Origin of the sequence: Amycolatopsis coloradensis, assembly GCF_037997115.1 — a bacterium.
In the GTDB taxonomy this organism is placed as follows: Bacteria; Actinomycetota; Actinomycetes; order Mycobacteriales; family Pseudonocardiaceae; genus Amycolatopsis; species Amycolatopsis coloradensis_A.
The window spans coordinates 7,971,558-8,025,835 of the sequence record NZ_CP150484.1; the positions used below are offsets into that span (position 1 = coordinate 7,971,558).

General features: G+C 66.3%; 51 protein-coding genes and 3 pseudogenes. 25 read left to right on the plus strand and 29 right to left on the minus strand.

Features of this window, described 5'->3' with window-relative positions; genetic code table 11:
• Positions 1–61: 61 nt before the first annotated feature.
• Positions 62–706 carry a TetR/AcrR family transcriptional regulator gene (locus LCL61_RS37255; RefSeq protein WP_340684078.1) on the plus strand — a complete coding sequence of 215 codons (645 nt, stop codon included), beginning with the start codon at positions 62–64 and terminating at the stop codon, positions 704–706.
• Here LCL61_RS37255 and LCL61_RS37260 read toward each other — a convergent pair.
• Genes LCL61_RS37260 through LCL61_RS37270 form a run of 3 tightly spaced genes read right to left on the minus strand, consistent with a single transcriptional unit; the run spans position 703 to position 3,937 of the window.
• Positions 703–1,551: an SDR family NAD(P)-dependent oxidoreductase gene (locus LCL61_RS37260; protein WP_340684079.1), complete on the minus strand. Its 849-nt coding sequence runs from the start codon at positions 1,549–1,551 to the stop codon at positions 703–705. The two genes, LCL61_RS37255 and LCL61_RS37260, sit on opposite strands and share 4 nt — an antisense overlap.
• On the minus strand, positions 1,548–2,447 hold the full coding sequence (locus LCL61_RS37265) for an alpha/beta hydrolase (RefSeq protein ID WP_340684080.1): 900 nt from the start codon (positions 2,445–2,447) through the stop codon (positions 1,548–1,550). The genes LCL61_RS37260 and LCL61_RS37265 overlap by 4 nt, the downstream gene beginning before the upstream one ends.
• Complete coding sequence (locus LCL61_RS37270) at positions 2,444–3,937, minus strand: NAD(P)/FAD-dependent oxidoreductase (RefSeq protein ID WP_340684081.1); 1,494 nt, start codon at positions 3,935–3,937, stop codon at positions 2,444–2,446. The genes LCL61_RS37265 and LCL61_RS37270 overlap by 4 nt, the downstream gene beginning before the upstream one ends.
• An 89-nt stretch (positions 3,938–4,026) precedes the next feature.
• Between LCL61_RS37270 and LCL61_RS37275 the strand changes: the two genes are divergently transcribed.
• Positions 4,027–5,277, plus strand: coding sequence for a PucR family transcriptional regulator (locus LCL61_RS37275; RefSeq protein ID WP_340684082.1), 1,251 nt, complete (start codon positions 4,027–4,029; stop codon positions 5,275–5,277).
• A gap of 60 nt (positions 5,278–5,337) precedes the next feature.
• On the opposite strand, the gene LCL61_RS37280 is transcribed toward LCL61_RS37275, so the two are convergent.
• Positions 5,338–5,655: an effector-associated constant component EACC1 gene (locus LCL61_RS37280; RefSeq protein WP_340684083.1), complete on the minus strand. Its 318-nt coding sequence runs from the start codon at positions 5,653–5,655 to the stop codon at positions 5,338–5,340.
• A 96-nt stretch (positions 5,656–5,751) separates the two neighbouring features.
• Between LCL61_RS37280 and LCL61_RS37285 the strand changes: the two genes are divergently transcribed.
• The 4 genes from LCL61_RS37285 to LCL61_RS37300 all read left to right on the plus strand — a co-directional run bounded on the left by LCL61_RS37285 (position 5,752) and on the right by LCL61_RS37300 (position 9,729).
• Positions 5,752–6,531, plus strand: coding sequence for an isocitrate lyase/phosphoenolpyruvate mutase family protein (locus tag LCL61_RS37285; protein WP_340684084.1), 780 nt, complete (start codon positions 5,752–5,754; stop codon positions 6,529–6,531).
• Positions 6,532–6,565: 34 nt separating this feature from the next.
• On the plus strand, positions 6,566–7,216 hold the full coding sequence (locus tag LCL61_RS37290; RefSeq protein ID WP_340684085.1) for a DUF2238 domain-containing protein: 651 nt from the start codon (positions 6,566–6,568) through the stop codon (positions 7,214–7,216).
• A gap of 63 nt (positions 7,217–7,279) precedes the next feature.
• Positions 7,280–8,701: an amino acid permease gene (locus tag LCL61_RS37295; protein WP_340684086.1), complete on the plus strand. Its 1,422-nt coding sequence runs from the start codon at positions 7,280–7,282 to the stop codon at positions 8,699–8,701.
• Positions 8,702–8,994: 293 nt separating this feature from the next.
• Entirely contained in the window at positions 8,995–9,729 is a 735-nt protein-coding gene (locus LCL61_RS37300) for a hypothetical protein (protein WP_340684087.1), read from the plus strand.
• Positions 9,730–9,785: 56 nt separating this feature from the next.
• Here LCL61_RS37300 and LCL61_RS37305 read toward each other — a convergent pair whose 3' ends face one another.
• The gene (locus tag LCL61_RS37305; protein WP_340688774.1) at positions 9,786–10,124 is read right to left on the minus strand and encodes a nuclear transport factor 2 family protein; all 339 of its coding nucleotides are present in this window, start codon (positions 10,122–10,124) and stop codon (positions 9,786–9,788) included.
• A gap of 77 nt (positions 10,125–10,201) precedes the next feature.
• Here LCL61_RS37305 and LCL61_RS37310 point away from each other — a divergent pair, with 77 nt between their 5' ends.
• The gene (locus tag LCL61_RS37310; RefSeq protein WP_340684088.1) at positions 10,202–11,182 is read left to right on the plus strand and encodes a helix-turn-helix transcriptional regulator; all 981 of its coding nucleotides are present in this window, start codon (positions 10,202–10,204) and stop codon (positions 11,180–11,182) included.
• 167 nt (positions 11,183–11,349) lie between these two features.
• Positions 11,350–13,758 (plus strand): ATP-binding protein, encoded by a 2,409-nt coding sequence (locus LCL61_RS37315; protein ID WP_340684089.1) that lies wholly within the window; start codon positions 11,350–11,352, stop codon positions 13,756–13,758.
• A 730-nt stretch (positions 13,759–14,488) separates the two neighbouring features.
• Here LCL61_RS37315 and LCL61_RS37320 read toward each other — a convergent pair.
• Positions 14,489–15,364, minus strand: a complete 876-nt coding sequence (locus tag LCL61_RS37320; protein ID WP_340684090.1) for a VCBS repeat-containing protein — start codon at positions 15,362–15,364, stop codon at positions 14,489–14,491.
• A 100-nt stretch (positions 15,365–15,464) separates the two neighbouring features.
• On the opposite strand from LCL61_RS37320, the pseudogene LCL61_RS42740 reads away from it, so the two are divergent.
• The 3 genes and pseudogenes from LCL61_RS42740 to LCL61_RS37330 form a co-directional block, all read left to right on the plus strand.
• Positions 15,465–15,635: pseudogene (locus tag LCL61_RS42740) on the plus strand (hypothetical protein); the annotation flags it as partial.
• A gap of 30 nt (positions 15,636–15,665) precedes the next feature.
• Entirely contained in the window at positions 15,666–16,115 is a 450-nt protein-coding gene (locus LCL61_RS37325; protein WP_340684091.1) for a transcriptional regulator, IclR family protein, read from the plus strand.
• A gap of 174 nt (positions 16,116–16,289) precedes the next feature.
• The gene (locus tag LCL61_RS37330; protein ID WP_340684092.1) at positions 16,290–16,556 is read left to right on the plus strand and encodes a hypothetical protein; all 267 of its coding nucleotides are present in this window, start codon (positions 16,290–16,292) and stop codon (positions 16,554–16,556) included.
• Positions 16,557–16,613: 57 nt separating this feature from the next.
• On the opposite strand, the gene LCL61_RS37335 is transcribed toward LCL61_RS37330, so the two are convergent.
• Positions 16,614–16,802 carry a hypothetical protein gene (locus LCL61_RS37335; RefSeq protein WP_340688821.1) on the minus strand — a complete coding sequence of 63 codons (189 nt, stop codon included), beginning with the start codon at positions 16,800–16,802 and terminating at the stop codon, positions 16,614–16,616.
• A gap of 89 nt (positions 16,803–16,891) precedes the next feature.
• Between LCL61_RS37335 and LCL61_RS42745 the strand changes: the two are divergent.
• Both LCL61_RS42745 and LCL61_RS42750 read left to right on the plus strand, forming a co-directional pair.
• Positions 16,892–17,122: pseudogene (locus LCL61_RS42745) on the plus strand (hypothetical protein); the annotation flags it as partial.
• Positions 17,123–17,172: 50 nt separating this feature from the next.
• Positions 17,173–17,391: a hypothetical protein gene (locus LCL61_RS42750; protein WP_425341959.1), complete on the plus strand. Its 219-nt coding sequence runs from the start codon at positions 17,173–17,175 to the stop codon at positions 17,389–17,391.
• Between the two features lie 7 nt (positions 17,392–17,398).
• Here the strand turns inward: LCL61_RS42750 and LCL61_RS37345 are convergent, their stop codons facing one another.
• The 7 genes from LCL61_RS37345 to LCL61_RS37375 form a co-directional block, all read right to left on the minus strand.
• Complete coding sequence (locus LCL61_RS37345; RefSeq protein ID WP_340684093.1) at positions 17,399–17,716, minus strand: hypothetical protein; 318 nt, start codon at positions 17,714–17,716, stop codon at positions 17,399–17,401.
• Positions 17,717–17,830: 114 nt separating this feature from the next.
• On the minus strand, positions 17,831–18,517 hold the full coding sequence (locus LCL61_RS37350) for a hypothetical protein (protein WP_340684094.1): 687 nt from the start codon (positions 18,515–18,517) through the stop codon (positions 17,831–17,833).
• 131 nt (positions 18,518–18,648) lie between these two features.
• On the minus strand, positions 18,649–19,323 hold the full coding sequence (locus tag LCL61_RS37355; protein WP_340684095.1) for a response regulator transcription factor: 675 nt from the start codon (positions 19,321–19,323) through the stop codon (positions 18,649–18,651).
• Positions 19,302–20,408, minus strand: a complete 1,107-nt coding sequence (locus tag LCL61_RS37360) for a hypothetical protein (protein ID WP_340684096.1) — start codon at positions 20,406–20,408, stop codon at positions 19,302–19,304. Before LCL61_RS37360 ends, LCL61_RS37355 begins: the two co-directional genes overlap by 22 nt.
• The gene (locus LCL61_RS37365; protein WP_340684097.1) at positions 20,405–21,499 is read right to left on the minus strand and encodes a sensor histidine kinase; all 1,095 of its coding nucleotides are present in this window, start codon (positions 21,497–21,499) and stop codon (positions 20,405–20,407) included. Before LCL61_RS37365 ends, LCL61_RS37360 begins: the two co-directional genes overlap by 4 nt.
• A gap of 478 nt (positions 21,500–21,977) precedes the next feature.
• Positions 21,978–22,721, minus strand: coding sequence for a GAF and ANTAR domain-containing protein (locus LCL61_RS37370; protein WP_340684098.1), 744 nt, complete (start codon positions 22,719–22,721; stop codon positions 21,978–21,980).
• A 662-nt stretch (positions 22,722–23,383) separates the two neighbouring features.
• Complete coding sequence (locus LCL61_RS37375; protein ID WP_340684099.1) at positions 23,384–24,118, minus strand: ANTAR domain-containing protein; 735 nt, start codon at positions 24,116–24,118, stop codon at positions 23,384–23,386.
• Between the two features lie 1,330 nt (positions 24,119–25,448).
• Here LCL61_RS37375 and LCL61_RS37380 point away from each other — a divergent pair.
• The 5 genes from LCL61_RS37380 to LCL61_RS37400 all read left to right on the plus strand — a co-directional run bounded on the left by LCL61_RS37380 (position 25,449) and on the right by LCL61_RS37400 (position 30,445).
• A complete protein-coding gene (locus LCL61_RS37380; protein ID WP_340684100.1) occupies positions 25,449–26,201 on the plus strand; it encodes a GAF and ANTAR domain-containing protein in 753 nt (250 codons plus the stop codon).
• 616 nt (positions 26,202–26,817) lie between these two features.
• On the plus strand, positions 26,818–27,327 hold the full coding sequence (locus tag LCL61_RS37385) for an STAS domain-containing protein (RefSeq protein ID WP_340684101.1): 510 nt from the start codon (positions 26,818–26,820) through the stop codon (positions 27,325–27,327).
• Between the two features lie 528 nt (positions 27,328–27,855).
• Entirely contained in the window at positions 27,856–28,317 is a 462-nt protein-coding gene (locus LCL61_RS37390; RefSeq protein WP_340684102.1) for a DUF6292 family protein, read from the plus strand.
• A gap of 309 nt (positions 28,318–28,626) precedes the next feature.
• Positions 28,627–29,469, plus strand: a complete 843-nt coding sequence (locus tag LCL61_RS37395; protein ID WP_340684103.1) for an MEDS domain-containing protein — start codon at positions 28,627–28,629, stop codon at positions 29,467–29,469.
• 1 nt (position 29,470) lies between these two features.
• Positions 29,471–30,445, plus strand: a complete 975-nt coding sequence (locus LCL61_RS37400) for a sensor histidine kinase (protein WP_340684104.1) — start codon at positions 29,471–29,473, stop codon at positions 30,443–30,445.
• A 211-nt stretch (positions 30,446–30,656) separates the two neighbouring features.
• Here LCL61_RS37400 and fxsT read toward each other — a convergent pair.
• From fxsT to LCL61_RS37460, 13 genes and pseudogenes are all read right to left on the minus strand, one after another.
• Positions 30,657–33,164: pseudogene (gene fxsT / locus LCL61_RS37405) on the minus strand (FxSxx-COOH system tetratricopeptide repeat protein); the annotation flags it as partial.
• Positions 33,165–33,310: 146 nt separating this feature from the next.
• A complete protein-coding gene (locus LCL61_RS37410) occupies positions 33,311–35,149 on the minus strand; it encodes an ABC transporter ATP-binding protein (RefSeq protein WP_340684106.1) in 1,839 nt (612 codons plus the stop codon).
• Positions 35,146–35,574, minus strand: coding sequence for a lasso peptide biosynthesis B2 protein (locus LCL61_RS37415; protein ID WP_340684107.1), 429 nt, complete (start codon positions 35,572–35,574; stop codon positions 35,146–35,148). Before LCL61_RS37415 ends, LCL61_RS37410 begins: the two co-directional genes overlap by 4 nt.
• Positions 35,571–35,825 carry a lasso peptide biosynthesis PqqD family chaperone gene (locus LCL61_RS37420; RefSeq protein ID WP_340684108.1) on the minus strand — a complete coding sequence of 85 codons (255 nt, stop codon included), beginning with the start codon at positions 35,823–35,825 and terminating at the stop codon, positions 35,571–35,573. The genes LCL61_RS37415 and LCL61_RS37420 overlap by 4 nt, the downstream gene beginning before the upstream one ends.
• The gene (locus LCL61_RS37425; protein WP_340684109.1) at positions 35,822–37,618 is read right to left on the minus strand and encodes an asparagine synthase-related protein; all 1,797 of its coding nucleotides are present in this window, start codon (positions 37,616–37,618) and stop codon (positions 35,822–35,824) included. The genes LCL61_RS37420 and LCL61_RS37425 overlap by 4 nt, the downstream gene beginning before the upstream one ends.
• Positions 37,619–37,687: 69 nt before the next feature.
• Positions 37,688–37,816, minus strand: coding sequence for a lasso RiPP family leader peptide-containing protein (locus LCL61_RS42755; RefSeq protein ID WP_425341960.1), 129 nt, complete (start codon positions 37,814–37,816; stop codon positions 37,688–37,690).
• A gap of 235 nt (positions 37,817–38,051) precedes the next feature.
• Positions 38,052–38,678 carry an AfsR/SARP family transcriptional regulator gene (locus LCL61_RS37430; RefSeq protein ID WP_340684110.1) on the minus strand — a complete coding sequence of 209 codons (627 nt, stop codon included), beginning with the start codon at positions 38,676–38,678 and terminating at the stop codon, positions 38,052–38,054.
• A 123-nt stretch (positions 38,679–38,801) separates the two neighbouring features.
• A complete protein-coding gene (locus LCL61_RS37435; RefSeq protein WP_340684111.1) occupies positions 38,802–39,605 on the minus strand; it encodes a hypothetical protein in 804 nt (267 codons plus the stop codon).
• A gap of 19 nt (positions 39,606–39,624) precedes the next feature.
• Positions 39,625–40,101, minus strand: a complete 477-nt coding sequence (locus tag LCL61_RS37440) for a poly-gamma-glutamate biosynthesis protein PgsC/CapC (protein ID WP_340684112.1) — start codon at positions 40,099–40,101, stop codon at positions 39,625–39,627.
• A gap of 3 nt (positions 40,102–40,104) precedes the next feature.
• Complete coding sequence (gene pgsB / locus LCL61_RS37445) at positions 40,105–41,373, minus strand: poly-gamma-glutamate synthase PgsB (RefSeq protein WP_425341961.1); 1,269 nt, start codon at positions 41,371–41,373, stop codon at positions 40,105–40,107.
• On the minus strand, positions 41,330–43,231 hold the full coding sequence (locus LCL61_RS37450) for a cache domain-containing protein (protein WP_340684113.1): 1,902 nt from the start codon (positions 43,229–43,231) through the stop codon (positions 41,330–41,332). Before LCL61_RS37450 ends, pgsB begins: the two co-directional genes overlap by 44 nt.
• A gap of 384 nt (positions 43,232–43,615) precedes the next feature.
• The gene (locus LCL61_RS37455; protein ID WP_340684114.1) at positions 43,616–43,813 is read right to left on the minus strand and encodes a DUF397 domain-containing protein; all 198 of its coding nucleotides are present in this window, start codon (positions 43,811–43,813) and stop codon (positions 43,616–43,618) included.
• 5 nt (positions 43,814–43,818) lie between these two features.
• Positions 43,819–44,673 carry a helix-turn-helix transcriptional regulator gene (locus LCL61_RS37460; protein WP_340684115.1) on the minus strand — a complete coding sequence of 285 codons (855 nt, stop codon included), beginning with the start codon at positions 44,671–44,673 and terminating at the stop codon, positions 43,819–43,821.
• Positions 44,674–45,366: 693 nt separating this feature from the next.
• On the opposite strand from LCL61_RS37460, the gene LCL61_RS37465 reads away from it, so the two are divergent.
• Positions 45,367–45,819, plus strand: coding sequence for a hypothetical protein (locus LCL61_RS37465; RefSeq protein ID WP_340684116.1), 453 nt, complete (start codon positions 45,367–45,369; stop codon positions 45,817–45,819).
• A gap of 54 nt (positions 45,820–45,873) precedes the next feature.
• A complete protein-coding gene (locus LCL61_RS37470; RefSeq protein WP_340684117.1) occupies positions 45,874–46,176 on the plus strand; it encodes a hypothetical protein in 303 nt (100 codons plus the stop codon).
• Positions 46,177–46,265: 89 nt separating this feature from the next.
• On the opposite strand, the gene LCL61_RS37475 is transcribed toward LCL61_RS37470, so the two are convergent.
• A complete protein-coding gene (locus LCL61_RS37475; RefSeq protein WP_340684118.1) occupies positions 46,266–46,919 on the minus strand; it encodes a hypothetical protein in 654 nt (217 codons plus the stop codon).
• Between the two features lie 36 nt (positions 46,920–46,955).
• The gene (locus LCL61_RS37480; protein ID WP_340684119.1) at positions 46,956–48,245 is read right to left on the minus strand and encodes a glycosyltransferase family 2 protein; all 1,290 of its coding nucleotides are present in this window, start codon (positions 48,243–48,245) and stop codon (positions 46,956–46,958) included.
• 319 nt (positions 48,246–48,564) lie between these two features.
• On the opposite strand from LCL61_RS37480, the gene wecB reads away from it, so the two are divergent.
• The 5 genes from wecB to LCL61_RS37505 all read left to right on the plus strand — a co-directional run bounded on the left by wecB (position 48,565) and on the right by LCL61_RS37505 (position 54,234).
• On the plus strand, positions 48,565–49,818 hold the full coding sequence (gene wecB, locus LCL61_RS37485; RefSeq protein ID WP_340684120.1) for a non-hydrolyzing UDP-N-acetylglucosamine 2-epimerase: 1,254 nt from the start codon (positions 48,565–48,567) through the stop codon (positions 49,816–49,818).
• A complete protein-coding gene (locus LCL61_RS37490; protein WP_340684121.1) occupies positions 49,818–51,482 on the plus strand; it encodes a DUF2334 domain-containing protein in 1,665 nt (554 codons plus the stop codon). Before wecB ends, LCL61_RS37490 begins: the two co-directional genes overlap by 1 nt.
• Before the next feature lie 62 nt (positions 51,483–51,544).
• The gene (locus tag LCL61_RS37495) at positions 51,545–53,125 is read left to right on the plus strand and encodes a polysaccharide deacetylase family protein (RefSeq protein ID WP_340684122.1); all 1,581 of its coding nucleotides are present in this window, start codon (positions 51,545–51,547) and stop codon (positions 53,123–53,125) included.
• Positions 53,126–53,186: 61 nt separating this feature from the next.
• On the plus strand, positions 53,187–53,552 hold the full coding sequence (locus LCL61_RS37500; protein ID WP_340684123.1) for a helix-turn-helix transcriptional regulator: 366 nt from the start codon (positions 53,187–53,189) through the stop codon (positions 53,550–53,552).
• Between the two features lie 97 nt (positions 53,553–53,649).
• Entirely contained in the window at positions 53,650–54,234 is a 585-nt protein-coding gene (locus tag LCL61_RS37505) for a lamin tail domain-containing protein (protein WP_340684124.1), read from the plus strand.
• Positions 54,235–54,278: the final 44 nt, after the last annotated feature.

The following is a 54,278-nucleotide window of genomic DNA, read 5'->3' on the forward strand; positions in this document are numbered from 1 at the left end:
CTACTCTCAAGGTAGGGAAGGAGGCCTTCACGGACTTCGGGGAGCCGGTACGGTGCGGCACGTGACCGAGCACCGCAAGCTGCCGAAGGGGCCGCACAACCTCAGCCGCGACGAGGTCGCCGGAACCCAGCGCGCCCGGCTGATCGACGCGGTACTGGAGAACACCGGCAAACGCGGCTACGTCGCCACCACCGTCGGCCACATCACCGCCACGGCGGGCGTGTCCCGGACCTCGTTCTACGAACAGTTCACCGGCAAACAGGACGCCTTCCTCGCCGCCTATCGCGAGATCACCACCGAGTTCATCACCCAGGGCGTCGCCGTGGGCGCCGAGGCCGCGACCCCGCTGGACGCCGTATCCGCCTGCTGCGACTTCCTCGTCGACTACGTGCACCGGCGCCCCATCGCCGTCCGCGCCGTCCTGCTGGAGATCTACGCGCTCGGCGACGCGGGGCTCGAAGTACGGGAGAACACCTTGCGCGCTGGGGAAGCCGTCTTCGACCGGACGGCGAGATGGCTGCGTGCCACCGATCCCGCGCTGCCGTCACCGCCGCCGTTCACCGCGCGCACGGTCGTCGCCGCCACCATCGAATTGATCACGCAGGCCATCTGGATCGGCACCGAAGACGCCTACGGCCAGGCGCGCGAAGCTGTCCGCTACACCTGGCTGCTCGGCCTGTTCGGGCACCGGAGCGTCGACGCCTAGCGAGCGAGACGCCGCCGCTCGAAGTCGACGATCAGTTTCGGGTACCGGCGCGGGAGCAGCCGGACGAGCCGGTCGACCAGTTTCGCGTCGTTCCCGACGAGCACCCGAGGCTTTCCTGCCTCGACCCCGTCGACGATGATGCGGGCGGCTTGGCCGGCCGGCATCTTCAGCAGCTTTTCGTTGTACACCCGGACGCGTTCCCGCTGTTCGGCGGTGGGCTCGATGCCGCGGGCCTCGGCTTCCTTCAACGCCGCCGAGGCGATGCCGGTCTTGACCCCGCCCGGGTGGACGACGGTCACCCGCACCGGATGCCCGGCCGCGATCATCTCGGTGCGCAGCGCTTCGGTGAAGCCGCGGACGCCGAACTTGCTGGCGCAGTAGGCACTGAGCGTCGGCTGGGCCATGAACCCGTTGAGACTGGAGACGTTGACGACCTGGCCGTCGCCGGAGTCGATCAGATGCGGCAGGAAAGCCTTGGTGCCGTTGATGACGCCGAAGAGGTTGACCGCGAGCGTGCGGTCGTACAGCTCCCAGTCGGCGTCGAGCACGGTCTGCCCGCCGCCGGCGATCCCCGCGTTGTTGTAGATCTGATGCACCACACCGAACTGCCCGGCGACGGCGGTCGCGTACTCCAGCACGGCCGTCCGGTCGCTGACGTCCAGCGTGCCGCTCTGCACTTCCGCGCCCAAGGCCTTGACCTCGGCGACGGTGTCGGCCAGCGCCGCTTCGTCCACATCGGACACCGCGAGCCGGGCACCGCGCCGCGCGAGTTCGAGGGCCAGCTGACGGCCGATGCCGGAACCGGCACCGGTGACGACGGCGACCTTGCCGCGAACACTGCTCATCGGGTTTCTCCCGCCGGGTCGAGGGCCACTTCGGCGGTCAGCTCGACGAGCCGCTCGACCAGGTCCGGGGCGATGTGGTGCCCCATTCCGGGGATTTCGACGTAGCGGGCGCCCTTGATGGCCTTGGCCGTCGCCCGCCCCCCGCTGCGGTGGACCATGCGATCGGTGTCGCCGTGGACCACGACCGTCGGACAGGTGATGCGGGCGAGTTCGGCGGTGCGGTCGCCGCTGGCCTGGATCGCGCCGATCTGCCGGGCGATACCGCTGCGGGCGCGCCGTCCCCCTGCCCGTTCCCACAGGCCCTCGGCCCAGGCCGTTTCGACGTCCTTGTCCAGCGGGAACGTGGCCGACCCGAGGTGACCCATCAACGACAGGTGCCCGACCACGGATTCCTCGACCGTCTGGGCGGGCCGCCTCGCCATGCGCAGCAACGTCGACTTCGCAGGCTGCCCGACGCGGCGATGCCCAGTGGTGGAGAAGATCGACGTCAGCGACAGGACGCGGCCGGGGTTCCGGGCGGCGACAGTCTGCGCGATCATGCCGCCCATCGACATACCGACCAGATGCGCCTTCTCGACGTCCAGGTGGTCCAGCAGGCCGACGGTGTCCGCCGCCATGTAGCCCAGGTCGTAGGCATCAGGGAGCGGCCGAGCCAGCAGTTGCCGGAGCTTGCCCGGATTCGGCGCCTTGATGCGATCCGAGCAGCCCGCGTCGCGGTTGTCGAACCGGATGACGCGGAAACCACGACCGATGAACCCCTCGATCATCGGCCGCGGCCACGACGTGAGGTCGAGACCGAGACCGGCGATCAGCACCAGCGGTACACCGTCGGCCGGGCCGTCCTCGCGGTAGCAGATCCGCGGGCCGCCGGGCAGGTCGGCGAAGCTGTCGCTCACGAACTCACCGCTTCCCGGACGTCGGCGTGCGAGAAGTGCAGCTCCGGGTCGGTGATGTCGTCCGCGCGCAGCAGCTTGATGTCGGAGTGGTAGCTCATCGACGTCAGCCACGGCATGCGGTCACCCTGACGCGGGAGCTGGTCGAGAGCGCGCTGGACGTATCCGGCGGCGAAGTCCAGGAACGGCTTCGTCGGCATGTCCGGGTCGGCGACGACGGGACGGCAGACGTCATAGCCGTGGGCGTCCATATGCGCCAGCAGACGGCAGAAATGCTCGCACAGCAGGCCGATCTTGAGCGTCCACGAAGAGTTCGTGTAGCCGATCGCGAACGCGGCGTTCGGCACGTCCGAAAGCATCATTCCCTTGTACGCGACGGTTTCCGGCAGGATCACCGGTTTGCCGTCGACGCTGAGCGTGGCCCCGCCGAACACCTGGAGGTTCAGTCCGGTGGCGGTGACGATGATGTCCGCTTCCAGTTCCCGCCCGGATTCGAGCAGAATCCCCTTTTCGGTGAAGGTCGCGATCTTGTCGGTGACGACGTCGGCCTGCCCCTTGCGGATGGCGGCGAACAGGTCACCGCCGGGCACGGCGCACAGCCGCTGGTCCCACGGGTCGTACGGCGGGTTGAAGTGCTCGTCGACCGGATAGCCCTTGGGAAGCTGCTTCTTGTTGACGTAACGGATGAGCCCGCGGGCGGTCTTCGGGAACTTCTGGCAGAACTGCCAGACCGCCAGTCCCTTGCGGATGTTCTTGCGGCGAGTGAGCGCGTAGGCCCGCTCCTCGCCGAGGATCTTGCGCAGGCCGTTGGCGATCTTGTCCTCGCGCGGCACCGGCATGACGTAGGTCGGGGTGCGCTGCAGCATCGTCACGTACGCCGCGGTGCCCGCCATCGCCGGGATCAGGGTGACCGCGGTGGCGCCGCTGCCGATCACGACGACGCGCTTGCCCGCGTAGTCGAGATCCTCGGGCCAGTGCTGCGGGTGCACGATCGTGCCGGCGAACCGGTCCCGGCCCTCGAAACGCGGGGTGAAGCCCTCGTCGTAGCGGTAGTAACCGCCCGCGTTGAACAGCCAGCCCGCGCTGAGGCTGGTGCGCTCGCCGGTGTCGGTCCGCTCGATCTCGAGCAGCCAGCGCGCCTCGTCGCTCGACCAGGCCGCCGAGAGCAGCTTGTGGTGGTAGCGGATGGCGGGTTCGAGGCCGTTCTCGGCGACCGTCTCGCGCAGGTACGACAGGATCCGGGGCGCGTCGGCGATGGACTGCTTGTCCCGCCACGGCTTGAACTCGTAGCCGAAGGTGTGGAGATCGGAGTCCGACCGGATGCCCGGGTAGCGGAACAGATCCCAGGTACCGCCGGACGCGCCACGCGCCTCCAGGATGGCGAACGTCTTGCCAGGGTTCTCGGTCTTCAGGTAGCGCGCGGCCCCGATCCCGGAAATCCCGGCACCGATGATGACCACGTCGAGGTGCTCGACGGGTGTGCTCGTCGTCATGCGGTACTCCAGCCTCGTCTCGGTTGCCTCCACGATGGGGGGCAGGTGGGGATTTGCGCTAGCACTATCTGCACCATCATGATGGAACTATGGTGCAGAGTGCCGCATCGCCGTGGCCGACCCTGTCGCCCGAGGCGCGTGACCTCTTCCGGCGGGGCGCGGAGATCGTGCTGCATCCGCGTGCCGAATGGATCGAGGAGCTGCACGAGGCCTCGCTCGGCGGGGGCAGTATGCGCGCGGTCGCCGAGGACCCCGTGCTCACCGAGGGGACCAAACGCGCCAATCTGGCGAATCTGCTGCACTGGGCGGCCGCCAACGTGCAGCGCCCCGGTGAACGCGTCGCCGCCAACCTGAACCGGGAAGTGCTCGACGGCGCTCGCGACATGGTGCGGCGCGGCTTCGACTCCGGTGGCCTCGACGCCTACCGGCGGGCGCAGGGGGTGGCCTGGCGCCGGTGGATCGAGATCTGTTTCGACCTCACGTCGGACCCGGTCCTGCTTCGTGAGCTGCTGGACGTCTCGTCGTTGTCGATCACCACGTTCATCGAGGACACCGTCGCCGCCGTGTCCGAACGGATGGCCGCCGAACGCTCGGAACTGACCCGCGGTGCCCACGCCGAGCGGCGGGCCACGGTCACCCTGCTGCTGGAAGGCGCGCCCATCAGCCGCTCGCGGGCCGAGGCCCAGCTCGGCTACCCGCTCGCCGGACCGCATACGGCCGCGATCGTCTGGAGCGGCTCGGCGACACCGTCGTCCCAGCAGCTCGAAACCGCCGCGGAAACGCTCATGCGGGCGAGCGGCGCTTCACACCGGCTGACCGTCGTCGCCAGCGCCGCCGCCCTGTGGGTCTGGCTGCCCGGCCGGACCCCGCCGCGCGCGGACCGGCTCGCCGAAGACCTCGCGCCGCACCCCGACGTCCGGGTCGCGCTGGGACGGCCCGGCAGCGGGATCGACGGATTCCGCCGCAGCCATCTGGACGCCGCCGCCACCCAGCGGATGCTCGCCCGGCTCACCTCGCCGCAGCAGATCGCGCGGTACCAGGACATCCAGCTGCTCGCCCTGCTCACCGGTGATCCGGCGCAGGCGGGCGAATTCATCGCCGACACCCTCGGCGAACTCCGGCACGCCGACGCCGAGACCCGGGAGACGGTGCGGGCCTACGTGCACGAACTGGGCAACACGACACGGACCGCGGAACGGCTCTACACCCACCGGAACACCGTCGTCCGGCGGCTGGCACGGGCCGGCGAACTGCTCCCCCGGCCGCTGACGGAGAACGCGGTGGACGTGGCCGTCGCACTGGAAACGTTGCGGTGGCTGGGAAGCGGCGCGGGGTCGTAAGGCGAAGGCGCGGCCGTCGGTGGCCGTTCGGTCCAGGTGGTCCGCCCGACCCGACTCCCCTCACCACGAAAGCGGCAGGTCCAGGTTCCGGAGCATGGCGCGCTGTTCGGCGGTCAGCTCCCCCTCGACCGTGATGGTGAACGGGGGCGTTTCCTTGCGGGAGCGGAGGAAGTTGCTCCAGGCGATGCCCAGATTCGCCAGCCCGGTCAGCGAGCCGATGGACATGCAGATGACCTCGAAGACCCCCATCTCCCCCGTGCTCCGTGAGCCCGCGAGGCTGATCGTCGCGGACCGCGTCACGCCGGCGTCGTCGCGGAGCCAGCTGTAGAACTCGGTCAGCGCTTGTTCGTCGCCGGCGGCGTTGATCGTCAGCTCCACGGGACCTCCCTCGAAGTGCTATCCCTACCAGTCGCCGCTCCGGCCTGGCGCGTAACAGGAATCGGCGCCGCTGGGCGAAACCTCTACATTGAAGGCATGGTTTCCATCGCCGAGAAGGCCACCCGGCTGCAGGAATTGCACGCCGCCCCGGAACTGCTGCTCGTCGTCAACGTGTGGGACGCGATCACCGCGAAGGTCGTCGCCGAAACCCCTGGTACACAGGCTCTCGCCACCCCGAGCCACGGTATCGCCGCCGCCCGCGGCTACCCCGACGGCGAGGTGATCCCCCGCGACGAGATGATCGCCGAGGTCGCCCTGATCGTCAGGGTGGCGGGCGACCTGCCGGTCACCGCGGACCTGGAAGCGGGTTACGGCGACCCGGGCGGCACGGTCGCCCGCGCGATCGAGGCGGGCGCGGTCGGCTGCAACCTCGAAGACCAGATGAAACCGCTGGACGAGTCGGTCAAGGCCGTCGAGGCCGCGGTCGCCGCCGCCCAGTCCGCCGGGATCGACTTCGTGCTCAACGCCCGCACCGACGCCTTCCTCCGGGCGGGCGACCGTGACCCCGAGGAGGTGCTGGCCGACGCGATCACCCGGGGCCGCGCGTACCTGGACGCCGGCGCGTCGAACGTCTTCGTGCCCGGCAAGCTCGACGAGACCCAGGTCGGCAGGCTGGTCGAGGCGCTGGGCGAGCGCAAGGTGAACCTGATCGGCGTCCCGGGCTCGATCCCGCTGGCCACCGCGCAGAAGCTCGGCGTCTCCCGGGTGTCCTACGGGCCGTTCAGCCAGAACGTCGCGCTCACCGCGCTGGCGAAGCTCGCCGAGGACGTCTACGCCGGCGGCGGCCTGCCCGCCGACATGCGCAAGCTGAACTGAGCGAGCCGGGGCCCGTCACAGTAGGGTCCCACGCATGGTGCGCGGAGTCGGCCGGACGGAAGGCATCCTGCTGGCCGGCTCCGTGGTCGTCGTGCTCGTGGTGACCGGCGTCCAGGCCAGGTCCCCCGGCACCTGGCTGCTGGAAGTCGTCTGGGTGCTGATCGGGCTGCCGCTGGTGGTGGCCCTGCGCAAACGCTTTCCCTTGACCCGCTTGCTGTGCTGGCTACTGGTGCTGCACGCGATCGTGCTGTGTTACGGCGGGCAGTACACCTACGCGGAGACCCCGGCCGGGGAATGGGTGCAGGGGCTGATGGGCACTCAGCGGAACAACTACGACCGGTTCGCCCACGTCGTCCAGGGTTTCGTCCCGGCGATCGCCGTGCGCGAGGTGCTGCTGCGCCGGACCCCGCTGCGGCCCGGTGCCTGGGTCGCGTTCCTGACCGTCTGCGTCTGCGTGACGATCGCCGCCGGTTTCGAGTTCGTGGAATGGTTCAGCGCGATGGTCGCCGGTGCGGGCGCGGACGATTTCCTGGGCACCCAGGGAGACGTCTGGGACACGCAGTGGGACATGTTCCTCTGCTTGTGCGGCGCGGTGCTCTCCCTGCTGATCTGGCGCAGGGTGCACGATCGGCAACTTTCGGGTGCTCAGGCGATCGACCGGTACCGTTCCACGAATCGCCTGTAATGCAGGTAACCCGGCAACGATCTCCTGTTCTGCGTGTCCGGCACGGCAGATACGGTCCTCGGCATGACTCTGCGAGCCGCGGCGGTGCGGCGGAAACCGGTCGCCGATCTGATCGCCGACAGTGATCACGGCACGCTGAAGCGATCGCTCGGCCTTGGGCAGCTGACCATGCTCAGCATCGGCGCGACGCTGGGCAGCGGGATCTTCGTCGTGCTCGGCGAAGCGGTCCCCGTCGCGGGCCCCGCGGTCGTGCTGTCGTTCGTGCTCGCCGGTATCACCGCGCTGTTCTCGGCGCTCTCCTACGCCGAGCTCGCCGGAATGATCCCGGTGTCCGGTTCGTCCTACTCCTACGCGTACGCCACGCTCGGCGAGCTGGTCGCCTGGGTCTGCGGCTGGTGCCTGGTGCTCGAGTACGGCGTCTCGGTGGCGTCGGTGGCCGTCGGCTGGGGGCAGTACCTCAACGAACTGCTGCGGCTGACGTTCGGTTTCGCCATCCCCGACGCGTTCAGCCAGCCGCCGGGCTCGGGCGGGATCGTCAACGTCCCGGCCATCGTCGTCGTGCTGCTCGCCATGTTCCTGCTGCTGTCCGGCGCGAAGGAGAGCGCGCGGGCCAACGCGATCATGGTCGTGATCAAGGTCGGCACGCTGGTGCTGTTCTGCGCGATCGCGTTCTCGGCGGTGCGGGCGGCGAACTTCACCCCGTTCCTGCCGCTCGGCCTGGCCGGGCTGAGCGCCGGTGCCGCGAAGCTCTTCTTCTCCTACATCGGCTTCGACGCGGCGTCGACCGCGGGCGAGGAGGCGAAGAACCCGCAGCGGGACCTGCCGAGGGCGATCCTGCTCTCGCTCGCCATCGTCACCGTGCTGTACTGCCTTGTCGCCGTGGCCGCGGTCGGCGCCCTGCCGTGGCAGGACTTCGACGGCCAAGAGGCCGCGCTCTCGCACGTGCTCGGCGCCGTGTCCGACAATCCGCTGTGGGCCGGGCTGCTCGCCGTCGGCGCGATCGTGGCGATCTCCAGTGTCGTGCTGACCGTCCTCTACGGACAGACGCGCATCCTGTTCTCGATGTCCCGCGACGGGCTGGTACCCGCCTCACTGTCCAAAGTGGATCCCAAGACCGGCACGCCGCGGATCAACACCCTGGTGGTCTCCGGCTTCGTCGCGACGCTGGCCGCGTTCATCCCGCTCGGGAAGCTGGCCGACGCCACCAGCATCGGCACGTTGTTCGCCTTCGGGCTGGTGAACGTCGCCGTCCTGCTGCTGCGAAAGCGGCAACCGGAGGCCCCGCGTTCGTTCCGCGTGCCGTTCTCCCCCGTCACGCCGATCCTCGGGGTGCTGTGCTGCGGCTACATGATGCTCAGCCTCGACGGCGAGACTTGGATCGTCTTCGCCGGCTGGATGGCGCTCGGCCTGCTCATCTACTTCGGTTACAGCATGCGCCGATCCCGGCTGATCGTGGACTCGCCCGTTCGCAGCCATAATTCCTAGCCTGTACAGCCGCAGTCCGGGCCTGATCATTGAATGACGGTGATCGGTGGGGGACACTTCCGTCCGACCCACGGAAAACCCTACCGTGAACCGAGGTCCTTATGCGCCGATATGGCATTACCGTGCTGACCGCGTGCCTCGCCCTGTCCCTCACCCCATTCCCCGTCTCCGCTCAAGAGACGGCGACCGCCCGAGCCCCCTTCTGTTATGAAGAACCCGTACAACCGAAAGCCGATGTAAGTGACATAAAAGCCGGTTTCCAGTCCACGAAGTGGCTGCAGACGATCCAAGCCGTGTACAAGCGGCGCTGGCCGAGCGGCGAAGGCCTCACGATCGCCCAGGCCAAGGACAAGTACTTCAGCCAGTTCGTCAACAAGACCAGCTTCAACGCGCTCGCGGAGTCCCTGATGGTGGCGATCCACGAAGAGACCCACATGTGGGACCTGGATCCTTCGAGAACATCGTGGGACGTGTACGTCTCGGCGTGGATCGACGCTTCCCGCAAGGCGATGAAGGTCCCGATCCACGGCGGATTCCCCCGTCGCGAAATCCTGCCGCTGATCACGGATGATCTCACGCGTTCGATGGACGACATCTACCTGCGGGATCAGCAGCAGGGCTCGTATCGGATCCAAGGAGTCATCGCGGAACTCAACGCCGGGCTCATGGGATTGCCCGCGGCGACGGTCGTCGCGGAGTACATCCAGGGCGTGGGCGCGAGCAATTCGCGGGACATCGCGGCGACGAACATGCGCTACCTTCAACTCTACCTTCGCGTCGCCAAGACAAAACATCCCGATTACTGGACCAAGATCAAGGCCCAGCCCGAATTGCGCGAATTGGTACTCATCGAATTCCTCCGTACCGCCTACTGGCTGGATCAATCCGCGCCCCACGCCGCCAAACTCGGCAGCGCGGACGTGGCCAAGATCGTCGCCAAGAACTATGCCCCGGAGAACATCGCGATCATCGAGGAGTTCACCGGAGCCAAGGTGAACACGGGTTCGGCCAGGAACTGCACACTCTGACGCCGCGCACGGCTCGCCGGTGACGGACCCGGGTCCGCCGCCGGCGAGCCGTCTCGTCACGGCACGAACACCGGCTGGTCCAGCACCCAGAGCCAGGACCCGTCCGGCTGACGGCGGGCGACCTCGATGGTCGCCTCACCGGTGGTCAGCGTGGACGCCGTGAGCGCCAGGTCGCCGCCCACCAGCGCCGGATGCTGCCTGCCCGGCAGGAGTTCCGGCGCGGCCGCGACGAACTCCTCGTACACCTTGCGGATCTCCGCGTGCCCCGTCGCGATGTTGCCCGGCGGGAACGCCAGTACGGCGCCCGGTTCGTACAACGCCACCAGTCCGTCGACATCGCCCGCGTTGCCTCGCTCGATGAACAACTTGCCCAGATCGTTCGGCTCGGTGGCCACAGTCCTGCTTGTCATGAGGATGAGCCTCGCAGCCAATCACGACATCCTGTGTCGTGTATTCCGCTAGAGTTCCGGCCATGCGCGCCGACCGGCTGGTCTCACTGGTGTTGCTGTTGCGACACCGCGGCCGCCTGTCCGCGACCACGCTCGCGCGCGAACTGGAGGTCTCCACCCGCACCGTGCTCCGTGACATCGAGGCGCTGTCGGCGGCAGGTGTCCCGGTGTACGCCGAACGCGGCAGGCACGGCGGTTTCGGATTGCTGCCCGGTTTCCGGACCGAACTCACCGGGCTGAACCACGACGAGGCGCTCGCGCTGCTGATCGCCGGATCACGGCGCGGCGCGCAGGCGTTCGGCCTCGGCTCGGCACTCGCGTCGGCCATGCTCAAGGTGGTCGACGCGCTGCCGGAAGGCCAGCGGGACACCGCGGCGGGCGCGGCCCGGCGCCTGCTCATCGACCCGGAGACCGATCTGCTCTCGCGCCGGGTGCCCGCCGAGGAGGTGCCGGACGCCGTCGTCTCCGAGGTCCGGCGCGCGGTGTTCGCGGGACACAAACTGCGTATCCACTACGCGGCCGAGGGCCGGGCACCGCGGTGGCGCACGGTGGATCCGATCGGCCTGGTCACCGTCCGGGATCGGGGATATCTGCTGGCCACGAGGTCCGGTGAGGACCGCACCTACCGGCTGTCCCGGGTGCGGGCCGCCGAGGAGCTCCCCGAACCCGCGCAACGCCCGGACCGGGTGGACCTGGACCGGACCTGGCAGGAACGCGGCACACGGTTCCGGAGCGGCGGGGACCAGGTCGCCGTGTCGGTGCTGGTGGATCCGGTGCGGCGGGACGAACTGGTGGGCACCGCGCTGGCCGTACTCGCGGAAGAATCCGCCGAAGACGGCCGTCTGCGCATGGAGGTGACCTTCCAGGACGCGCGTCACGCCGAATGGGCGTTGTGGCAACTCGCCACGGACGCGGAGGCCCTTGAACCGCCTTGGTTACGCGCCTCCTTGCGGGACCGGGCCGAGGCGATCACCAGCCGTTATGGCGGCGGGTGCCGAATATGACCACTTTGGACAGTCGTTCACCTGTATGAACACCCGACGGACTGCTGAAAGCCCTTTCCCGAAGGAACGGAAAACGGTTTCTCACTCGTCGGCACGAAGGCCGCGCCCGCCGCGATTTGAGACCAAAGTCAAGTTGAGCCCGCACGGCGGGGCGGGATAATCCGGCCATGACGAACGCCGCCCTGGGAAGGGCAGCCACGACTTTCAAGGTGCTGCTGAAGGGTTACCGCGTCCGAGCGGGCCTCACGCAGGAGGAACTCGCCGAGGGGTCCGGGGTGAGCGTCCGCGCCATCAGCGACATGGAGCGCGGGATCGCCAAAAGCCCGCAACGCCGGACGATCGAAGCGCTCGCCGCGCCGCTGTCCTTGACCGACGAAGAGCTGACCGGCCTGCAGAAGGTCGCGCGCCAGGGCCGCACTTCCACGCCCGCACCGGCCGGGATCCCCGGCGCATCCCTGATCGGCATCCTGCCGGCGGACGTCGACGACCTCACCGGCCGCGAAAGCGATCTCGACGCGTTGCGCGCCCTTTCCGCGGATCTGGGCGCCGGTCGCCGCAGGTCCGGGCGGGTCGCGATCCTGAGCGGACCTCCTGGGACCGGCAAGACCACTCTCGCGGTCCGCGTGGCGCACAACCTCGCCGAGGAGTTCCCCGACGGCAGGCTTTTCCTGAAGCTGCGCGGGATGTCCGCCGAGCCGGCGAACCCGGCGGACGTGGTGCATCTGATTCTGCGCTCGCTCGGGGTCGAAGCCGTCCGCATCCCGGCCGATCCGGACGACCGGGTGAGCCTGTGCCGCTCCCTCTTGCAGGACCGGGCCACCCTGATCGTCCTGGACGACGCGGCCGACGAAGCCCAGGTCCGCCCGCTGCTGGTCGGCGGGCCACGATGTCTCACCCTGGTCACCAGCCGTCAGATGCTGGTGGGACTGGAAGGCGCGAGCAGGCTCGCCCTCGACGTGTTCGGCGAGGACGACGCGGTCGCCTTGCTGTCGACCATCATCGGGGCCGACAGGGTCGCGCGGGAGCGGCGGGAGGCGCTCGAACTGGTCGAACTGTGCGGGCGGCTGCCGCTGGCGCTGCGGATCGCGGGCAACCGGCTGGCGAGCCGCCCGACCTGGCCGCTGTCCCGTCTGGTGGATCAGCTCCGGGACCGCGGCCGACGGCTGGCCACCCTGACCGCCGGCGATCTCGACGTGCGCAGCGTGTTCGAACTGTCGTATCGCCAGCTCAGCCCGAACGCCGCCGCCGTGTTCCGGCGGCTGTCGCTCGTCCCGGCGGCGGACTTCTCGGTGGGGGCCGCGAGCACGCTCATCGAAGCGGCCGGCGAGGACGACGCCGCCGTCTTCCTGGAGGAACTGACCGACGCGAGTCTGCTGCAGACGTCGCAGGAGAACGGCCGGTACCAGTTCCATGACCTTCTGCGGGTTTTCGCGACCGAGCGGCTGGCCCGCGAGGAGGCCCCTGATGCCGTCGAAGCGGCGGAAAACCGGCTGGCCGGTTGGCTGGTGCGCACCGCGACGGCGGCGGGCCGCTACTTCCACCCGACCGACGGGGTCAGCCCGCTCCCGGTCGCGACGCCGTCGTTCGGCGACCACTCCGGAGCGGGCAGGTGGCTCGAGGTCGAGCTGAAGAATTGGCACGCCGCGGTCAAGAGCGTCGCCGCGCGAGGTGACCACCGGCCGGTGCTCGACCTGGCCGAATCCATGCACTGGTATTCGGAGATCGGCGGGACCGCGAGCACCTGGTACGACGTGTTCGAACTCGCCGTGAACGCGGCCATCGCGCTCGGCAGCGATCGGGAGGAGGCGGTCCACCGGAACTATCTGTCCTGGGTACAGGCCTCGCTGTGCGATCAGGCGGAGGAGGCCGTCCGGACGGCCAAGCTGGCCTGGGACGCCGCGGTGAGGGCGGGCGACCGGCGCGAACAGGGCTGGGCACGGGTGTACCTGACGAGCGCCCATGCCCGCGACACCGGCTGCGGGACGTCTCCCGAACTCTTCGACGAGGCGGTGCGCCTGTTCGGGGAGGCGGAGTATCCGCTCGGAGTCCATGTGGCACGGACGATGCGGGCCTCGTACTGGTACCGGGAGGGCCGGTTCGGCGAAGCCGCCGAAGAGTTCGACGCCTGCGTCCGCTATTTCGCGCCGGAACACGGCGGCTCGCGTACTCCGGTGGACGACACCAACTACGCGTACGTGCTGTTGCGTTCGGCCCAGAACCTGGCCGCGCTCGACGCTGCCGATCGGGCACTCACCCAGTGCGAGACGGCACTCGGCCTGTTCCGTCGTCACGGCGCGGCCATGGGCCAGGCCCGCGCGCTGCAGGAGACCGGACGCTTCATGCGACGCCAGGGCGACCACGCGAACGCGCGCCGCCGGTTGTCCGAGGCCGAGGAACTCTACGAACGCATCGGGCTGACACAGGCGCGGATCGACACGCTCGGCGAAAGAGCGGCGCTGTCCGAGGAGATGGACGACCCGGCATCGGCCCGCGCGGACCGGGAACGCGCGATGGGTCTCCGAGACCGGCTCGGCCGATCCGAAGCGGGCAAACCGAACTACGGTTCCGGTTCCTAGGTGACGTGGTTCCACTCCTCGAAGGTGTTGGCACGCCGAGGCCGGCTCGGGATGGGGGGACACCGGCCGATCGCCGCAAGGCCGGTATCCCGTCGGCCTCGGCGTGCGCGGGGACGTCGCGGACGACGTCCCGGCCTGGGTCTCGTTGTCCAGGACCCGCGTCGCCGCTGGACAACTGGCACAAACCTAAGCCGGGACGACGCTCGGGCCCATGCAGCCTTCCCGGCAGAACGGGCCGTCGACTTCTGCCGGTTGCTTCGCGCCGGTTCGAACGCGATCACACGGTGGCAGGTAGCGAAGGGCTCCTTCACTACTCTCAGGGTAGGGAAGGAGCCCTTCACGGAGCGTCCGGGCGTGGGCATGCCGAGGAGCCCGTCGCCGGTGTGGCTGGCGGGCTCCTCGGGGTCAGTGGTGGTGGAGGGTGTTNTGCCGAGGAGCCCGTCGCCGGTGTGGCTGGCGGGCTCCTCGGGGTCAGTGGTGGTGGAGGGTGTTTCGGCGGGGTTGTCGGAGCGGGCCTCGGTATTGGGGCGGGATGAACTCCGGTAACCCATCGGCGGCCATTTTGATCGACCTCTTGATATACTGCGCTTGCTTTTCGCTGACGCGGTGCACGATCACGTCGTCGCAGTACCGTTCGAACCTGACCAGCGGCTGCATCCGATGTAACCAGTCATCGAAGGCGTAGTGCATGAACAGGTTCGACAACAACGGCGAGATCGCCGACCTCGGCTCAGACCGGGATGTCGCCCGCTGTCCCCCACTGGGTGGTGAACAGGCCAAGGCCGTACCAGGTCCCGTTCGACGGCCGCCACACCACGAAGTCCGCCCGCGGGTCGCCGCCGAAATTGCCCGCCATGGGCACGTCGCCCGCCACACCCCATTGCTGGGTCGCGATACCGAGCACGTACCAGACACCGTTACCCGGCCGCCAAACGGCGAAATCGGCGCGCCCGTCCGCATTGAAATCGCCGGCCACCGGAATATCGCCCGCGACACCCCATTGCTGGGTCGCGATTCCCCGCACGTACCAGACGCCGTCGCTCGGGCGCCAAACCGTGAAGTCGGCGCGCCCGTCGGCGTTGAAATCGCCGGCGACCGGAACATCACCGGCGACACCCCATTGCACCGTGGCGATACCGAGCACGTACCAGGTGCCATTACTCGGCCGCCACACCGCGAAATCGGAGCGGCCGTCACCATTGAAATCGCCGGTCAGCGGAACGTCGCCGGACACGCCCCACTGCTGGGTCACCACCGCGCCGGTGCTGCTCTGGATGATGTACCAAATACCGTTGCTCGGCCGCCACACGGCGAAGTCGGCCCGATGGTCGCCGTCGTAGTCCGCGGCCACCGGCACGTCGCCCGAGACACCCCACTGCTGGGTCACGACACTGCCGTTGCTGCTGCGGATCACGTACCAGACACCGTTACCCGGCCGCCAAACCGCCTTGTCGGCGAACCCGTCGCCATCGAAATCCGCGGCGGGCTTCTGAGACGCCGGCGAGGCGGCGATACCGATATCGTCCGCGCCCGCGGCCGGTGGCATTACGAGCAGGCCCGCGAGCAGACCCGCCAATGCCGTCCCCAGCCGAATGGATCTTCGCATTTTTCCGGTACCTCTTTCCGTTCGGTGGACGTGCTCTTCCCAGCCCGCGCTTTTTGACCGAAGATACGGACCGGGGCAGTTCCAGCCTGACACCGGCGGCATGGCCTTGTCAGCAAGGATTCCGTCCAGCGGACCGCGCGAGGGGATTTCAGTGGAGACCAAGAGAAGAGCCAGAAGCGTCCTCGAAGGCGCCTTCACCCTATTGGATGCCTTGGTACGACATCAAGGTGAAGCAGGATTGACCCAGCTGGCCAATTCCTGTTCGATACCGAAATCGACGGCATACCGATTACTCGAGCAATTGACCGCACTGGAGGTTGTCCAGCGCAACGAAAACCGCTATCGCGTCGGCGCGCAGGCATTCCGGCTCGGCCAATCGTGGCAGCCCTATCCGCGGCTGCTGGAACTCGCGCGCGGCGAGCTCCGGCGCCTGGCCGCGGCCACCCGAGCCAGTTCGGTACTCGCCGTACCCTGTGACGGCCGCATCCTGATCGCCGCCGCCAGCCTCACCCGGCCGGAGGACGGCGTCCTTCTCCGGCCCGGATCGACCGTGCCCCAGCGCACCGGCCGCTTCTGCCCGACCTGGCAAGCGGAACACGAACTCGTCGCCGTCGAAGCGTCCGTCAGGCTGCCGACCGGCCGGACGGTCGGCTCGATCGCGACCGTGCTCACGCTGCCGCAGTCACCCGTCACGATGTCCGACACCGTCGCCCGCGCCGCCCGCACCCTCGGCGCGGCGCTGGCGGACTGAGCGACGTGTGCGGTCTCGCGCTACGGTCCCCTCGTGACCCCTGCCGATGCCCGCGAAGCCCTCCTATTCCACTCCGGCGCGCACCCGGATGTGGATGATCCGCGGTGGCGGACAGGGTTTCTCGGGTCTTTGCGACCCTTCAGCGGGTTGCGCGAGGAGAATTATCATGAGGTGATGGCCGCGTTGCGCGCTCTCACCGAACAGCTGCAGGCCGACTCTGTGCCGCGTGAAGTCGTTTCCGCCGTGGTCGGGATCTGCCACTTCGCGCGGGCCTGGGGCGTCGCGCCCGACGGCATGCTCCGCGGGAACGGCCTGATCGACGACGAGGACGCGGCTCGCCTCGAGGAGTGGATCTGGACCATCTCCTACGCGCTGTCGATGATCTTGGACGGCGACGCGGCGGAGGCCTTCGCCGAGTACGACCATGAACGTCTCTGGTAGGAACGGATACGTGACAGGGGGCGATCTGCCGGACTGGCTGCCCGGGTGGGGTGTGGATCACCTGGGCGGCAAGCCGGTCGCCGTGCTGTTCGGGGCACGGTCGATCTCGGCGGTGTTCGGGCTGCGGTTGGCCACCGGGCGCGACGTCGTGGTGAAGGTGCGGGAAGACGACGGCCGCGCCGCGTCGTGCGTCACCGCGCAGGCCCGGTTGGCCGACCGGGGATTTCCGTGCGCCCGGCCGATCACGCCCGCGACCGGCGTCGGGACGCTGGCCGTGCACGCCGAGGAATCCAGGCCCGGCGGTGAACTGCTGCGCGGCGGTGTTCGCCCGGCTGATGACCGGACTGGCCGACGTGACCGTCCCGCCGCCACTGCCGAATCCCCGCTGGATACGGTGGGACCACACGGATCCCGGGTTGTGGCCGTCCATCGGGGACCTCGATCGGCGGGACCAGGACGCCGTACCCGCGTACGTCGTCGAAGCGGCCGAACGGATCCGCGAACGGCTGCTCTCCGCCGGCCTGCCCCGCGTACTCGGCCACGCCGACTTCGAAGCGCAGAACCTCCGCTGGCACGACGGCCGCATCTGGGCCGTGCACGACTGGGACAGCCTGGCGTGGCAGCCGGAGGCCGCACTGGCGGGAGCGGCGAGCGCGGTCTTTCCCAAGACCGGGGCCGCCGGTTCACCACGGAGGAGCAGGAGGTCGCGTGGGCGGCGAGCCTGTGGCCCGTGGCGCACGACGTCCGCTGGGAAGTGCTGCACGGCGCTCCCCCGGGTTCCCATGACGTCGTCCGCGCGCAGGTGGCCGAACGCCTGCGCCGGGCGAAGACCTGATGGGAGGTCAGCAGGCCCTGACGATGACCGAGTGCGCCTTGCCGCCGAGGTCGAGGATCGTCACGTCCCGGTTCCCGGCGGGCACGCGGACCTGGTAGGTGCCGGGGTCGACCGGGTAGCCGAAGTAGCTGCCCGAGGGCGCCGACGAGGTGCCCGCGATCATCGAGCCGTTGGTGCGGTGGATCGTGGTGGAGACCACTTTGCCGCAGTTGTTGGAAATGTAGATCTTGCCCTTGGTCGCGGCGGAGGCGGAGCCCGCGCCGAGGACCGAAATGACCAGGCCCGCGGTGGCCAGAACGGCGAAAACGCGCCGGGTGGTCGTCATGGTGCTCCTCAGGAGTTGCCGGGGTATCAGCCACAAGATATCCACGGACGCACCGGCGCACTGTCGGTCGAACGAACCACACCGGCCGGGAAACGGCCCCGGAGGTGACCGTGCTCAGCGCTTGGGCGCCACCTTGCCGATGGCGGCGGTGGCCAGTGCGGTCACCCCGTCCTTGACCGGCGCGCCGTCGGTCTGGTTGGTGTAGTCGACGTGGTACACGATGTTGCGATACCGAGCGGTGACCGCCACCGAGTGGCCGCGTTTCCCTTGCTCGACGAGCAAAGCCTCGTCGGCGTTCCGCACGTTCACCGCGACCCCGTTCCGGACCCGGCGTTTCAGGTGTTCCGTCGCGGCGTCCACTCCGGACTTCGTGCGGGTGGCGTGGTAGACGTAGCCGGTGACGATCACGTGCGCCGCCCGGACCTTGTCCTTGATGAAGGTGTCGGTGTTGTTCCAGGCGCACTGCCCTTGTTCCAGGGAGTCCGAGGTCGAGTTGGCCGATCCCGCCTCGAAATCCGTCCGGCCGGGAATGTAGCGGGCCACCTCGCTCTTGTCGAAGACGGCACAACCGATCGGCGCCTTCGCCACGTCCTGCGAGGCGTTCACGGGCGGTGGCGCGTCGGAGCCGCCTTCCCTGACGAAGATCCAGTACCCGCCGAAAGCCAGCCCGAGCACCATGACGGTGCCCAGCGCCAGCAGCACGATCAGCAGCCCGGTCTTCTTCTTGCGAGGTGGCTGCTGGTGGTACTGCCACCCCGGTTGCGGCACGGGGTACGGCACTGGCGGACCGGGCTGGCTCATCGAACTCCCTCGGGCGTCTTCCTCGAAGCGGTGCCGCGGGCATCCGGTCCCCTCGACACCGAATGCCCGCGGCGCCCCCTGCTCCGGTGACGCTAGACCGATCGCGGCTCCCGGGATGTCCGGTGAACGCCTTACATCGAAGCCTCGTTGAGCTCGGCTAGCGTGATGACACCGTCGTCGAGTGCCCTGGTGACGAGCTGGCTCTTGGTGCGGGCCTCACGTCCGACGTTCGAGTACTTCACGCGCACCCGGGCGATATGCGTGTCGACGGTCTTGACCGTGATGTGGAGTTTCGCGGCGACGAGTTCCTTGGAGGAGGCGGCGAACCATGCCCGTAGTACCTCGATTTCGCGTGGGGACAGGCGTGGCCTGCCCGGGGAGTCGTCCGCGGCGAGCGCGCCGGACAGCGACGGCGCCGTGTACGTCTGCCCGCCCGCGACGGCCCTGATCGCGGGTACGAGGTGCTCGGGCCCCTCCCGTTTGGTCAGATACGCGAGCGCGCCGAGATCGATGCATTTGATCGCGGTGGCGTTGTCCGCGTGCTGGGAGTACACGACCACGCGGCGGCCGCTCTCGACCAGACGGCGGAGTTCGCCGAAATCCGGTTTGCGGGGCACCAGCTCGAGATCGAAGATCACCACGTCGGCGGCGGCACCGGGGCCGGTCCACACGTCGGAGAGGCGGGCTCCGGCGTCGACGAGACCGATCGGCGGGTCCGCCTGCTCACACCAGTACCGCACACCCGCCGCGATCGCCGCGTGGTCGTCCACGATCACCGCCGTGATCAGCTCTCCGCCGGCTGCCATTGTGCCTCCATCCAGACCGTTCCGTCACCGTCGAAGATCTCGATCCGCACGTCCGGTGCCCTCGGCGTGGACGCGATCGGCTCGGCGCAGTCCGCGACCACGTTGACCGACACCGATCCGGGGCTTCCGACCACGGTGACCCGCGCCCAGGATCCGGCCGTCGCCAGCGCGGTGAGCGCGGCGTCGGTGAGGTCCCGCCGGACGGCCACGGGTGGCACGGGCCAGTGGCCACGCACGTCCAGATCGACCTCGACGCCTTTGCGGTCGGCGATGTCCGCGCACTGTCTCAGCTCATGCAGCAGCGGGTTCTCCACCTCGTCGGTTTCGGCGAACAGCCGGCGCATCCGGGCCGCTTCGATCGCGCATCCGCGCTGCACCAGGGGATCCGAGGGCGCGAGCGAACCGTCCGCCAGACCTGTCAGCAACGGTACGGTCGTGTCGGTCAGCTCGGCGAGCCGCTGCTCGCGACGGCTGTGCGCGCCCGCCGCTACGGCCTCCGCGGTGCGCAACCGTTCCAGTTCCCGCGTGGCCTCGGCCGCCCGCGCGCCGATCCGGCCCAGCACGGCCGCGACCACGGCGACGCACAGCGGAAGGCCGATCACCGTCACCGAACCGGTGACGAACCGGGCCAGCACGCTCCGGCTCGCGTCCTGGAAAAGCAGCAGGTTCGCCAAGGCGAGCGACTCGTGTGCCACCAGGAAGGCCAGCATCGTCCTCAAGGGACGGTCGAGCAGGACGACGATGCCGACCCAGTTGGCCGCGCCGAACATCCAGTCCACCGTGGTCGCCGTCTCGCCGTCCGGCAAGGTCAGGTACGCGGGCGCGGACGCGGCCAGCACGAGGGCGACGGCGGGCCACCGCGCCACGCCCCACGGCCGCCGCAGTACGACCAGCACCACTTCGACGGCCAGTACCGCGGTCAGCGCGGCCAATGCGGCGAACTGGACAGCGGGCAGTTCGTGGGATTTCAGGCCCCGCACGAGATTACTCGACCCGAGCACGTCAACGGTCAGTATCGCGACGAGCAGCACGGCGATCCGCAGCCCGCGCCTCAGCTGGTCCTGGGTCGCTTCACCGCCGCTCATGCCGACCACTTCAGCCGGACCACCGTGCCGGCCCCTTCGGCGGAGGTGATCGCCGCCGTGCCACCGACCCGGTTCATCCTGCCGTGCACGGATTCCCGCAACCCGCGTCGCGCCGTCACCCGGTCGCCGGCGGCGAATCCTTTTCCCTCGTCGGAAATCTCGACCGAGAGCGCCTGCGCGTCGCCGCGCAGCCGGACCCGTCCCCGGTCCGTCCCGGCATGGCGGCGCACGTTGTTGAGCGCCTCCCGGACGGCCCCGGCGATCGCGCCCGCCACCTCGGACGGCAGCGACAGCCGCGGCGGTACGTCGAGCTCGACGGTCAGGTGGCCGGTGCCGAGGTCCGCGCGGAGCAACTCGACGAGGTCGGCCTCCGGCGATGTCCGCCCGTCGTCGAGGAAACGCAACCGGGCCAGATCGCGGCGTGCCTGCGGGGCCAGCCAATCCGCGTCCGGGGGCACCTGCCCGAGGCCGACCATCAGCAGGGTGGTGGCCGCGGTGTCGTGCAGCGAGTTCGCCAGCTCACGTTCCTCGGCGCGGACCGCCGCCGCCACGGCGGCCTCTCGGCGCACCTGTTCGGCCTCGGCCGCCGTCCGATCGGCGCGTTCGGCCGCGCGGGCGACGAGCACCCAGGCCACCCTGGACATCGCGGCCATCGCCGGCACCCACACCTGCGACGCGCTCAGGGTGAGCCCAGCGGCGGCGAAGACGACGAGCATCCCGCCACCGGCGATCAGCGCCGCGAGGGCACCGGTCAGCAGCGGGGTGCGCCATTGCCAGGTCACGCACGCGAAGACGACCAGGAGCCGGAGCCAGCCCGTGTTGCCGTCCGCCTCGGCGTCGGTCCAGAAGACGGTGAGGCACAAGCCCAGCAGCACCGCCACGTCCACGGCGATCGGGGCCCGCCGCAGCCACCATCCCTGTGCGCAGGTCCAGACCACGGCGACGGCGACCACCACGGCCGTGGCCGCGAATGCGGCGGGTGAGCTCCTGAGCAGGCCGATCGCCGCTATGGGCGGCAAGGTCGCGACCCGCACGACGACGGCATACCGGTATCCGAAACTGGTCAGCAGCCGCCCGGCCTCCCCCGCCACCCGTTACCTCGCCAACCGTCGAACCCGGCAAACCTCGCGCGGGTGACCATACCGGCCGACGATGTCGGGTGGTGCCGATTCCGGATGACCGGTACCGAGGTGAACGGCTCACCGACCGTCCGGGGCGGAGACCCCTCCGGTTGACTGGTTCGAGCAGTTTCGAGTCGGTCTCAGTCGATCCTGGTTCCCGCCGAAGCAGCCAGCCCAGGCAACTCGGTCCTCCTGATCAAGGATTTCGATCAGACTCGCCGGCATGATCTCTCAACAACCAGGTCAATCAGTGTCGTCCCGCGCTAATTTCCCACGTTGGAAAGTTTCCGCCGTCGAATTCGGGAAGGCAGCGAAAAGATAGGTGTACCTTCACATTATCGCCGACTCGGTTTCGCGTAATGCCAAGTCAAGTTGGCATTACGCGCCATTTCGCTGCGGCGGCTCGATCGAAAGTGCCCCGCGATCCTCGGCTCCGAGCAGCTACCGGTCAACGACCTTTGGCATGTACGTAATTCTCCGACGAAGGGGTGGGCAGCGTCCCATGGCTGATGACGTGGCGGGCGACCTCGTGGATCTGCGACCGGTGACGACGGGCATGCCCGCGAATGAGCTCGAACGCGTCATGCACGTTCGTATCGCAGCGCGCGGCGAGAAAACCCTTCGCCTGTTCGATCAGGACACGGCTGTGCGGCGCAGCCTGCAGTTGCGAGGCGGCGGCGATCTGACGGCGGATCTCCCGCTCGTGCACGTGCCCGATGGCGGCCGCGTCGGCCAGCGCCTGCACCAACCGGACCTCGGCCATCGACAACCCATCGGTCTCCGAGTGCAGCAACAGCACCGATCCGAATTCCTCTTCGCGCAGCCGTATCGGCACCGAACACACTTGCCGGTACCCGGCCTTGTCGACGGCCGCAGCGAAGTCGGGCCACCGACGGCCCGCACCGGCCAGATCCATCGGACCGACCAGCTCCCCCGCACGAAAACTTCCCAGGACCGGCCCATCCAGACGCGCCAGGTTGAGCACATCGAGCAAGTCGGCGGACTCGCCGGCCGTCGCCGACCTCCACCGTCCGTCATCCTGTGAAGCCAGCATCACGGCGGCAGCGGAGATATCGAACAGCTCGATGCATCGTGCGGCCAACCGAGCGAGCCGCTCCGGTAGGCCGAAATCCTTGACCACGGTGTCAGTGAGCTCGACCAGGGCGTCAGCCAAGCGCTGTTCTCGTCTCATATGTGCCTTCCTCTCCTCCAAGATCAAGGAACGTGCGACCGCACAGACTCATCGGCGGCGGGAAACAGCGAGAGAGGCCCTCGGCGACACCCGAGCGTCTGCCTGTCAGTTATCGGGGAAATCGCCGAGTGACGTGATTCCAATTCAATTTCGGCGACCGGGCCAGATTTGTCTAATAAGCGCACCACATCGCCTCCGAGTCTGAGATAAATGCAGCAGCGGCTTCTGCTCAACCGGGCCACAGAACGTGAAAGCATAAGGATCGCCACAGTAGAGGGCAAGTGCGATCAAGCCCGTCACCGCCCAGGGACCACGTCAGAACCTGCCCGGCTTGCCGGCCCAGTTCGAGAAGACTCGAATATGCCGTGTGCCCTCAGGCTCGCGCTCGACCAACCGGCGACGCCAGTGCCGAACCGATGTCTTCGCGAACCGCCGCACGCTGACCTGCTGGATCACGACATCAGGGTCGCGGGGAGGCTCGACAGGCACAACGCCTGTGGACAGCTAGCCGTCGACGCATACGCGTCCGCAAACCCTACGCGCCGGGGCCGCCGTCGAACTCGCGTTGACGATTGTCGAAGACACTGCCCGTTCACTCTGACGCGGTTCTCGAAGCGTGCAGCAGCCCGCAATCCGCGCGGTTGGGTCCGCGCGACGACCGGTCAGCGCGCGTCGAAAGGCCCATTGGCCCTAGGCGGGCTGACAGGAAAAACCCCGAACTCGATGATCTGGCGGGCAACGTCGCTGATCGGGCAGCGACGTTGGCGGGCGTAGACGGAGATCAGTTCAAACGCGTCAATCACACTCATATCCTGTCGCGCGGCGAGGAACCCCTTCGCCTGTTCGATCAGGACACGGCTGTCCAACGCGCTCTGCAGCTGCAACGCGATGTCGGTCCGCTGACGGATCTCTCGTTCGTGCACAAGCCCGATCGTGGCCGCGTCGGCGAGCGCTCGCGCCAGTCGGATGTCGGATGCCTGTAACCCCTCAGCGTCCGCATGCAGCAGCAGCACCGACCCGAGAACCTCCTCACCCAGCCGCATCGGCACGGACGACACCTGGCGGTAGCCGGCCTTGCTGGCGGCGACGGCGAAACCTGGCCATTGGCGGCGCGCGGCGGCTACGCCCACCGGGCCGACGGGTGCGCCGGTACGGCAACTCTCCAGTACCGGCCCCTCCCGCGTGAGCAGTTCGAACAAGTCGGTGGCCGAACCGGACGTGGCAGAGGTCCACCGGCCCCCATCCGCCGATACCCGCACCACGGCCGCCGCGGTGATGTCGAGAAGCTCGGTACATCGCGTAGCCAGGCGATCGAGCTGCCCAGGAACGTCGAAGTCGTTCACCAGGGAGTCTGAGAGCTCGACCAGAGCCTCGACCATGCGCTGTTCTCGATTCATGGAATCCTTCCGCGCCAAGATCAAGCTTCAGGCGCCCACGAGGTCACCGGCAAAGAGTCAGAGCCTTGATCACTCGACGGAGGCTTGGCGCGCGTCGCGGAACCGCACCAGTTCTCAGATCGTTGGCGATCCCGATATCGCGCCGTCCAGTCCATACGCCCCCCTACCCCGTGCGATCCGGGTACCCCGCGGTTGCCACCCACCAGCCCAGGCACGTGATTCCAGTTCAACGATCACTCGCGGACTGGACGGCACCCGACGACCGCGGTCAGCAGTACCTCTGACCTCAGTCGCTTGCGGCAACGCGTCAGCTCAACCCCACCACAAACGCAATCAGCCTAAGGACAGTCGTCTCGCGAGAGCAACCCTGGTCACACGATCGGCACCGCGAGAATCACGGTGTGGCCCTGCTCAGGTCATGGGCAGGTTGGAAATCGAAGGAGAGCAGCCTCAGGGAAAGTGCACCTCGTCGCCAGTGTCGGCTGAGCTGACACCAGTTTGCAGCGTCACAACAGCGTTGTCCGCCTGGCGGTCAAAGGCCGGCCGACAGCGAGGGTACGCACGATGTGACGCAGGGGCGGCGTTGAAGTTTTCGAGGACGCGGAGGTGACCGTGTGCGCTAGGCGCCGCGATCGGCTATCGCAGCTCATTGCTGAGCGAGCCCGAGACGTGCGACAGGGCTCGGGCTGGATCCCGGTCGTCCGTATCGCAGCCATCTCCTTACGAAGCGAGCGCACGAGCTGGTTGCCTCGAGCAATGCCTGGCCGGGACTCTCGAGGAAACGCAATACACTGCAGGCGATGGTCCAGGCGTCGAGGCCTTCGCTACCGGAAGCCCGGTGCTGGTGAGCGACCTGACCTTCGACGAGCAGCGCCGGCCTGGGTTCGCGGACGGAGCCGCGGCTCGCCCTGACCGACCTCCCCGTCGCCGCGCTGCTCGCCGGCTACGGCGACGTGCGGGTGGCGACCGGCATGATCGCCGCCCAGCTCGACCTCAGCCCTCGTGCTTGACCGACAGTTACGGTTCGACCCTCCAACGGGTGATGTATCGCCGGCACAACCATGATCAGCAATGCCGGTCTCGGTTCCGAGGTCCGGCCGTCGCCGTTTATGGTGATGAAATGATCGTGCCGCGTACATGCTCCCATGATCTTGACTAAGAGCCTGAATCAATACATTCTTCCGAACCGGCGCACCTCCATCAATTCGAGCACCGCTGATGATCGCTTGACCAGGCCACGGAGTGGGTACCCGAATTATTCAGCTGCAGCACGCCACCGACAAGATCCGGAAGCGCCCAGCGGACGAACCACGATCAGAGGAGGAACAATATGTCATCCGACGAAGCGGCGTGCGCGCACTTGCCAATGATTCTCGACGACGTCAAACGTGCGCTCGACGGGTTGGCTGAGGTGCTCGCCGATGAAACCGACATCAACTCGCTGCTGAACCATGTATGCCACCAGGTCATCCGCGCAGTACCCGGCGTGGACCATGCGACGATCACCATGGTCCACGAGCACCGGCCGGAAACGGAGGCCTTCACGAGCGAGGACGGTATCGAGCTCGACGCGACTCAGTATGCGACGCGCCGGGGACCGTGCTTGGAGGCGGCGAAGAGCGCCCAGACCAGACGGGGGAACATTTCCGAGGCGTCGAAACACTGGCCGGAGTTCGCTCCGGCTTCGCGCACTGCGGGCCTCAGCGGTTTCCTGACCGTGCCCCTGATCGTGAACGGCGACTACTCCGGTGCGGTGAACTGTTACAGTCGGCAGGCACAGGGCTTCGCTGAACTGGATGTGCACCTGCTCCGGCTTTACACAAGTGCTGTCGGAGCGATTCTGCGCACCTACCGGCATTACGAGAAGGCCTCCCAACTGGCCGAGCACCTTGCTATCGCGCTGAGCACTCGGGCGGTCATCGACCAAGCCAAGGGTGTCCTCATTGCAGTCCACGGGTTCACCGACAAGGAGGCCTTCGAACTGCTGGTCAAACAGTCACAACGAGAGAATGTCAAGCTGCGCGACCTCGCGTACCGTTTCCTTGAGACCGTCCGCTTGCAGGCGCGAACCGGCCAGTCCTGACGCTCAGACCTGTCCGACCCGCGAGACGCTGAGAGCTCCACGAAGAGGAGCCCACGGGACCGATCCACTTCGCGGCGATCGCAATGGTCCTTTCCATGGCCACTTTTCGTCATTGTCCAGTTGTGGACACGATCACAGTGAGACGGGCCTTCCGGAAAGATTGTCGTGTTCGCCGTGGTCACACTACGCAACTATACGGTTTTCACCCGGCCGCGGTAACACCAGGGCAGCGTCCGGATCCAGCGATCAGACCGCACGCGGTTCCGCTGTGGTCGATCAGTTTAATGGCGAAGATCTGACAATGTCGTATTTCGGCCGAATCGGCGACGCGCCGTCGAGACACGAGAACGATATTGATGTTCACTTTCCAGAATCTGCGCGCGTTCCCCTCCCCCGTTCGCCATGCCTGCCTGATGCCAAAGATACCTCTCCAGGGGTATCCTGAAAGGACGACCGGGCTCAGGCCCAGGCTCGTGCGTCAACTTTCAGAGACCGTCTCGCCGGTTCAGCAACGCAGCCGCTGACGGAGATCCCACGGTTACCTCCTCGGAGCGCATCGATGACTGGTTTGCCTGATAGCCGCCATTTCGCTCGGGTACGTCCACTGGGAACGCCAATGCCTGATAGGCACGCAATACCGGCCGCGAGCGGGAAGCTGCTGGAGGCCGGACGCTTCCGGCACGGCGACCAGTTAGTGATCGCCGTCGCCGGCGAGATCGACGTATCCTCCGTGGGGGTGCTCCACCGCGCTTTGCGGCAGGAGATGCCGTCGGTGACGGTTCTCGACCTATCAGAGGTCACCTTCCTCGGCGCCGCCGGGCTCGGCGCCATCGCTGGTGCTGCCGAGCGGGCGAAGAGCGAACGGAAACGGCTCGGATTGGTCGTCAAAAGCCACGTCGTCTCAAGAGCACTGCGAATCGTCGGCATGGATACCTTCATCCCCATTTTCTCGTCCTGCTCAAGCGCCGTTCACGAACTCTCCCGCGCACAACGACCGCCGGGGACCCGCGCCCAGAACCGGCAAGACAGCGTCGACAGACAGTCCTCATCAAGCATCGACGCCGCAATGAAGAGATTTCTGGCCGCTTACGCCATGGAAGACCCCTGGCAGAGCAAAGGACGGTGAGAGGATGAAAGCCTCGAGCGGGGTCGACCGAGCGCGCTTACCGCACTTGGTCAACTAGCGCACCGACCAGGCCCTGCGGTGCACGGTGAACCGTCGAGCGCCCAGCGACGACGTGTGACTCACGACGGAGATCTGTTGCAGCTCGACAGTTTCTGCCTGACATTCCGGCTAGTTCCATCGCGATCGATACACACGAGCAGGCTTTTCGGCGTCGCACTTGCCGGCCGCGTGATGCTCATCGTCCTGATACCTCCGGTGGCAGGCTATCCGGAACACAGCCATCCGGGGCATCGTGTTTTTCCTTCGGGAACATACGCTGAGTCACTTACGCTTCCGAAACCAAAAATGGATTTGCCCCGGATGAAGGAATAGGCCGCGGCCGCCGCGAAAAAGAAATAGCAGTAGTACGCCGGCCGCGCCTGGGCACCGACCATCTTGCGATCACGCTCCAGAACGGGTGAGATGCGAACGTGCGTCAAGCAGTCGGCGCTGATCTTCCGACGGAGGCGGCAAAGGCGGCGACGAAGGATGATTTTGGAAGACCATGGAGCACCGGCGCGCGGCTTACGCCGCTACGTTGGCGCCGTTGCCCAGGCTTTGGATCTGGACTGGTCGGGCTGGTGGGTGCGGCTGGACCCACCGGTGAACGCCTACGTGGCCATCGAGAGCCGGCTACCGAGGTTCCCGACCCGTGACGTCGCATTGCTCTGGGACGAGGAACACGGGTGGTCCGTGGCCGTCGAATCCCTGTGCGGAGAAGAGCTGGTTGTTCTGTCCTACGCGGGCAAGAACATTCTGCCTCCATCGTGCGCGGTCGCGCGATTCCTCACCTGCATGTTCCGAGGTCAGTACCCCGGCCAGTTCACCCCGCCCGCTTTCCGCAGAGCAGGCGCGATCGACGATATGCCGGAACGTCTGGCCCGCTACGCCCAGCCGTCCGGTACCCCACCCATCACCGGACAGTCCGCCGCGGGCGGATGCCGACCGTGATTCACCGTGGCGAACATTCGCCATTGTCAGAATCGCACGGGCGTCACCACCGAATCCCAGTCGAACGGAGTCGGCGACCACACACGACAGCGCCACACCTGGCCGCTCGCGCTGAGCCCAGGTGCTCATGTCGAGACCGGCGCCTGCCGCCCAGGCGTTCAGCGGACACCCACCGAGGAGTATTGGCGCGTATCCGCCAATACTCCTGCACGGACAACGCGAACCGTCGGTCTCGGCCTAAAATGAGGCCTTCTCTTATCTCGCGTGCGGAGGAGGACCATGGTCAGGTCGTGGGTGGCGGGAGAGCACGTGTGTATCTGGTACGACACCGACCACCAATACCGGCGGCTCGCACAACTGCATTTCCTGGCGGCGGTGGAACAAGGCCATAAGATCACCTACCTCACCAACCGCGCTCCTCCCGGCACCCTGCTCACCTGGCTGTCCTTGACCGGGCCGGAGCTGGACGCATTGACCAGGAGGGAACAGCTCGTCATCTCGTCCACCGACGAGTTCTACCAAGCGAGAACAGGGTTTGAGGCGGAACGTGTGATCAGCCGGCTCCAGGCCGAGACCACCGCGGCGACACGTGCTGGTTACCTGGGTCTTCATATCTGCGCGGACATGACCTGGTCCTCACATGTGCTACCGGACAGCGAGTTGTTTTGGGACTACGAGAGGCAGGTCACGGAACTTGTCGCCACGGGCGCGCTGCCGACCTTGACGGGATTCTGTCACTACGATCGGCGGCAGTTCACGAGTGAGCAATTGGACGTCGTGCGCGAGGCCCACTCGACGGCGCTGACCGCCCGACAGGCCGAACAACGAGAACCCCTGTTGCGGATGGCGGCGCTGGACGGGCGACGCGGGCTGCGACTGTCCGGCGAGATCGATCGGTCGAACCTCGCCGAGTTCGCCGCGACGCTGGAAGCGGCCTACCGCGACGATGACGATTTTCACCTGGATATCAGAGAACTACGTTACGCCGATGTAGCGACCGTCCGGCTTCTCGCCCATGCCGCGGCCAACCTCCGCAACGGGCACCGGCTGGTTCTGAGATCACCAGTTCCCCTCATCCGCACGATCCTGCGGAACTACGGCTGGGACCAGTTGCCGTCCCTGACGTTGGTCACCACGGAGGAGGGGGTGTGAGATGAGCAAGCAGGAAGCCCGGACCGGCGGCGTGTCGTTCTCACATCAGGCCTGTATTTACGGCTCTGACGCGGAATTCCTCGACATGACAACGCCTTTCATCGAAGACGGCCTGACCCGCGGGGAAGCCACACTGGCCGTGACCACGCCGAACAACATCGACTTGCTCGTCGACACGCTAGGGGCGAACGCCGACCGGGTCGAATTCGTCGACGCATACGATTGGTACCGCCACCCCGCCGCGACACTGCTCAAGTACCACAACTACTACACGGCCCGCCATGCCGAGCGCCCAGGACACGTACGCATCATCGGTGAACCGATCTGGACAAGACGATCAGACCTCGAGACCGCCGAGTTGAGGCGATACGAGTCGATACTGAACGTGGCCTTCGCGGAGTCGTCGGCATGGATCATTTGCCCGTACGACACCCGTGTGCTGGCTCCGCCCGTCGTCGCTGACGCGCATCGCATTCACCCCGCTCGGTGGACAGGGCGCGAGGCGAGGCCATGTCCTGACTATCTCGACCCCGCGACCTTCGTCGATGCCGGCGGCACCCACCCGCTGCCGACTCCCCCACCGGATGCCGCGGTGCTTCCCTTCACCGGCGACCTGTCCAGCGTGCGGCGGTTCGTCACCGCGCACGCCGCGCTCCAAGGGCTGGCCCCGCAGCAAGCCGCCATGCTCTCGGCGGCCGTCGGCGAAGTCGCCGACCACGTCGCGCGGCACGGTAGCGGTCGCGCGACCATCCGGCTGTGGGCCGAATCCGGGCGTATCGTGTGCGACGTTCACGAGCCTGTCGGGCGCATCACCGACCCCTTCCTCGGTTACCTTCCACCCACGCTCGACGAGGCACCCGGCGACGGTCTGTGGCTCACCCGCCAACTCTGCCGGCATGTCGAGACCTGCTCCGGGTACTGCGGTGCCACGGTCCGCCTGCACGTGTCCGGCCCGCATACCGCGATAGCCCCCTGATGCGGGTGTATCTCGGGGCGGCTCCACGTCGGGCGAGGGGAACGTGGAGCCGCCGGGGGAATCGGCGACACGATCGCCGGACAACGTCACCGTTCTCGACCCACGTGATGGTTCAGTTTCCAGGCTGTGTCGGGCAATACCCGATCACCGCGGCAAAATCCCGAGGCGGAGCGGATCGCCGTCTGGATCGGGCAGTTCGTTGCTGGTTGAGTCACATCAGGATCGGGTCGATGTCGCAGTTGGCGCGGGTGCCTCGGCCTGCGGCTTGGGTTCCGGGGTGGGCCTCGCCCAGGATCCGGCGATAGCGGGCCAGGATCGGGTTCTGGAACGGCACGGCCTCGTCCGTCCGGCCGAGCGTGGTCAGGTCCAGTCCGAGGTTGAAGGATGCCGCCAGGACCGTCGGGTGCTCGTCGCCGAGTACCTGCGTGCCGCGTTCGACCGCGTCCCGTCCCAGCTCGGCGGCCCGGTCGGACTCACCCAGCGCGGCCAGGTCGCTCGCGAGGTTGATCGTGGCGGCGACGGCGTAGGGGTGGTCCGGGCCGATGGTGGCCCGGAGTTGCTCGAGGGCGCGCTCGTCGAGGACGCGGGCGGCCGCGGCGTCGCCCATGAGCCGTAAGGTGACCGCCAGGTCGACATTGGCGACGAGGGTGTGCGGGTGATGCTCGCCGAGACCGCTCCGGTATCGCTCGAAGGTCTCCTCCCCGAGCCGTTTCGCCGCGGCCAGGTCACCCGAGTGACGAAGATCGATCGAATGGGCCAGCGCGCAGCCCATCGTGACGGAGTGGTCGTCACCGTAGGCCAGCCGGAACCTTCTGAGCGATTCCGTGGACAGGCTGAGCGCGCCCGGGTGGTCGCCGTCCTTGCGGCGGGTCACCGAAAGCAGGAACGAATGGGCCGCGCTGTCCAGCTGGTCCGCGCCGAAACGCGCGTGGAAGTTCTCGGTGAGCCGTTCCTGCTGCACCCGGGCCTGGCCGTAGTCGCCCGCCTCGCGCAGGTCCACGATCAGGGAGCCGTTGACGCTGAAGGTGCGGACGTGATCACGGCCGAGGACCTCGATCCGGCGCCGGAGGGTGTCCTGGTCCAGTTCCGCGGCCGCGCGGTAGGCACCGATCAGCCGGAGGCTGATGGCGTGCTGGTACGCGGCGTTGAGCGTCTCCGGGTCGTCCTCACCGAACATGCGCCTGGACTTCTGGTAGATCTCCTCGCTCAGCTTGGTCGCCGCCGCGAAGTCACCCTGCGCCCGGAGATCGATCGTGATGTTCCGCTGGAGAGCGAAGGTCTCCTCGTTCTCCTCCCCCGACACCTGAAGACGCAGCGCGAGAGTGCGCTGATTGAGTTCCGCGGCCTCGGCGTAGCGGCCGATCGCCCACAGATACAGCCCCAGCCTCGACGAGACCTCCAGCGTCTGCGGATGAGTGGGCCCGAGCACGTCGGTGAACCGCTTCCGCGCTTCCAGGCCCAGCCGGGCGGCCTCCTCGTGATCACCGTACTCGAACAGGTAGCGCATCAGATTGATATACAGCTGACGCGGCCAATCGTCGTCGCAGTCCAGCACGTTCGCCGCGTACGCGTGCGGCAGCAGCTCGCGATAACGCGACCAATGCCTGCTCGACTCCGGATCATTCGGATCCAGCGCGGCCAGCAACTGATGAGCACCATGCTGCATCCGCGCGTGCACCTGACGGGCCATCACCCGGTTACGCAGAACCAGCTGGACCAGCCGATGCAACTGAAGCGTGTTGTTCCCATGATCGATCTTCGCCAGACCGTACCGGTTGATGTCCCGGATGGCCCGCGCCAGCTTGATCGGATCACGCAGCGCCGCGTCGAGCTCCGGCGAGATCGACACCCGGTTCACCCCGGTGAGCAAATCACGCGAAATCGGCTCCGGCGAGAAAAACGCGCAAATATGCAAAATCTGATGAGCCGCCGGATTACGGGTCTTCAACTCCTCGAACGACACATTCCACGCCGCGGCCACCGACACCTCGTTGTCCGGCGCCGACGCCGTGTCCAGAATCTCCTCGACCGACTCATCGAACAACCGCAGATACTCCCGCACCGGCATCCCGGTCACCGCCCGCCACGCCGCCGCCTGCTCCACCGCCAACGGCAGATCACCGAGCTTCTCCGCAAGCTCGTCGGCATCGGCCGGATCGATCTCCGGACCACGACGACCGAGCAACTCCACACTTTCCTCACGCTTGAACACCGCCAACTCCAGCGGACGCGCGATCCCCGCCCAATCAGAGTTCCGCGACGTGATCAGAATCTCCCCAGGACCATTACGCGGGAAAAACGGCAACACCGTATCCGGGCTCTCAGCAGCATCGAAAACCAGAAGCCAACGACGGAACGGCCGCCCCGTCCGCAACGCCTCGATCACCGCCGGAACCGCCACACTCGCCTCCGACGCCCCCTGCAAACCCAACATCCCCGCAAGCTCAGAAAGACCAGCACGAATCTGAGTCGTATGCGCGGCATCAATCCACCACACCAGATCATAATCCTGAAGATGCCGATAAATATACTCAGCAGCCATCTGAGTCTTACCAATACCACCAAGACCATGCAACGCCGAAGGAAGCACCGCCGCGGTACCCCTGTTCCGCCGTTTGGCCAGTTGCTTCAAAAGCTCGCCGCGACCGGTGAAAAGGGGATTGCGCGGCGGGACATTACCGAACAACCATGGCGGATCGTCCGCCTCACGGGCCGGAAAACGGCCGGTGGCACTCAGCGCTGCGCACGCTGAGGCAAGGGGACGTTCGGCTGTCTCAGGCATCTTGGGCTCACAGTCTTGCTGGACTCATATTCGGGCACGAAACTCGCCAGGGTCGCTGTCGAGTCGACAGGGTTCTCGGACGATCACCCAACTCCTTCTTCGCTTTCCACCACAAGCGCGTCCTGTCCCGGCTTCTCCGCCAAACTGCCAGGCTCGGGATCCGGGCCGACGGAGAGGAGCCGCCGGTAAAGCGCGCTCGCCCGGAGAAGCTCCTCATGGGAACCCATCGCCTCCACCCGGCCCTCATCGAGCACGATGATCTGATCCGCCGCGCGTACGGTGGACAACCGATGCGCGATCACCAGAAGCGCACGGTGTGTGGAGACCTCTCGCATCGCCGCGGTGAGGGCCCGCTCGTTGAGCATGTCCAGCTGCGAGGTCGGCTCATCCAGCAACAGCAACGCCGGCCGGGCGAGTAAGGCCCTGGCAATGGCGATACGCTGCCGTTCGCCGCCGGACAGGAGCGTGCCGTGGTCACCGACCTCGGTATCGAGACCGGCCGGCAGTCGTGCCACCAGTTCTCCGAGGCATGCCTCGTTGACGACCCACCGAACCTCGTCCTCTGTCGCTTCGGGTACGGCGTAAGTGATGTTGTCGCGAAGCGTCCCATGCAGCACAGGCGCCTGCTGCTCCACAAGATTCACCAGAGTACGGGCATCCGCTCGGGTCATGGAACTCGCCGGACGCCCATCGATCTTGATCTCCCCACGGTCTGGATCGTAAAAGCGCTCGATGAGCTCCAGCACCGTCGACTTGCCTGCTCCCGACCTGCCGACCAGCGCGATGTGACCACGACTGGGCAAGACGAAGGAAAGTCCTTTCAGGACAGGACGGTCGTCGTAGCCGAACCAGACGTCACGAAACTCCACTACCGGGGTCTCACGCACTCGTCGGAGTGCCATCACCTGACCGCTCCCCAGCGCTCGGTCCTTCTCGCGCGGCATCGCGAAAACCTCGTTCACGCGATCCAGCGCGCCCAGCCCTCGCTGTGCCGTGGAAAAGGCGTTGAACAAGGATGACAACGGCATCACCAGATAGGTGACATAGAGCAGGAACGCGACGAGATCTCCCAGTGACGTCGTACCATTCGTGACCCGGAGACCGCCGATCAGCAGAACGACCAGTACCGAACCGTTGACCGCCAGCTCGATCGCCGGCGCCACCGTCGAGTCCAGCCTGGCCAGCCGCACTCCGGCCCGATAGGCGTCGCGGGCATGAGAACCGACACGGTCGATCTCCCGCCGCTCGGCCTGACAGGCACGGACCGTCCGGATGGCGCTGAGCGCACGTTCGAGTGCCGCGGTCATGCTACCGACGCTGGTCTGTGCCTCGTTGGAGGCACGTCTGATGCGCGTCAAGACCGCCAACACCGTGGCACCCGCGACAGCGACGGCCGCCAGTACAAGCAGGAACAGCTGCGCGTCGAGCCACACCATCAGGACAACCGCGCCGGCAACCCCGAGGGAATTCGTGACGATATCGGAAAAGCTGTGTGTCGCCGCCTCGCGCACCATCGACGTATCGGTGTTCGCCCGGGAGATCAGGTCACCGATACGCTGACGGTCGCAGACCCGCATATGCAAACGCATCAAATGGGCCGTCAGGCGTAACCGGAGACCGAGAAGGATGCTCTCACTGGTGCGGTCCAGCAGAAAGCGGCCGACAGCGTCGACGACGGCTTGGGTGACGAACACCGCGAGAAGCGCGACCACCAGCCAGCTCGCGACGGTGCCGGCCTGCGCGGCGTCGATCACCTGTTTCACCAGCATCGGCTGGACCAGTCCGACTAGCGTGCCCAGCAGGGTCAGCAGGGTGGCGACGACGACCTGCCGCCCGTGACCGCGGAGCAGTCGCCACAGATGAGGCAACCGAGTCAGCGATTCACCGCCTGCCGCCTCGGCATTTTGGCTCTCCTCGTTCACGAGTCCACCGGGGGAACGATCATCAGACGCTGGAAATAGTCGTCGGAGAACTCTTCTCCCACGAGGACGCCGTCCACCTCGACCCACGCATGGGCGGCGAACGGACCGACCTTTCTCGCGCCCACGCACCAGGTCGGCCATACACCCCAGGCGCGGCAGAGCAACGCGGTGGAAATGGACCGGGGAACACACCCCTGCGCGCCCCGGCACACCAGGCTCACCGTCGTGACCGCGTCACGTGCGGCCGATGCCTGGCCGAGGCCCGCCGGACGAGCTCCCCTGCGGATGTAGCCGAGTACCATACGGATCCGCGCGGGCGGCAGCAAGGCGAGCAGCCGGGCAAGAGCGACGGCTGCCCGCGCCAGCAGCCGCCGCGGCAAAGGGATTCCCTCGCCTCGCCGGGGCAAGGTCATCGGGGTGGTCATTTCTCCTCCACAAGGCCGGCTTTACGGAGCTGATCCAGAAGGTTGCCGACGTCGGTCGAAACGGCGTCGCGGCGCGCCGGATAGAGTTCGACCACCGCATCGACGGCGTCGTCCTCGTTCTTGCCATCGAGCAGCACACCTATGGCCAGGGCGCCGGTCGGATTGAGCGTCCAATACCGACCGCTCGCCTCGTCCAGCACCACGGCGCCGTAGTCGGTTTCGCAGAAGACGACGTTCTTGGCCAGCTTCACGATCGCGGTCCCGCCTGCGCTGACTGGATTCCGAGCCGTCGAAGCCAAGCCTCGGAAGTGAAAGTCTGCTGAAGCGACTCGTGCGGCCGGGTCAGCGAAGGCGAGTAATGACTGGCTGCCCGCAACTGATCGGCATCGACAAGTCCCAGTTCGGCGAGCCGGGAGTCCTCACACAGCGCCATCAGGTCAAGATGGTTGGCGCGCAATCCTGCCTCCTCCTCGGCCGAACTTTCGGCCTTGGTCGTGCGTTCGAGCGAAGCCTCGGGGACGATCCCCCTCATGGCCTCCTTGATCAGCGGTTTGTATTCCCAGGGCGTGGACCGCTCATACGCGCGGACGGCCAAGCACGCCTCAACGACCTGATCGTCGAGAAAAGGCACAGCGAACGGCACGCCGGTCGGTCCCACCAGCTGCCCGAACGATCGGGCGATCCGCGCACCCGACCGGATGGCGAGGAGATCGGCATGCTTGCTGGGGTCACCTGCCAGCGGGCGTACGGCTTCTTGCCTCACTCGAAGCATCTGGCGGACAAGATCGACGCAGTCGCGACTGACCCACGGCGGCAACCGCGGTGGCTCGTCCCAGTCGAACCTCGGAGACCTCAGCGCCTGGCGCGGATCGGTGATCCGCCCAGCGGTGCCTGCCCACCAAGAACCGTACGAACGTGGTCGAAGCAGCTGCCACACGACGTTCATGAGCGGCCAACGCCCCTGAGCGTGGTATGCCCGAAGCCGGGGTAACGCGATCCATGGCGCCATACGAGTCAGCGAACGCAGATAGTTCAGATCGCCTTCCAGGACCTCGTCGCCCCCGAATCCGGTGAGGTGGATCCGCGACCCCAGCGCGGCCATGCGTTCGAAGCACGTCAGTATCTGAGCCCGATCGATCTGCCCGATGAAGGGCCGGTCCAGGCAGTCGGCCGCGGTGGCTATGCCCTGATAAACCAAGGGAAGTTCGTTTCGGGGCAGGATCTCGTGTCCCACCCCGGGCAAGGCGAAGATCGCCTTCATGGCCCAAGGGACGTCGTCATCAGCCGGATCCAGACCGACCGTGGTGTAGGCGATCAGTTCGGCAGGACTGTCCGCCGCGAGAAAGCATACCGAGGTCGAGTCGAGGCCGCCGGAAAGGTCGCAGCTCACTCTGCCGCCGGCGGAAGTCCTGACCGCGACCGCATTGGTGAGCGCGAGTCGAAGCGCGCGTGCGCCGTCCCCGAGCGGCACCACCGGTTCGGGCGGCGACCACCAACGGAAGGTCGCCGGTCGCCCGGCCTCGTCGGTCAACAGAAAATGATCCGGTGGAACAGCGTCGACGCCCTTCCACATGGGGAGATCGTCCAGTGGGTATGGTGGCATCGGGTCCAAAAGTGACAGTGCCACCGCCTCGAGGTCCAGTTCGGCACCGAGCACCCCGGCGAGCACGTCGGCCCGGTCGGCGGCGAGCACCTGTCCATCCACGTCGGCATAGAGGACCTGGCGGACACCGGCCGCCGTTCCCCGCACCAGTGAACGGCCTTTGACGTACGCGACCACGTGAAAACTGCCGGGTAGCGAAGACAGCACCGTGCTGACAGCAGTGACGTCGCCGGTCCTCTCGAGGATGCCGGCGAGACGGGTGGCGGTGACGGACACGTGCCCGATCACCGCCACCCGCGAATTCCCCGCCTCGGCTACCACGATCTCGTCGTCACTCCAGTTGCCCACCAGCCAGGGGCGGCCAGAATTGTGAGACACGGACACCCGCCCCTGGGCGAGTAGCAGCCTCGTGACCGTGCTTGTCACGTCGGCGTCTGGCATGACGACGAACCATGAAGTGTCGGGCGCCAACGCAGGGAAATTCATCATCTGGCTAGATACCTATGCCTCTCACCAGTGCCAGTGGTGGTGGCCGCGCCGGCAGTAACGGTCACGGCCCCAGCCGCACTTGCCACATCCGGTGACCTTCGAGAAGGCCCCGGCGGCCTGCAGCGCCGGGGGCTCGTAAACACCCTTCACAACTACTCCTCACATTTCGGTTAATTGCAACAGCCCGACCGGACGCATCCGGTCCGACTAATGTAATTCTGCCCCAAGCAGAACTATTTCCGGTACATTCCCGGCACAGCGCGGACGGGCCGATTTCGACTTCGCAGCCGTGCGTGGCAATGAGGGCCAGAACACGAATAGCCATTCACGATCGCCCGGCCCACGCCGCACCGGCCACCGGCCAGGGAGGAAAAGTCATCCGTGTTCACAACGTGTCCGCGAGCATTCGCTCATGCAGCCGGCGCAGCTCGGCACCGGGCTCGATGCCGAGCTCGTCCGTCAGTGATCGGTAGGCCGATTGGTACGCGTCCAACGCGTCGGCTCGCCGGCCAGAACGGTGCAAAGCGAGAAGTAGCAGGCACCACAGCCGCTCGCGTGTCGGATGTTCGATCGTCAGCGCACGGAGGTCTGGGACTACCGTATGGTGCTGCCCCAGCATCAGCCGTACGTCGATCAGTTCCTCGCGGGCGGTCCAGCGCAGCTCTTCCAGGCGAGCCACTACGGGACGCCTGATGGACAGCGGAAGATCTTCATACGGCTCGCCGCGCCAGAGCCCGAGCGCTTCGCGGAAATGCTCGACAGCCTCGCCGTCGGCAGACCGGTTTCGCGCTTCCCGCCCCAGCCGCACCGACTCCTCGAATCGGAAGACGTCGAGTTCACTCGGCTTTACGCTTATCCGGTATGCGCCGACCCGATTCGCGATCCTGCTTGGATCGCCCCCGAGCGCCGCCAGCGTCCGACGCAACTGCGAGACATAGGTTTTGACATTCCCTGACGCGGACCTCGGCGGTAAACCCTCCCAGAGCGCATTCTCTATCAGCGGAGTGGACACCCAGCGTTCCGCATGGAGAAGCAACAGAGCCAGGAGAGTTCGCGGCTTGCGCGGCCGCACACAGACTGGTCCTTCGACCTGGCCGCTCAGTTCCAAACTCCCTAGTACCCGGAACAGCATTCGTCAGATCCGTTTGGCAACGCGAAACCCCTGAAACAGCCGGCCGCCGTGCGCCACGGCAGGAGCGGATCCGCGGAGGAGAACACGATGAAGACCACGGTTATCCCTGCCGAGGTACACACCGACGGGGTCGATCGGGCCAGCACCGTTCGCATCGAGAGCGAAGAGTAGAAGATCACCAGGCTGAAGCAGGCTCTGTTCACGCGCCTCGGTCGAGATCACCACTCCTCCGGAGTCGGCTTTCACCATGGCGAGCGAGGCTTTCCGCGGCAACCCATAAACGAGTGTGATCAACCGGGAGCCGCTGATCTTCGAAGCATCCCCCGGCCAATGATGCCGAGCGGTGGCGAGCACGTCGGGACTCCGATCGGCGAGTGCGGCATCAAGCCAGCCGCGGAACCATCCGCTCCCTTCAGCACCCTCCTTCCACGGCTCCGGCAGGAGACGCACCCACGCTTCGCCTTTGACGACAGAAGCGCCAGACCGTGTTACCGGGAACTCCCGAGCGGGGCCGGCCAGGACAACGGTACGGGCGCCGTCGGTGAACGTCGCCACGACCGCACCCGCGTTGTTCCGTGCCACGGTCCGCGCCGGACGTGGCAAGCGTTCATAGCGATACTCGGCCACCGGGTAGGGACCGGCCATGATCCGGACCGCGAGGGCGTTCACCGGCGGGACCGTGGTCACCGTCCGCACACCCGGTCCGAGGTGAATGGTCACCACGGACAAGACGACGACGGACAACCAGATCGCGATACGCAGGTTGCGGACCCACTTCTTCCGGGGCGAAATGCGGGATACTCGCATGGGGCAGATCCTCTGCTTGTCAGACTGTGGAGACGAAACCGGCGAGAACGCCGCTTGCCAGGACCGCACCGGTGACCAGGCTGACCGTCGCCGTCGCCAGCATGGTGGCGACGGGTGGCTGGCGGATCAGCTGGTAGGCGATCAGTCCCGGCACCACGAAGCCCAGCGTTTGATGGGCGAACAGCAGTGGGTAGTCGTGCTGCAGGACCAGGAAGAGCGTGCTCTGGAGCAAGACGGCGAGCAGGACGATGGCCGAGAAGAGGCGCTTTCCGTACAAGATGGTGAGCCGTTGCAGCCCCTTCGACCCCGCATAGGTGAACACGGTCATCGCTACTACGATCGCGGCACGCCGGTAGTCCTCCACAAGCGTCAGCGCGAGCCAGCCCGGACTGATCATTCCACCGGGCGACAGATTGGTGAGCAGTACACAGGCCAGCGCCAGCACGAGGCCGATGGCCAATCCGAGTGTCGCGACGCCTGGCAACAAGGTTCCCATCGGTTACGATCCCTCCCTTCCTCGTTCCGCGGTCCAGACAACGGCGTCGGCCGTTATCCGCTCCAGAGCCTGCAGCTCGCCCAGGAGTCGCTCTCCCTGGCCGTGGATGCTGCCGATCGCGACGACTGACGCCTCACCCTCGATCCCGTCGACGACTCCGTCGAGAAGCTCGGATGAGCTGCGACGACCGCCGAGATCGCATACCCTGCCCTGCCATTGGCTTGGAATGGCACTTCTCGCGCTCCGTGTCGGCTCACCGATCAGGATCACTCGCTCCGGGTCGAGCCGCGGGATCAGTGATCCTATTTGGCGATTACGCTCGATCCGGTCGGGGCGGCATCCGATCACCACATGCAGCGGGCGGGTGATGAGCTTCTCGGACATGAGCTCCTCGATGTTCATCAACGTGGATTCCGGATCGTTGACGGCGAGGAGATTGGCGAATCTCAGCTGCTTCCCGCGCACCCGGAACCGATCGACACTCAGCGCTCCCGGGTCGGGTGGCGCGGACCACATACCGCGCAACGCCGCCCCGCGATCGACCCCCAGGAGCGCCGCGACGGCCAAGGCTATGGCGACGTTCTCCTTGAAAGTGATCCAGCCGAAACCCTTCATGTCCTCATCCGTCACGGTCTCCGGATCGATCACGACGAGCTCGCAGTTTCGCCGAGCCGCCTCCTGCTTCAGCACTGAAAGCCGTTCTCGCTCGGCGGTGACGCAAATCCCTCCCTTCGGCATCGACCTGCTGAGCGAGCAGGCGATATCGTCGATCGTGGGGCCCATTTCCTCGACGTGGTCCAGGCGGACATTGGAAATGACGCCGATTGTCGAGGAGATCAGCTTGGTCTGGTTGATCTCCTGCAACTCCGGCATCACAGCCATGCACTCGACGACCAAGGCATCGGGCGAGTAGGCGACGGCGCGGCGCACCACACCGACCTGCTCGATGACATTGGCGATGCCGAATTTCCGGTAAACCGGTTCTTCATGCGCGTCCGGATGAACGAACCGGGCAGCGGTTCCTGTCGTCTTGGCGACGGTCACCAGATCGCCACCTCGCAGCGCACCCGCGCACAACCGGGTTATCGAGCTCTTCCCGCGAGTGCCGTTGACCAGCACTCTCGTCGGAATGGACCGGAGATTGGCGTGGTGACGGCGCTGTTCGAGGATGCCGGCCGTCAGCGCAAGGACACAGAAGACTACATATACGACGTAACAGAAAAGCACATCAGCTCTCTCGCCGGGCAAGCTCTTTCCGATACTCGGAATCACTCGCTGTTTTCCTGCAGATCTCGAGGCATAAGGTGATCGTGCCGATCTGGTCTTGTCTCACCGGGTGGATCCCGGATACGTGGTCGCCGGATGCCAACCGCTCCGCGAGCGTCGCCGTCCGCCGCAACTGCCGTACGACGATGAACTCATGCCAACCGAAGTTCAGCAGAGCGATGACGAGACCGATGAGACCGGCCGAGAGAGCGCGCCGGCTCACTTCGTTTTCCGGAAGTCCTAGCGTGGCGGTGCCTTGTTCGGAGATCACACTCCATTGCAGGGTGCCCGCCGGTCCCGGTGCGCCGATCGCGGCCGAGGCGATCACCGACTCACCGCCCCGGGATCGCCCTATCTCCGCGCGAGGCCGCCCCGCGAGTGCCTCACTCGCGCTTCGTCGGAGAGAGTCCTCGGACAGCGTATGGAACGCGAGATACCCCTCGGTGTCGGCGATCGTCCGGAAACCGGGATCGACGACCCGGACTCGACCGGCGCGCTGGTGCAATAGTTCCGAAAGGTGCTCCACATCGAACTCGGCGACGACGCCATGGCGGGCATCCGGCAGTTCCGCGTACGCGAAGATCACTGGGAGGCTTCCGGCGGTGTTGTACTGACGTACACCTTCGCCGGAAGGCAGCCGGGCTTCGGCCCGCAGTGGCGGCCGCCCGGTCCGGGCGCCGATCCGGCCCGCCGAATCCACTACATAGATACTCCGGTACCTGGCCTCCCTGGCGATCAGGCGCTCCATGAGTGGGAGTACCGAATCAGTGTCCTTGTTCCCGTTGGTCCTCGCCAAGAGTTTCAAGTCCGCGACCGCTCCGTTCAGGCTGCGGCGGACCGTGTCCGCGATACGCGAAACCTCCATTCCCCGTTCACGCACGACGAGTTCCGGCACCCTGGGTGCCGCGCCACCGGCGGCCACCAGCACAGAGCACGACCAGGCCAGCATGGTCGCCGCGGCGCCGACGATCGTCAGTCGTGCCGACGGCACCCACCACCGCGGGCGTCGTCCGGGTTCCGCCGCACAACTGAGTTGCTCCAGCACCGCGGCGATCCGGCGCACCTCACGCACTTCCAAGCCACGCGACTTCGGCGCGCCGGCCCCGGAGGCGACCGTCAGCGCGCCGGTTCGCAGCCGGTGAACCGGAACGACAATGGTCCTGCGTACCAGTACGAAGCCGAAGACCGCCACGACCACCAGGCTGACAACGGTCACCGGGTGGCGATCTGTCTGCGTGTGCCCTTCCACCGGCACGTGGGCCATCGATACGAGCGAGAGTCTCCACGCCCCGGATAGACCGGCTACCGTCAGCGGCGCATGGGCGACCACCAGCGCCTTCTCACGGACACCCTCCGGCCCTGTTCCGTTCCCGGCGACAAGGTCGACGGTGCTACCGGTACGTCCCCCCGCCGATTCGGCCGCGGCCTTGTTGATCAACCCCTGGCTGACTCGGGCATCCACGGCAGGAGCGGGCCCTCTCGAATCGAGGACGCGACCTTCGTCCGTGACCACCAGCACGCTCTGTCCGAGTCCCGAGTCCAACGGAACCTCAGAGGTCACCAGGTCGGTGAACGCCACCAGGGTCCGCTGCTCGTTGCCGGCGAGCATCGGGACCGTCGCGACCATGACGACGCCCTTGCCCGTCGACGCCACAGGACGAACGCTCGCTTCCTTCGTGACTTCACTGTCGAGAGACGCGAAGGGCAGGGGTTCGCCGCGAGTGGCGAGCAATCGTCCCGTCGAGCTCTGCATGAGTGCCATCCCGCGCCATCGGGGATACACCTCACCCAGAGAACCGAGCAGGGCGTCCGGTTCCCGGCCCTGCTCCCTCTCGGACTGCGTCAGTCCGAACCGGAGTTCCATGACGGATTCCGCCACGGTCTTCGCCAAGGCGCCGGCAGTTGCCTCAGCGAAACGTTCTTGCGACTGCACGACGACATCGGGTACCGGTCTCGCCGACGGAGAATCGAGAAGCAGGACACAGGCGGCGAGCAACAAGGTCAGCACCAGAACTACGGCGGAAGGGGCACCGACGCCTCTGGGAAATCCTGCCTCGGCAAGGTGCTTCTCCAATCGGATTGTGCGCTTCCGCACGAATTGTTTCCTCTCGACCTGAGCGCGGCGGTTTCACCAGCCCTGCGCGATGAGGGCATCATTCCCCTTCACCGCCCGCCGGTGAAGGAGCCAGCCAGCTGGCCACCGGGCGCGGAGCCTCACCTTGCCGGGCACCCGCAGGTCGCATCGAGCTCAAGGAAGTTTCAGAGTGTCGACCAAGGCCATCCATACCGCATTGGTGACTACCAGCGCCGGACCCGAACGGTCTTTGGAGTCGCGTATCGCTACGTGCTTCTCCAACTCGGCAACCTCTACACAAGCACCTTCACCGACGCTTCGAAGCGGCTTCCGCCAGACCGCGTCCGGCGGAATGATGTTTCCCTGGTCCACTCGCGCTACAACTCCTTAATGATCTTGCCGACGAAACTGGTGGTTTGCTCGGGAGACAGTGCCATCTCCCTCAGCCGCCCGAAAACACAGGTGTATCCCGCGATCTCACTCTCGCGCTCCATGTACAGACCACCCACAGGAGTCTCGACGTAGACGACGTCCGGATCGGACTCCTCGTGGAACTCCAACACCGTGAACGGTCCTACCATCGCCGGGTGTTCACCGGCCGCGATGGGCAGAACCTGCACGTTGACGTGCGGCAGTTCCGAAATCTCCAGAAGGTGCGTGAGCTGGTCACGCATGACAGGCCTGCCGCCGACGGGCCGTCGCAAAGCCGCCTCACTATGCACCGCCCACAAGCTGATCGGGCGGCTGGAGTGCAGGCGTTCCTGGCGTTTCATGCGCAGCATCACCTGTCGGTCGACCTGGTCCTCCGTCCGGGGAACCACGGTCGCCGCCGTGACCGCACGGGCATACTCCTTGGTCTGCAAAAGCCCGGTGATCACTTCGCCTTCATATGTTCGACTCGTGGCGGCTTCAGCCTCCAACCCCACATAGGTCGCGAGCCACCCGGGTAACACGTCACCATAGCTGTGCCACCATCCCCGAACACGGGATTCTCTCGCGGCCTGGACAAGACGATCCGCTTCAACGCCTTGTACGCCGTACAAGTCCAGCATCAAGCGGACGTCACCTGGACTGATGCTGCCATGACCGTTCTCGATGCGCGAAATCTTCGAGTGCCGGCATCCGAGATATTCGGCGACTTCGCCGATCTTCTTGCCTGCCTTCTCCCGATGGCGACGCAGTTCGCTGTCCAAACGCCTACGACGGACAGTGGGGCTGTAATCAGCGGCCAATTCTTACTCCTTTCATTGCGGGGTAGCTTCCACCACTTGTGCTGATTTGCGGTAGACCCAGACAGAGTAACGCCCCGACAACCCTGTCGGCGGATGTACAGCCGTGTACGTACAGGCCAAGCTGTTCGCATGACCACTCCGGCAAAACCGCACGTGAAGGCCATGATACGGCCACACCGGCCAACATACATGAATGGGATTCACGACGCGGCATCGTCCATCTGGGTGTAACCGGAATGGCGTACATTTCCAGAACATGAAAGATCGTCGCCAATCTTGCGGACCGCCCCGGAAATGATCCGGCGCGACTCATGGCGCGGTAAAGGATCGATTTTTCTGGTGTCGGAATCTTTTGTCCGCTAGACCGATACCAGTGCCGCCGGACGGCGTGCGCGTCGCCTCCTCGAGCGCGCCGCCGTCCGGCATCCAGAGCGGCGGTGAGGCTGGGAACCCTCCCCGACATACCAGCCTCACCGCCCCCCCAACCGCGCGGAAACCACGCCCCGCCGCGAAACGCACGCGCCGAATGCGCATTACCGCCCTCCCGTCATCCGCATGGGAGGGCAGATCACCCCTGCCCGGTTTCCCGCCGCGCGCCATCGAGCACCGGCCGGAGACCGCGGTCGCCGGCTCTGCTAGTAGAAAAGAAAGCGGGTTCCAGAAATGCCCTCTCAAGGTGTTGCGGAAGCGGTCGTGCCCAGTTCACAGCTGGAACACATGCTGGCGACGGCCGACGCCTATCGGCGGTTCTACGGCTGGCCGACGAGTGTGGACCACACGACCGGACAGGTCGTGCTCACCGTGTCCGGCGAGGTGAGCGCGATCGTGGCGGCGAGGACACTCTGCGAGGACGCCCAAGCGTTGCTCGCCATCCGGATGCTCGCCGGACCCGTCGTCACCTTGCCTGGCGCGGATTGTGCCTTCCTCACTGGTCCTGCGTGCCATCTGAGCGAGGCAACGGTGACCGACCTCCAACGGCTCGGCGTTCGCCTGCAGTGCGAGGGGTCACTGATCCCCTTGCCCCCGTCGAGAGCCGGCGACGACGCGGTGCGATGGCTGTGCGGGCCGAAGCCGACCCGGCCGCTTCCCCCGTGGACCGCGGTCATCGGAGCTCTCCGCGCCTCCTCGGCGATATGCCCCCTCTAGTGCCACCCGAAGACGAGGTTCGATCCTTGCTCCAAGAAAGGAAGGGCTCCTGCTGTGTTCAACTACACCGCGACACTGTCAGCTGCGGAAAACTGGGTGAACCTGATCCCGCGGCGGCCGCTCTGGCACCATGCGGATGTCGAATGGGAGTTCGAACCGGTCATCCAGAGAGCCGCCGGAGTCCTGAAACTCACGCTGCGCGCGCCGGACAGACCGGCCAAGATCCGGGCCGTTCAGATCGCCGATGTCCGCGACACGGCCAACGCCGAGGGCTCGGTCATGGCGGTGCTGGACGACATCTACATGAAGATGTTCGAGATCTCCGGTATCCCGGCTCCTCCGATACCGGTCCGGTAGGCCGGCCTCGCTAGCGCGCGCAAAGGGTCACCTCAGGGAACCTGCGTCCCTGAGGTGACCCTCACTGCACCCTGCGGCACACCTCATGGTCAGCCGACCACGATGCTCGCGCCCCGCAGCGAGATGTACCACGCATCGGACCTGAACTCCGGCCCGCGCTCCTCTCCGATGTAGAGATCGATGTGCCGAGGGCCACCCAGACCAGGGGTGAACTCATCGCGAATCTGCCACTTCGCCGCGGTGATCCCGGCACAAACCGCACTCGGAGGGGTTTCGCCCGACTCGGTGGTACCGCACCCGACAACGGAGAATCGCGAGCCCATGGTCAGCACATCACGGTCGGCCGCGGCGCTGACGAACGGCTCAAGCGGTTCGCCCCGGCTGTCCAGTGGAGCATTCTCGAGCCAGTATCCGATGTTGTACGACCAATTCAGGTAGCGGCCCGCATGCGGCCCACTGGTGATTCGCCCGGTCCCCTCGTCACGTACCGCATCGGCGAATCCGACTGGATAGCGGCCCAACGATTGCTTCTCAGCGGCGCACTCACTGTCCGGGCAGCCGAACACCTCCGCGGAAGGACCCGCATGATAAGTCTCGACAGCCGTGTAGTAGACGGTGATCAACCATCCGCTGGACGGCTCGTGGCGAGTCTGCTTGCAGCCGATCACGCCGAAGACGATCGAGGTGACAATCGAAATAGTCTTGATTCGGTAATGGTCACCCTTGCCACCGGGTCTTCGCATACCGTTCACCATTCTTCGGCCCATGCGCTTCGTATCTCATCTCGTGTGCCGCCCCCTGGCCACCGTACGCTCGGCCAGACGTTCTGTCTTCACCCAGTCGACACGGCCGCCGACGTGCCGGGCGACTCCACGACAGCCCGCGACCGAACCGAGCACCAGGAAGACCGGATAGGTCATCGAGGTGACCACACATCGCCACAGGGGCTCGTCACGCAGTCTGAGCCGATGGGTGAATCCCCAGACCGCACCGGGCAACAGCAGCGCACCCAGCCACATCACCCATGCCGACACCGCATCGGTCGTACCGCTCGCGAGCGGGAACAGAGCCGTCCCGCCGAGCCCGACGTGGATGGCAATGCCGAGAAACAGGAACGCCAGCAGGGCGACGAGAGGTACGCACCAAGGAATGATCAAGTAGTGCAGCAGGTCGACCAGCCCCAGCGCGGAGACGTGACGAGAGGTGAGCAACCCGGGCAGATGGCGAGCGCACTGGAGATTCCCCTGCGCCCACCGAGTACGTTGCCGAACCAGCCGGCGAATGTCGACGACGGCCTGCTGGGTCACGACGGCACGTCTCACGTAGCGGACTCGGACCCCTGCCCGATGCAGACGTAGTCCCAGTTCGGTGTCCTCCACCAGACAGGACGACCACGGGTCGCTCCCGAAAGCCATGAGTACCGAGAGCTTGACGAACTGGCCGTTGCCGCCCAGGGCGACCGTACCGACGGTGTCACGCACCGTCTGAGCCGCGTCGGCGACGCAGCCGAACTCGATGTCCTGCAGTAACCCCAGCAAGTTGTGCCGATTACGAATACGGACCCTGCATTGGACCGCACCACTTGTCCCGTCGGCGAGGTATCGATCGACTTCGGTAAGCAGGTTTCGGCTGACCCGGCCGTCGGCGTCGACCACGCCGACCACGGTCTCGGCTGCCGTGCCCTCCTCCAGCGCGAGTTCGCGGATCAGCCGGTACGCGGCGTTGAGAGCGGCACCTTTGCCTTGTCGTGCCTCCGGCAGATTACGCCGAAGGACCAGCAATCGATCGTCATAGAGGGACTCGAGCACCGTCGAGGTCCGGTCGGTACTCCCATCGTCCACCACCAGCACGCGCAGCCGATTCTTGTCGTCGGCCAAGGCAAGGAGAGACCGTACGGTGTCAGCGATCACCAGTTCCTCGTCAAGCGCCGGGACCACAAGCCAGAAACACGACGGTCTGCCTGGGCCTGCCACGCCCGGCATAGGAGTTCTCAGGCTCAACAAAGACAGAATAATATTGTAGATCGGCCATCCGAGCATGAGCGCCAGCATCAACGAATAGATCTGCATGGTTTCTACTTGACCGCCCGCCGTAAACGCAGGCCAAGGGATCGCAACGCGAGCAAAGAACAGGCGACCACCAGTACGTGCACGGCCACTTGCACCACCCCGGACGATCCGAAGAGAGCAAATCCCATGAATAAAGGGACCCCGGTCGCCGGAATCGATGTAACAGACATCTTGACAATCCTTTTGACGGCGTGCGATACATTAAGAACCAGCTGCAGAGCGCGGAAGCGGCCACTCCCATTAACACTGAACCCACCCTGCACAGCCTGGGCAACAGTCCCATGAAAATTCGCGCGGGGTTCACCGAGTGGGAGTATTAATGGATTGCACTGTTCGGAGCAGCTCAGGGGCCATTCACCGGGACGACCCCGGAATAACGGCCGATACGTCCCGAACGGCACCCGACGTGGTATTACTGGGCGGCACCCGACCAGAGGCGGTGAAGCTCGCACCGATCGTTCGAGCAATGCGAGACCAAGGCCGGATCCGACCGGTGCTGGTCGCGAGCGGACAGCACGAAACGATGTTCGGTCAAGCCTTGTCGTCCTTCGGACTGAGCCCTGATGTCCGGCTGGACATCGAGCGCCCGACGGGAAGTCTGTCCGAACTACTGGGTGAATTGGTGACGACCCTCGACGTTCACCTCGAACGGCTCCGGCCCGCCGCTGTCGTCGTTCAAGGTGACACGACGACGGCGCTCGCCGGCGCCCTGGCGGCCTTCTGGCGTCACATTCCCGTAGTTCACGTCGAGGCCGGACTGCGGTCCCATGATCCGCGGGCACCCTTTCCCGAGGAGGCCAACCGTAAACTGGTAGCCCAGCTCAGTACATTGCATCTCGCGCCGACCGCTCGTGCGGTGAACAACCTCCTGGAAGAAGGTATCGCCGGCCCAGAGGTACTGCTGATCGGCAACACCGTGGTCGACGCGGTGCTTTCGATCGCGCGTACACCGACCGCGTACCACGATCACCGGCTTCCGTCCCTCGAGAACCGGGCGCGTACCGGCAAGTCTCGCCTGCTTCTCGCCACGATGCACCGCAGGGAATCCTTGGGCGCTCCCCTGGACGGAATCCTCGCCGGCCTGCGCGCGATAGTGGAGGAGCACGCGGACGTCGAAGTGGTCTTGCCGGTCCATCCGAATCCTCAAGTCCGTAATCAGGTGGTCACCGGCCTACTCGGTGTGGATCGTGTCCATATCACCGGCCCCCTGCATTACGCGGAGTTCTGCCGCCTGCTCTCCTGCGCGCGCCTGGTGCTCACGGATTCCGGAGGCGTGCAGGAGGAAGCGCCCAGCTTCGGAGTTCCGTGCGTCGTGCTGCGCGAAATCACCGAGCGCATGGAGGCCGTCGAAGCGGGCGTCTCGGTGCTGGCGGGACCAGATCCCGTCCTGATCGCGCGGCATGCCGCTCAGCTGTTGGCCGAGAGCCGGGACGAGGGCTCGAATACTCGCCCCAATCCGTTCGGTGACGGTCTGGCCGCTGTCAGGGCTGAGCAGGCCATCGCACACCTGCTCGGACTCGACACCTGTGCGCCCGCGGCGGCGCAGCAAGCCATACTGGCAAAGGGGAAGTGATGAGCACGCTCACCCCTTCCCTGCGTCGGCGATCCCGTTCATGGCCCGCGTGGCTCCGGCTGGCATGCGCCTTCGTGCTTGCCGGTTCTGTCCCCGTCGCCGTGTCCGTCGTGGACGCCGGATCGCGGATCACGCCGGCGGAAACATCCTCCGTTCCCGGCAAACCGGGGGATCCGGCCCCGGGCGCCCTGCCGGGCTGGCGCACGCTGGTGCTCTACGAACCAGGTACGGATGGCTCCAGTGGTGAGGTCCACGGAGTGCAAGCGGCGAACCTCGTCTCCCATGGCGGCTCGTTCGAGCTGCGTCAGGCCGACAGGTACCGGCCGGGCGATGCTTCCCAGTTCTCATCGATCGTGTACATCGGTCATCGCGGCACCGCTCCTGTTTCCGATGGCTTGCTCGCCGATCTGGCCACCGCGGGCAAACCCGTCCTGTGGGTCGGGCACGGGATCGAGAGCTTGTTCACCTGGGATCCGGCCTACCAGCACAAGACCGGGTGGCGGCCTGCCGGCCGTGACGAGCAGGCCATCGCCGCTATCGACTACAAGGGGGTCCAGCTCGGGCGTGACGACCAAGCTGATCCGCCGACACGGGTAGAGCTCATGGACACGGTCAAAGCCCAGGTACTCGCCGAGGTCGTTCACGACGACGGCAACCGGACTCCCTGGGCGGTGCGCTCGGGCGATTTGACCTACATCTCGGAAATCCCGTTCACCTATGTCGGGCGAGCCGATCGGTATCTCGCCGCCGCGGACCTCCTGCGCCCTCCAAGGTCTCCGGCGCGGGCTCCGCGAGCTCTCGTCCGCTTGGAAGACGTCGGCCCGGCAACCGATCCCGGCGTCCTGAGGACGGTCGCAGATCACCTCGCACAACGCGGGATCCCCTTCACGGTCGCTGTATATCCCCGTCATCGGGACCCGCGAGGGGTAACGAACAATGGCGTTCCACTGGACATCCGGCTGACCGACCGGCCGGATCTGGTCGACGCGTTGCGCTATCTGATCAGCCGTGGCGGCGCGCTCGTGTCGCACGGCTACACGCATCAGTACGGCGACGAACCCAATCCGCACAACGGTGTCAGCGCGGCCGACTACGAGTTCTATCGCGCACGCCTTGGTGCCGGCAACGCGACCGAACTGGTCGGTCCGGCAGCGGGCGACTCTTTCGTGTGGGCACGGGACCGGATCGACCAAGCCCTCTCCGAACTCGCCGGCGCCGGGCTACCCCGGCCGGCGATGTTCGAGTTCCCGCACTACACCGCGTCCGCGGTGGACTATCAAGCCGCGACACAGGCGTTCGGTATGCGGTACGACCGGGGAACCTACTTCCGGGGATGGTGTGAACCTGCCTGTGGCCAGGCCGGCGCGGTCGATCCGGCGGGGGTCTACCTGCAGACTTTCCCCTACGTCGTCCGCGACATCTACGGTGCCGTGGTCGTTCCCGAAAACCTCGGCTATCTCCCGGTATGGCCGGACATTTCAGAACGCGACCGCGCGATAGCCGCGGTGGTCGCCGAGGCTCGGGCCCTCCGCGTCGTCGACGATGGAGTCGCCAGTTTCTTCTACCATCCCTCTCTCGGTGCCGAAGCGCTCATGAAGGTCATCGACGGCATTCAGGCTGCCGGCTACCGGTTCGTGCCTGCCGCGGAGATCGGGCGCGGTTGAGGCTGAATCACAAAGATACGGAGTTCTTCTTGACTAGAATGCTTGGCGTCCGGCGCATCATCATGACCCTTCTGGTGCTGAGCACCACGCTGGTGGTCACCTCCCCCGCCGCGAGTTCCGGGACCACCCACCTGTACCCGGCCGCTCCCAGCGCGGAGCCGGGCCGGCGGACGCTCGTGCTTTACGACGCCGACGGTGAATACGGTTGGCTCGGGGAGTCGTACGCGGTCATGGCGGGCAATCTCCTGTCCCATGGCGGCGCCTGGGTCATGCGCCCGGTCCAGCGGCATTTTCGGAACGAGTTGCAGGACTACACCGCCGTGGTCTATATCGGCACCAGTGACCACAGACCACTACCCAGTGCGTTCCTCGACGCCGTGTTGAAGACGCGTACGCCGGTGCTGTGGATCGGCGGCAACATCGGTCAGCTTTACAGCAGGGACCGTGACTTCTCGAGAAAATTCGGCTGGCGGCCGGCCGGGGTCGATACGAGCGCGACAGCCCGGGTAATCTACCGCGGCGCATCGTTCGACCGTGATCGTGCCGCGGCTTCGAGCGGCATCATGCGCTCCGAGATCAACGACCCCGCCCACGCGGCCCCCGTAGGCGAGGCGGTTCGCCCGAATGGCAGCCGATTCCCCTGGGGAGTGCGCTCCCGGCATTTGACATACCTGGGTGAAGTGCCGTTCTCGTTCACCGGCCTCAACGATCGTTACCTCGCGGCCGCCGATCTACTGTCCCGCCACGCGGGCCCTTCCAAGGCGGAGGGCAAAAAGGCCCTGATACGGATCGAGGATGTCGGCCCGGACGCCGATCCCGCGCAACTGCGGGCGATCGCGGACTACCTCCACGCGCGTCGAGTCCCCTTCTCGGTGGCGGTCTACCCCCGCTACCGAGATCCACGAGGTCGTTACAACAATGGCGAACCGGTGGACAAGACCTTGGCGGACACGCCCGCGGTCGTCGCCGCCCTGCGTTACATGACCGCCCGACGGGGAACGTTGGTGATGCACGGTTACACACATCAGTACGGAGAGGGCTCGAATCCCTACAGCGGGGTGAGTGGCGAGGATTACGAATTCTATCGAGTGCGGCTCGGCGACGACGGCGGCCTGCGCTACCAGGGCCCGGTCGCCGCCGATTCCCGGGCCTGGGCACGGCAACGGATCGCCAGCGCGGCACGAGAATTCCGCCGAGCCGGGCTGGCCGTGCCGACCATCTTCGAGTTCCCTCACTATGTCGGCTCGGCGATCGACTACACCGTGGTGAACGAGCTCTTCCCGGCCCGATACGACCAGGGATTCCATGCCGCGGGCTGGTGCCCGAACGGCGCGTGTGGTTCGGGAAAGCCGGAGTACTCCCGGGCCACGAGTCAGCGTTTTCCGTTCCTGGTGCGAGACATCTACGGTTCGGTTGTAATACCCGAGTCACTCGACCACGTATCTCCGGCGAGTTCTGGCGAGTCCCGCCGGCTCCCAGAAGACATTCTGGCCACCGCCAAGCGGATCGCGGCGGTCCGTGGCGGTGTGGCGAGCTTCTTCTACCACCCGTATCTGGGAACCAGCTACCTCAAGCAGGTGGTGACCGGAATCCAAGACCTGGGTTTCGCGTTCACCGACGCGGCGGAAATCCAATGTGGCTGAGCGCGTTCTGCAAGACGCAGCGTCGCGCACGTGCCGCGCACCTTTCGACAGAGGAATCCAAGTGTACGACCGGGAACCACCTGAATCGATTGCGGAGCTGATCAAATGGATCAGGGAAAGGCGTGGTTTCAGCCAGCGTGAACTCGCCGAGTCACTTGCCTCGGCGTCTGGTCGTGACACCGTGACCCGTGCGGACATATCCCGATGGGAGCGAGGGAAACGCATCCCCACCAGCCATTGGCTGCACTGGCTGAGCCGCGTTCTCGAGGTACCGTTGCCCACTCTGCAGTACGCGGCATCTCTCGCCAGGCGCGAACGCCTGCTGGCGCAGATGCTGCAGCCACAGCCGTGGACCCTGCTGCCATTCGAGCTCGATCGGCGGAGCGCGGAATCGAACGACCGACAAGATTATCAGGAGCCATTATGATGGCCTCTTTTCCGCGGTCGCCCACATTGACAAAATATATCTCAGGGTCTCATTGAGAACCCTGATTGCATCAGAATCCCAACCAGGAGATTAAATTATGAAGCGCACGTTTTGCGTGATCGCAGCGGCGGTCGCGACGGTGTTCGGCCTCGGCGCCGCCAATGCGGCCGTTGCCGAAGAGCAGGTTCCTGTTGTGCCGCGCAGCGTTCACATCAGCGAGCTTGCCACCCAGGGTGTCGGCCCGGACGCGACGTTCAAGGAATACATCGAACTGTCCAACCGCGCCAACTACACCGTGACCATCGGTGGTGCCAAGCTGCTGGCCAACTACAGCAACTTCGAGTTCGAGATCGCCCGGATCCCGACCGGTACCCGGCTGGCGCCGGGACAGACCTACCTGCTGGCGAGCCAGCGGCTCGCGGGGTCGGTACAGCCGGACCAGGTCTTCACGACCACCAACGACATCCCCAACGCGGTGGGGATCTCCCTGCAGACCGCCATGGGCCGTCAGCTGGACGTCGTGGGCACCACGTACAGGACGACGTACTACGCGGGTGTCCCCGCTTCGCCGCTCAGCCCGCAGGACGCGGCACAGAAGAAGTCACTCCACCGAGTGAACTTCGTCGGTAACAACCAGGTCGACTTCCAGAAGCTCCCGGCCAGCCCGGGCCGTCCTGGCTGATTTCACGCACGGCACTGCTGCTCCGGGGGGCTCGGGCCAGTTTC

What these genes read in the sequence shown, in the direction of transcription:
- LCL61_RS37415 (WP_340684107.1), bottom strand. Translation starts at nt 35,574, where the DNA reads ATGACCACCCCGATGACCTTGCCCCGGCGAGGCGAGGGAATCCCTTTG.
- LCL61_RS37490 (WP_340684121.1), top strand. Translation starts at nt 49,818, where the DNA reads ATGAGCACGCTCACCCCTTCCCTGCGTCGGCGATCCCGTTCATGGCCC.
- LCL61_RS37400 (WP_340684104.1), top strand. Translation starts at nt 29,471, where the DNA reads ATGAGCAAGCAGGAAGCCCGGACCGGCGGCGTGTCGTTCTCACATCAG.
- LCL61_RS37310 (WP_340684088.1), top strand. Translation starts at nt 10,202, where the DNA reads ATGCGCGCCGACCGGCTGGTCTCACTGGTGTTGCTGTTGCGACACCGC.
- LCL61_RS37295 (WP_340684086.1), top strand. Translation starts at nt 7,280, where the DNA reads ATGACTCTGCGAGCCGCGGCGGTGCGGCGGAAACCGGTCGCCGATCTG.
- LCL61_RS37475 (WP_340684118.1), bottom strand. Translation starts at nt 46,919, where the DNA reads ATGCGAAGACCCGGTGGCAAGGGTGACCATTACCGAATCAAGACTATT.
- LCL61_RS37480 (WP_340684119.1), bottom strand. Translation starts at nt 48,245, where the DNA reads ATGCAGATCTATTCGTTGATGCTGGCGCTCATGCTCGGATGGCCGATC.
- LCL61_RS37450 (WP_340684113.1), bottom strand. Translation starts at nt 43,231, where the DNA reads ATGGAACTCCGGTTCGGACTGACGCAGTCCGAGAGGGAGCAGGGCCGG.
- LCL61_RS37330 (WP_340684092.1), top strand. Translation starts at nt 16,290, where the DNA reads ATGGCCGCGTTGCGCGCTCTCACCGAACAGCTGCAGGCCGACTCTGTG.
- LCL61_RS37390 (WP_340684102.1), top strand. Translation starts at nt 27,856, where the DNA reads ATGATTTTGGAAGACCATGGAGCACCGGCGCGCGGCTTACGCCGCTAC.
- LCL61_RS37350 (WP_340684094.1), bottom strand. Translation starts at nt 18,517, where the DNA reads ATGAGCCAGCCCGGTCCGCCAGTGCCGTACCCCGTGCCGCAACCGGGG.
- LCL61_RS37275 (WP_340684082.1), top strand. Translation starts at nt 4,027, where the DNA reads ATGGTGCAGAGTGCCGCATCGCCGTGGCCGACCCTGTCGCCCGAGGCG.
- LCL61_RS37290 (WP_340684085.1), top strand. Translation starts at nt 6,566, where the DNA reads ATGGTGCGCGGAGTCGGCCGGACGGAAGGCATCCTGCTGGCCGGCTCC.
- LCL61_RS37440 (WP_340684112.1), bottom strand. Translation starts at nt 40,101, where the DNA reads ATGGGAACCTTGTTGCCAGGCGTCGCGACACTCGGATTGGCCATCGGC.
- LCL61_RS37320 (WP_340684090.1), bottom strand. Translation starts at nt 15,364, where the DNA reads ATGCGAAGATCCATTCGGCTGGGGACGGCATTGGCGGGTCTGCTCGCG.
- LCL61_RS37370 (WP_340684098.1), bottom strand. Translation starts at nt 22,721, where the DNA reads ATGAGACGAGAACAGCGCTTGGCTGACGCCCTGGTCGAGCTCACTGAC.
- LCL61_RS37435 (WP_340684111.1), bottom strand. Translation starts at nt 39,605, where the DNA reads ATGCGAGTATCCCGCATTTCGCCCCGGAAGAAGTGGGTCCGCAACCTG.
- LCL61_RS37285 (WP_340684084.1), top strand. Translation starts at nt 5,752, where the DNA reads ATGGTTTCCATCGCCGAGAAGGCCACCCGGCTGCAGGAATTGCACGCC.
- LCL61_RS37380 (WP_340684100.1), top strand. Translation starts at nt 25,449, where the DNA reads ATGTCATCCGACGAAGCGGCGTGCGCGCACTTGCCAATGATTCTCGAC.
- wecB (WP_340684120.1), top strand. Translation starts at nt 48,565, where the DNA reads ATGGATTGCACTGTTCGGAGCAGCTCAGGGGCCATTCACCGGGACGAC.
- LCL61_RS37425 (WP_340684109.1), bottom strand. Translation starts at nt 37,618, where the DNA reads ATGCCAGACGCCGACGTGACAAGCACGGTCACGAGGCTGCTACTCGCC.
- LCL61_RS37360 (WP_340684096.1), bottom strand. Translation starts at nt 20,408, where the DNA reads ATGAGCGGCGGTGAAGCGACCCAGGACCAGCTGAGGCGCGGGCTGCGG.
- LCL61_RS37315 (WP_340684089.1), top strand. Translation starts at nt 11,350, where the DNA reads ATGACGAACGCCGCCCTGGGAAGGGCAGCCACGACTTTCAAGGTGCTG.
- LCL61_RS37270 (WP_340684081.1), bottom strand. Translation starts at nt 3,937, where the DNA reads ATGACGACGAGCACACCCGTCGAGCACCTCGACGTGGTCATCATCGGT.
- LCL61_RS37385 (WP_340684101.1), top strand. Translation starts at nt 26,818, where the DNA reads ATGCCTGATAGGCACGCAATACCGGCCGCGAGCGGGAAGCTGCTGGAG.
- LCL61_RS37345 (WP_340684093.1), bottom strand. Translation starts at nt 17,716, where the DNA reads ATGACGACCACCCGGCGCGTTTTCGCCGTTCTGGCCACCGCGGGCCTG.
- LCL61_RS37260 (WP_340684079.1), bottom strand. Translation starts at nt 1,551, where the DNA reads ATGAGCAGTGTTCGCGGCAAGGTCGCCGTCGTCACCGGTGCCGGTTCC.
- LCL61_RS37375 (WP_340684099.1), bottom strand. Translation starts at nt 24,118, where the DNA reads ATGAATCGAGAACAGCGCATGGTCGAGGCTCTGGTCGAGCTCTCAGAC.
- LCL61_RS37505 (WP_340684124.1), top strand. Translation starts at nt 53,650, where the DNA reads ATGAAGCGCACGTTTTGCGTGATCGCAGCGGCGGTCGCGACGGTGTTC.
- LCL61_RS37495 (WP_340684122.1), top strand. Translation starts at nt 51,545, where the DNA reads ATGACCCTTCTGGTGCTGAGCACCACGCTGGTGGTCACCTCCCCCGCC.
- LCL61_RS37355 (WP_340684095.1), bottom strand. Translation starts at nt 19,323, where the DNA reads ATGGCAGCCGGCGGAGAGCTGATCACGGCGGTGATCGTGGACGACCAC.